Genomic DNA, 56,277 nt, shown 5'->3' on the forward strand with positions numbered 1-56,277 from the left:
CCGGCGACGTGCTAGACGACAATTTTATCGCGGACGAGGTCAAGCTGTGGGCGATGATCGAGACGCCCAAGGCGCTGCTCAATATCGGGCCGATTGCCGAGCTCGGCCGTGATCCGGCCTCGCGCCTGGTTTGTTTCGTTTCCGGGACGAACGACCTGGTCAAGGACACCGGCATTCTCGCCACGCCCGATCGGCGCTATCTCGTACCATGGCTGATGCAAATGGTGCTCGCGGCGCGCGCCGGCGGCCTCGACTTGCTCGATGGCGTCTTCAATGATTTTCGCGATATGGACGGGTTTGCGCGCGAGTGCACGGAAGCGGCCGCCATGGGTTTTGACGGCAAGTCGCTGATCCATCCAGCCCAGATCGAGGCGGCGAACCGCGCTTTTGCACCGACGCCTGACGCATTGGTCGAGGCGCGCGCGATCAAGGAAGCCTTCGCGCTTGCCGAAAATGCCGGCAAGGCGGTGATTGCGCTGAACGGAAAAATGGTCGAGCGGCTGCATCTGGCGCAGGCCGAAAAACTGCTGGCGAAGGCCGCCGCTGTTCGCGCATGATTATCGTAACTGACAACAGGATTGAAGAATGAAACTCTACCGCTTTCTGTCCGGCCCGGACGATGCCAGCTTCTGCCACAAGGTGACGGCGGCGCTGAACACGGGCTGGCACCTGTTCGGCTCACCGACCTATGCCTATGACAAGGAAGCCAAAACCATGCGCTGCGGCCAGGCCGTGGTGAAGGACATCGAGGGCCAGGAATACGGCCCCGACACCAAGCTCAGCGATTGGTAGGGAGGTTCGCCGAAGCGCTCGTCCTTCGTCATCCTAGGGCGTAGCAGTCGCGAAGCGACGTCGCGGAGTACCCTAGGATCCATGCCGTTACCTCTGCCGAAGGGCACGGCGGATCAGGATTAGTGTGATCTACCACCCCCGTTACCCAGAACGGGATGATGAGCGTTCGGTTCTGCACCGCCGGAGCACTGCACCACCATCACGGCATGGATCCTGGGGTCTGCGCCGCGTCGCTTCGCTCCTTGCTCCGCCCCAGGATGACGAGGAGCGGGGTCGCTCACTCCGCTGCCTCTTCGATCTTCTCCATATCGTCGTCCGACAGGCCGAAATGGTGGCCGATCTCGTGGATCAGCACATGGGTGACGATGTCGCCCAGCGTTTCCTCGTTCTCGGCCCAGTAGTCGAGGATGGCGCGACGATAGAGCGTGATGCGGTTCGGCCCTTCGCCGGTCTGCGGATTCCAGCGCTCGGCGATGCCGCGCCCCTCGAACAGCCCCAACAGGTCGAAGGGCGTTTCCAGCGAAAGGTCGTCCATGATCTCGTCGGTCGGGAATTCGGCGATCTGAATGACGATCTCGCCGGTCAACTTGCGAAAGTCTTCCGGCAGATGGGCATAGGCCTCCAGCGCCAGGAGCTCGATTTCCTCCATCGTTGGCGAAAGCTGGTCGTGCCAGATGCGTGTTTGGTAGATGCGAGCCATGCTTTGTCCTTTGATCCCGGCATATAGGCTTTCGGGCCGGACTCGGCAAATGGCCGGGCTGGGGTGACCGTGCCACGCCCCTACTAGAGGAATAAATTCCCCATGACTCCGCTTGACTCTTTGGCCGGCCTCTGGAATCTATAGGAACATAACAGGAACAATTGTGAGTGGAAGCTGACCGTCATGGCGACAAGCGCCGTGGCGCGGGAGACTGTTTTTGCCCTGCGCCGCCAGATCGCGAAGATCGAGGGAACGCTGTCCGAGCGTCTGGAGGCGTCGGCCGGCGCAGCCGCCGTTGATGCGGATGTCAGCCCCCAGACTCTGACATTGCCTCGAAATCTAACTATTGTCCGGCGCGGCCTCGCCGTGGCTTCGCAGGATGCGTTTTTGTCCACCGGCGCCGAGCGCCTCGACGCTGCGCTGAGCGGTGGCCTGCCGAAGTCGGCGCTGAGCGAGTTTCATGGCGCCGCGACGCGCGATGCCGGGGCCGTCGCCGGCTTTGTGCTCGCGCTCGTCAGCCTGATCCTCAGCCAGGGCCCGCGACTGCCGGTGCTGTGGATCGGCCCATCCGAGGTTTTCCGCGAGGCCGGCTTCCCCTACGCCAGGGGGCTTCACGACTTTTTCGGCATCGAGCCGGAGCAATTGCTGTTTTCCGAGGCGCCAAGGCTGCTCGATGCGCTGTGGGTCGCCGAGGAGGCTGCCCGGATGACGGCGCTGGCCGCCGTCATCCTCGAAATCCGCGGCAGCCCGCAGCGGCTGGATCTCACCGCGACGCGGCGGCTGCACGCCAGGGCGCAGAGTGCCGGCCGGCCGCTGTTCCTGCTGCGCCAGGCCGGCGAGCCCGAACCGACGGCAGCGCCCGTCCGCCTCATCCTGTCGGCGGCACCGGCGGCAGCGCGCCAGACGATCGCCGGGCCGCTCGCCGGCTCGATCGGCCGGCCCGCCTTCACCGTCGCCATCGGCAAGAGCCGCACGGCCTTGCCCGGACAATTCACACTGGAGTGGAACCCCGATGAACGCATATTCGAAGAAAGACGGGGCGAGCAAGGAAGGTCTCAGGAATCGGCCCCAGAACGGCCAAAGAATCCTGTCCCTGTGGTTTCCGCATCTCGCCGCCGAGAGGATCCTGCGGCAGCGTCTGGGGCGGTCCTGGCGTTCCCGGCCGTCGGATCGCCTGCCGCTGGTGATCAGCCATCGCCAAGGGAACGCCCAGCGCATCGCCGCCCTCGACGAACGGGCTGAGGCGCTTAACCTGAAACGCGGCATGGGTATAGCCGACGCATGCGCCATGCATCCCTCGATCGACATCGTGGAGGCCGATCCGGAGGCCGACCGGCGCCTGCTCGAAGGCCTCGCCGACTGGTGCGACCGCTATACCCCGCTGGTGGCGCTCGACGGGACCGACGGCCTCTATCTCGACGTCACCGGCTGCACCCATCTTTTCGGCGGCGAACGGTCCATGCTGGACGATATCCTGTCGCGTTTTTTCCATCAGGGCTTCGATGTCCGCGCCGGGCTTGCCGCCACGCCTGGTGCTGCCTGGGCGGCGGCGCGGTTTGCCGGCGACCGCATCGTGCCCGATGGTGAGGAGGAAGCGCTTCTCGCGCCCATGCCGCTGGCGGCGCTGCGCATCGACCCGGAGGTCCGCGCCAGCCTCGAGAGCGTCGGCCTGCGCACGGCCGGCGCCGTCATGGCAGCACCGCGCGCGCCGCTGGCCCGCCGCTTCGGCGCATCGCTGCTCTTGCGTCTCGACCAGGCGCTTGGCCGCCTCGACGAAGCCGTGTCGCCGCGCCTGCCGGTGGCACCGCTTTCGGTCGAGCGTCATCTTGCCGAGCCGATTATGTTGACCGAGGACATCGAGCGGCTGACCGGCATGCTGGCGGCCACCTTGAAGAGCGACCTCGAGCGTCGCGGCGAGGGCGCAAGGCGGCTGGCGCTGCTGCTTTTCCGCGTCGATGGCGGCGTCAGCCGCATCGCCGTCGGCACCTCGCGGCCTCTGCGCGAGCCGCGGCTGATCCAGAAATTGTTCCACGAAAGGCTTGCTGCGCTCGAACGGGATATCGACGCCGGCTATGGCTTCGATCTCGTACGCCTTTCGGTGCTGACCGCCGCCGCCTACGACATGCAGCAGGCAGACCTTGCCGGCGAGACGAGCGACGACGGTGCCGATATCGCGCTTTTTACCGACCGCATTCGCGCCCGGCTCGGCGAAGGCGCGGTCTTGAAGCCGGTCGCCGTCGAGAGCCATTTGCCGGAGCGCGCCGTCGCCACCCTTCCCTTCACGGAGGCGCCGCAGAGAAGCTCGCCGCCGAAGCAGCCGGACAAGGCGAAGGACGCTCCCACGACCGTCTTCCAGCCTGAGCGACCGATCCGGCTTTTCCGTTCGCCCGAGCCGATCGAAGTGCCAGCCACCGAAATGCCGGAAGGCCCGCCTTTGAACTTCCGCTGGCGGCGCGCGCTCTACCGGGTCGCGCGCGCCGAAGGGCCGGAGCGCATCGCGCCGGAATGGTGGCGAGAGGCGGCGGGACGAGAAGATGCCCCGACCCGGGATTATTTCCGCATCGAGGATGCCGACGGCCGCCGTTACTGGCTCTATCGCCAGGGCCTTTACGGCGCCTCTCAAGTCCCGCCGCGCTGGTACATGCATGGGATCTTCGCATGAATGCGCTGACGGCCATCCCCTATGCCGAATTCGGCATCCAATCGAACTTCTCGTTCCTGCGCGGTGCCTCGAAACCGGAGGAGCTGGTGGTCGCGGCAAAATTCCTGGGGTTTTCGGCGATCGGTCTCGCCGACCGAAACACGGTGGCGGGCGTGGTACGCGCCTGGCAGCAGGCCAAGGTGGAGGGTGTTTCCTATCATCCCGGCTGCCGCCTGGTTTTTTGCGACGGCACGCCGGACATCCTCGCTTACCCGCAGGACCGCAAGGGCTGGGGGCATCTCTGCCGCATGCTGACACAGGCCAATCTGCGCGACGAGAACGAAAAGGGCGCAACGCTTCTCAAACAGAGCGATCTTCTCGAATGGGGCGATCTCCTGTCGCTCGCCATACTGCCGGATCTGTCGGCGGACGCGGAAGCTGGCCTCGCACTGATTAGCCGGCTCAGGGATCGCTTCGGCGAAAACCTGAGGCTGGCGGTTTCGCCGGATTACCGCGGTAACGACCGCTTCCGTATCGAGCAGGCGGCGGCGATGGCCGAGCTGGCCGGCATCCCGCTGATGGCCACCAACGACGTTCTCTACCATACGTCGGAACGGCGCCCGCTGCAGGACGTGCTGACGGCGATCCGCCTCAATGTGCCCGTCGCCGAGGTGGGGCTGGAGCTGGCGGCCAATGCCGAGCGCCACTTAAAGCCGCCGCTGGAGATGGCACGGCTTTTCCGTAGATATCCGCAAGCGCTGGCGGAAACACTCTGTTTTGCCGGCGAGCTGACCTTCTCGCTCAGTGACCTGCAATACAATTATCCCGACGAGCCGACGGAATCGGGCCTCGGGCCGCAGGCCGAGCTGGAAAGGCTGGCCAAGGAGGGGGCCGCCATCCGCTACCCCTCGGGCGTGCCCGCTTTTGTGACGCAACGCATCGAGGAGGAGCTCGCCCTGATCGAGCGCCTGAACTACGCGCGCTATTTCCTGACTGTCCACGACATCGTCAAATTCGCCCGCAGCCAGAACATTCTCTGCCAGGGGCGCGGCTCCGCCGCCAACTCGATCGTCTGCTTCTGCATCGGCATCACCGAAGTTGGCCCGGACAAGATCGACACGCTTTTCGAGCGCTTCATTTCCGAGGAAAGGAACGAACCGCCCGACATCGACGTCGATTTCGAGCATGAAAAGCGCGAGGAGGTCATCCAGTACATCTATTCCAAATACAGTACCAAGCGCACCGCGCTGGCCGCTGCCGTCGTCAGCTACCGGGGCCGCTCGGCGATGCGCGAAGTGGCCAAGGCGATGGGCCTGTCGGACGACGTCCGCAGCGCGCTGTCCAGTTCGATCTGGGGCTGGTCGACCTCGGAACTCGGCGAAAAGGAGACAAAAGCCGGCGGCCTCGATCAGACAGATCCATCGACAAGGCACGTGATCGAATGCGCCAACGAGATCATGGGCTTTCCCCGTCATTTGTCGCAGCATGTCGGCGGTTTTGTCATCACCAGGGACCGGCTCGACGAGATCGTGCCCATCGTCAAGACGGCGATGGACGAGCGCAAGATGGTCGAGTGGGACAAGGACGACCTCGACGCGGTGAAAATCCTTAAAGTGGACGTGCTGGCGCTCGGCATGCTGACCTGCCTGCAGCGCGCCTTCACCCTGCTCCGGGATCATTATCCGCAGGCGCGGGACGATTACGGCCAACCCTATGTGCTGGCCACTCTGCCTGCCGAGGACAAGCGTGTCTACGATATGATCTGCCGCGCCGACACGATCGGCGTCTTCCAGATCGAATCCCGCGCGCAGATGTCGATGCTGCCGCGGCTCAAGCCGAAAGACTTTTACGATCTCGTCATCGAGGTGGCGATCGTGCGGCCCGGCCCGATCCAGGGCGACATGGTCCATCCCTATCTGCGCCGCCGGCAGGGCAAGGAAAAACCCGAATACCCCAAGCCGGAACTGGAAAAAATCCTCGGCAGGACGCTGGGCGTGCCGTTGTTCCAGGAGCAGGCGATGAAGATCGCCATCGTCGCCGGCGGCTTCAGGCCGGGCGAGGCCGATGAACTGCGCCGCGCCATGGCGACGTTCAAGCGCACCGGCACGATCGGCAATTACCGCAAGAGAATGGTCGACGGCATGGTCGCCAAGGGCTACGAAAAAGACTTCGCCGAGCGCTGCTTCAAACAGATCGAAGGCTTTGGCGAATACGGCTTTCCCGAAAGCCACGCCGCCTCCTTCGCCCTGCTGGTCTATGCCTCCTGCTGGTTCAAGACCTTCTATCCCGACGTGTTCTGTGCCGCGATCCTCAATTCCCAGCCGATGGGGTTTTACCAGCCGGCTCAGCTTGTCCGCGACGCGCATGACCACGGCGTCGAGATCCGCGACGTCGACGTCAATTTTTCCGGCTGGGATTGCGCCTTGGAGAAATCGCCTTTCGATCCGGATCGTATCCTTGGCCGCCATGCCCAGATGCGCGGCGTCATCCGGACCAGCCATGCCGTCCGGCTTGGTTTTCGCCAGGTCAAGGGCCTGTCGAAGGAGCGCATGGAGACCTTTGTGCTGCGACGCGGCGACGGCTACGCATCCGTGCGCGATGTCTGGCTGCGCTCGGGCCTCAACGTCGACGAGATCGAAAAACTGGCACAGGCCGACGCTTTCCGCTCGCTTGGATTGAACCGCCGCGACGCTCTATGGGCGGTCCGCGCGCTCGACGGCAAGAGTGCCGCCGAAAAGCTGCCGCTGTTCGATCAGCCGGCGATCCGCTTGCGCGATCTCGAGCCTGAAACCCGGCTCCCGACAATGCCGCTCGGCGAGCACGTCGTCCACGACTACCGCTCGCTCGGCCTGTCGCTGAAGGCGCACCCGGTCGCCTTCCTGCGTCAAAGGCTGGATCGGTCCGGCGTCACGCCCAATGCGCGGCTCGGCCAGGTGCGGGACGGCCGCCGCGTTTCGGTCGCGGGCCTCGTGCTGGTGCGGCAGCGGCCGGGCAATGGCAAGGCGATTTTCCTGACGCTGGAAGACGAGAATGCGGTCGCCAATATCATTTTCTGGGAAAGAACCTTCAACCGCTTCCGCCCCATCGTCATGGGCGCGCGTCTCATCCGCGTCACCGGCAAGCTGCAATCGGAATCGGACGTCATCCATATCGTCGCCGAGAAGGTCGAGGATCTGACGCCGTGGCTGTCGGTGCTGCTTGAGGAGGCAAGGCTTGTGGATGAACCTTCGAGCGGCCCCGAGGAGAAGCGGCCCGATAGCATCGCGCAAACGGAACTATTGGGAAAGGCAGAGAAGGTCATGCCCAAAGGGCGCAATTTTCAGTAGAACAGTGGCTGGCTATTGGCCTCTTCTCTTCGTCAGGCCGTTCCGCCCAGGCGCGGTGGCGTGGGCACGGCATCGTCAATAGTGATCGTGCGCGCCTCCGATGGCAGCATGATCGGAATGCCGTCCCGCACCGGATAGGCAAGCTTTGCCACCCGCGAAATGAGCTCGCCGCGCTCCGGATCCCAGGCAAGCGGCCCCTTGGTCAGCGGGCAGGCCAAGAGTTCCAGCAGCTTGGGATCGACAGTCCTGTTCCCGTCACGTCCATCCGCCATTCGATCCATCCTTTCCACAAGGCGACCGCTTCAGGTTTTTGCGCGCGGCCTCCCCTTCTCCCTTGTGGGAGAAGGAGGGCCAACCTACTGCAAACTCGAACCGAAATCCTCATTGTCGCGCGCCAGCGCCATTTCGGTGATGGCGATCAGGGTCTCGGCGCGTGTCTTCAGATCGGCCGCTTCGAGCAGGGCCTGTTTCTCGGCCGGCCCGTAGGGCGCCATCATCGACAGTGCGTTGACCAGCATGGCGTTTTCGGCGCGGCTGACGCTCTCCCAGTCGGCCTCCAGATCGTTGGCCTGCAGATAGGCGCGAAACGCTTTGAGCAGCGCCGGCCGGTCGATCTCGGCGTCTGCCTGCTCCTCGTCGAGATCGGCGAGAAAAGGTGCCAGCCGGCACTGGCGGAACGGCGTCTTGACCGTGAGTTCCTGGACAATGCGGAAGCGGCACACGCCCTGCAGCGAAATCAGGTAACGGCCGTCGCCGCTCTCGGACAGCGCAATGATGCGCCCGGCACAGCCGACATTGCAGAGCTCCGGCTCGCCGTCTGGACGCAGCGCACCGTCGAGGCTGGGCTGGATCATGCCGATCAGCCGCGGCCCGGCGATCGCTTCGTCGACCATCTGCAGATAGCGCGGCTCGAAGATGTTGAGCGGCATGCGGCCTCCCGGCAGCAGCAATGCGCCCTCGAGCGGAAAGATCGGCATGGTCGACGGTAAGTCCGCAGCGAGCCGGTAATGCGCGTTTCCCGCCTGCACCTCAATCCTCCGATCGCTTTGTCAGGAAGCGCACCAAATCCGTCTCCTCCCGGCCGGCACAAGGCGCAACACCGGAAACCTGAAATCGAACGCCGTCCGAAAACCTAATCTGGCGCAGCTGCCGCCCACCGCAAGCCCGCGCGACAAAACAGTCTGCGTCGGCTCAGGAAAACAGCAGCGACGACAATTTGCGCCGTGCCGACAGCGTTGCTTCGTCGGTCATGCCCCATGCCTCGAAGAGCTGCAGCAACTGGGTTCTGGCGCCGTCGTCGTTCCACGAGCGGTCTGCCTTGATGATCGCCAGCAGATTGTCGGCCGCCGCCATGCGATCACCCTTGGCGTTCTGGATCATGGCGAGCTCGAACCGTGCCTGGTGATCCCCGGGATTTTCGGCCAGCCGCCGTTCCAGTTCCGCCGGATTGCCGAGCACTGCTGCCTGCGCGGTGAGCGCCATCTTGGCCCGCAGCGCGGCGAGCTGGGGCGCATCCTTCTTCGCTTCCGGGGCCCGCGCCAGCACCGCCTCGGCACCTTCGGTATCGCCAGCCTCGAACAGCAGATCGCCCAAGCCGGCGATCGCCTCGATCGTCTCCGGCGCCTGTTCCAGGATGGCATCGTAAATGTCGGCAGCGGTCTGCACGTCACCGGCGTCGCGCGCCTCGGCAGCGGCGGCCAGCGCCTCGGCCACTTGCGGCGCGCCACCGTTCTTGCCGCCGACCTTCTGGATGAATTGCGTGATCTGGCTCTCGGGAATGGCGCCCATGAAGCCGTCGACCGGCTGGCCGTCCTTGAAGGCAATGACCGCCGGTATCGACTGGATGCCGAGCTGGCCGGCGATCGATGGATGGTCGTCGATATTCATCTTGACCAGCTTGACCTTGCCACCGGCGGCTTTCACCGCCTTCTCCAGCAGCGGCGTCAATTGCTTGCAGGGGCCGCACCACGGCGCCCAGAAATCGACCAGCACCGGCTGGCGACGCGATTCCTGGATGACGTCTGCAGCAAATCCAGCGGTCGTTGTGTCCTTGATGACGTCGGCCGGCGCCTCCCCAAGGGCGACTTTCTCACGCGCGGCGTCGGTGCCGCCATATTGCACGGTGGTGGCATACTGGCCGCCATTGCTGCCAAATGGGCCGCCAAAGGGGTTGCTATCGCTCATCTCTCGTCGCCTTTCGGTCGCGCCGCCGGCCAAGGGACGGGCGCAACATCCTTCTTTAGAACCCGGTTTCAGTCACCCCGGTCTTAGTCACCCATGTGGCGATCATGCCGAGACTTTCAAGATAACAGCATCATGTCCGGTTGCCTCGACGAATTTGACCAGGTCCGCGGCAGCGATGGAAGTCGTCGCTTCATTGGTCAGCGGGTGGGCATTGACCACCGCATGGCTCATCAGCTTCTCGTCCAAAACGACCTTGACCCTTCGCTCGGTGTCGTTGATCAGCCCGAACACCGTGACCGCGCCCGGGACGACGCCGAGAAGCTCCATCAGCATCTCCGGCCGGCCGAAAGACACGCGCCCCGCAGCGCCGATCAGATGGTGGATCTGCTTGAGATCGACCACCGCCTCCTCGTCGACGCTGACCAGGAAGAAATTGTCCTTCTTGTCCTTGAGGAACAGGTTCTTGGTGTGGCCGCCGGCAATCTCGCCGCGCAGCGCCTGCGAATCGGCGACCGTGAACAGCGGCGGATGCCGCCGCGTCGATACCTCGATCCCGAGTCCGGCAAGAAAGGCGAAAAGTTCGGCTTCGGTCTTCGGCATCGGTCTTTCTTCTGGTGGCCTGCTTTCAACGGCTTGTTCGGCTAACGCCGTTTACGGCCAATGATGCGGCCAAGACAAGTCCGTCGCGCAACGCCGGGGGTGATTGCCTTGCGACGTCCGGAGGAGCACTTCTCCGCAAGCAAAAAGCCTGCGAATTCCCTGTTGCAATCGCCGCGCTCTTCAGCCATATAGGCGCGGCTTGCGGCCCAAAAGCCGCGCGAGCGGGTGTAGCTCAGGGGTAGAGCACAACCTTGCCAAGGTTGGGGTCGAGCGTTCGAATCGCTTCACCCGCTCCATTTCTCTCAAGGGAAATCAAGCATCGAAAAGCCGCGGTCCGCCGCGGCTTTTTCGTTTTTGCGCGCCAACAGGGCGCAGCGCGCCGAATCGGCTGGCCGCGCGCGCAAGTTCATTTGCCACGAGATTCATCCGCAGACCGCTCAGGTGCTTTTGAGCGTTCCGTTCATTCCGTTCGGGTAGAAGCCGCCCTTGCTGACGCCTTTCTGGTCGGTCAGATAGACGATCCGAAGCACTTCTTGCGGCGTCCTCGTGAAGGCGATTGCATCCGGGGTCGATGGAACGATATTGGCTTTGCCGTCCACTCGGATGCCCTGGTCCTTGTCTTCCGGTCCATCGATCTTGTCGCGGGCGTCGGAAACCGCATTGGCGGCCTTCCAGGCATCCTCGCCCATTCGGTAAAGCGACGATCGCGCCATCCCCATGTGGTAGGCCTCAACGGCCAGAATGCCAGCGGCGGCGGCCTGGAAATCCTTGTTTTTCAGAAGGGGCGCGGCGCCGGCATAGGCAGTGACGCCGACATCCTCGAACAGCATGCCGCCGAGCACGAAGTTCATCTGGTTGCCGAAAGGATCGAAGTCCGCTCCGAGCCCCGCCGCCTTGGCAACCGCCGCAAAGCCCGCATCGAAATCGATTGCCGGCCGGTCGACGGCATCGCTTCCAAGTGTCTTGCGATAGAACCTGACATGGGCAAGTTCGTTTTCGGCGACCTCACGCATGAACTCGCCGATTGCAGGCGTGTCAAAGCGAACCTGTTTGCCGCCAGCCACAGCGCCGGCCTTCGGGCCGGCATCCGAGTCATCGATCCCTTTTCCGGTTGTGCCGCGCAGGTAATATTCGGCTTCCATATATTCGAGATTGAGGGCGAACCGGAAAATGTCTTCGTCTTTGACCTCATCCTGCGCATAGGCGCGGGAAACCGGGGCAAGCCCGGTGGCCGAAGCGAGCGTCGCTCCCAGGCCAAACTGCAATGCGCGGCGGCGTGAAACACGAAATGCAGGCGTGACGCGGATCATGGCTTCCTCCCAAAAGCCCGCCGGCATCAAACATTTTGGCACCTCAAAAGCGGGCCTGCGCTCCCAACTTCACGAACTGTGGAATGTTCCTCAATCGCCTTAAATGATCTCGCCGGATGGCGAGCACCGAGGTTTCCTCGATTGTAACCTCATGTCAGCCGACGCACATGCGCTGTAGCGGCGCTGGATCTGACGGCAGCAAAATCCAGCCGTTGCGGTCGTCCGAAGTACGCTGTCGATAAAATTCAGGACTTTTGCGTGCCGGTTTCGGACCAAGGTCCATCTTGCAGAATACTGTATTTGAACAAAGCTAGGTAACAGCCGGCTTTCACATTGGAAGTCCTGACGTTTTTCATTTGGAACCCATCCTGGCGGGAGGGCGACTCGAAGGAGGAACTATGAAAACGCGCACCTGTCTATTCGCGACTGTAGCCGCTCTCACCCTTGTCGCATCTCCGGTACTCGCTGCTCCCGGCGGCAATGGCAATGGCAACGGCAATGGCGGCAGCAACGGCAATGGCGGAAACTCGGCCGGGGCCGGCTCGCAGGGACACGGAGCCGCCACTTCCGCCGCGGCCAGGGACAAGTCGACGCACGGAGTTGCTCACGCAGCGGCGGTCGTTGCGACGACACCGGCCTCGCCACAGGCCACGTTGGCCTTGCAGGCAGCGCTGGCAAGGCAGACCGCGGATGACGCGGCAGACACTGCCGACGACACTTCCGACGAAACCGAATAAAGCTTTCGAAGCAGCCGCTTGTTGTGTTGAAAAGCCGCGGTTCGCCGCGGCTTTTTCGTTTCCCGACGACGAACTCTCAAGGTGAACAGCGCTTCCAGAAAAAAGCTGCTCCACGGCCGCACTGAAACTACGCTAAGGCCAAACGCCGCCGCATCGGCGTCGGTTTCGATTGCATATGAGGAGATCCCATGACCGGCTTTGTCGACCGCGAGCGCGCGACTGACCTGATGCAGCGCGCCGGCATCGAGGCGCTGGTGCTTTGCGAGCCCGAGGCGTTCCAATATGCCACCAGTGCCTGGATCGGCCCGGCCGGCCTGTTCCGGCGGGCCGGCGCCGGTTTCGTCGTTATTCCCAAGCGAGGCGACCTGCCGATCGGCGTCGTGGTGGCGGATTTCCAGGCTGCCCAGCTCCCGGCGGCGATGGCCGGCGCCATGGTACGCACGCATCCGATCTGGATCGAATCGGCGTCGCTCGAGCCGGCGACGGCCGACCGGCCTGTTGCGCAGCGCATCGAGGGCGGCCTGGTTGGCCGCGCCCCCGGTTTTTCACGTCCAGCGACCTTCGAGCTTGCCCGCTCCGTCCGCGAGCTGAAAACGATCCTCGCAGAATTGGGGCTGGAGCGTGCGACGCTCGGCATCGAGCTGGATTTCGTCTCGGCCAACGATTTTTCCGCGATGCAGGCGATGTTGCCGGGCACTGCCCTGGTCAACGGTTCGCCGATCCTCGACCGGCTGCGGGCGATCAAGTCGCAGAGCGAGATCGACCTGTTGCAGCAGGGCATCGTCCTGTCGGAGGCCGGCCTGTCGCGGCTGCAGCAGCATGCAGCGGCCGGCATGCGTCAGTCTGAGCTGGTCGCGCTTTACCGGCAAGGTGTCGCGGATGCAGCCGCCGGGTCGTCGCAGCAAATCTCGACGGCGGAATACGTCACGCTGGGCGCTCGCCCAAAAGGCGCCGACGCGATCGCCGCCGCCGGCGATCCGCTGAAGGCCGACATGGTGTGCAGCGTGAACGGCTATGCCTCGGATATGTCGCGGAATTTCACCTTCGCGCCGCCGTCGCCCGAACAGGCCGAATTGCATGCGATAGCCGAACGCGCCTTCGCCGACGGGCTTGCCGCGCTTATGCCCGGAAAGCCGTTGGCCACTGTGTATCGCGCCGCCAGCGACAGCCTGGCGCGCCAGGGCCTGCGTTCCTATCGCCGCGGCCATTTCGGCCACGGCGTCGGCCATTCCGTGTTTTCCGAGCAATGGCCGTTCATTTCGGCCGACTGCGATGTCGCGATCGAACCCGGCATGGTGCTGGCATTCGAGATCCCGCTCTACATCGACGGTCTCGCCAGTTTCAATCTCGAGGACCAGTTCCTGATCACCTCCAACGGGCCGCTGCCGATGAACCGCCTGCCGAGACGTCTGGGGGTTATCGGCTGAATCCAGCCGTTATCTGGCGCCGGCCACGCCCCTGCGGAAATCCGACGGCGACATGCCGGCAAGCTTGCGGAACGACTTGTTGAACGCGCTGAGCGAGCCGAAGCCCGATTCCATGGCGACGCGCAGCACATTGGCATCCTGATGCATCAGCAGCGCCTGCGCGTAGCTGAGGCGCAGCAGATTCACATATTCATTGAGCGTCATGCCGGTCGATTTCTTGAAGATGCTCATGGCGTATTTGGGATGGATGTCGGCCGCCGCGGCGATGTCGACGCAATCGATCTCGTAGAGGAAATTCTCCGCAATGAAGTCGCACATGCGCCCGACATTGCGCAGCGATTGCTGATCGAACGGGCTGCCTAGCTCCTGTTCGACCGGCGTTTCCGGCACCAGCCGGTAGGGCTCGAATCGCACCCGCTCAAGCCGCAGCAAAAGCTCGTTGACGGCATGCTCCGCCTTGACCGGGTCGCCGGAGCGGGCATAGCGGTTCCAGCGCTCAAAATTGTGGTCGTCCGACCGGTCGGTGGCATCGGTCACCAGCGTCGCGCCGGTCATCAGCCTGTTGCGGACATCGGCGGGCAAATGCAGCCGGAAGAAATGAACCAGCGGCAGATGCGCGCCAGCGTAGATGGCATCGTCGGAGGCTTCGTCCATCTGGTGCGGCAGGCCGCCCCAGAACAGGCACATGTCGCCCGCAGAAAGCGAAAGCCCGTGCCCGTCCATGCGGTAATGCACGGCGCCACGCACGATGAAATTCACCTCGACCTGGGCGTGCCAATGCGGCTTGAGCATCACCAGGGGCTGGGTGTGGAACATTTGCAGCAGCAGCGGCAGGCCCTCCACGCTGCTGGCGCCAGGCTGGTAAAACGGCCTTTCCGGCATCTTACTTTCCGCTCATTTCTTATTCCCTTTGTCGCGGACAAGGCTTTCCCGAAGCCTAGTCTAGCCACGCTCGCAAACAGAGAGCAACTGAAATGGGAGGATTTCAATGCGCTTAAAATTGACCTGCGCCGCGCTCGCGCTTGCCCTGGGCTCCAGCCCAGCCTTTGCGCAGTCCGGTGAAATCACGATCTGGAGCTGGAACATCGCCGCTTCGTCGCTGAAGGCCACCATAGCGGGCTTCAACAAGCAGTATCCCGACATCAAGGTCACGGTCGAGGACCTCGGCAACCAGCCGACCTACGACAAATCGATCGCCGGCTGTGCCGCCGGCGGCGAGGGCCTGCCGGACATCGTGACGATCGAGAACGGCGAGGCGGAAAACTACTGGAGCCAGTTCCCGGATTGCTTCGTCGACCTGCACACGCTCGGCTACACCGCAGAAGACCAGGCAAAATTCCCCGACTTCAAACGTACCGAGCTCGAGGTTGACGACAAGGCCTATGCGATGCCCTGGGATTCCGGTCCAGTAGCGATGTTCTACCGCCGCGACTTCTATGAGAAGGCCGGCGTCGACCCGTCTTCGATCAAGACCTGGGACGATTTCATCGCCGCCGCCAAGAAGATCCAGGCCGCCAATCCTGGCGTGACGATGACCAACGCCGATTTCAACGGCGATTCCGAATTCTTCCGCATGATCTCCAACGAGCAGGGCTGCGCCTATTTCTCCGCCGATGGTCAATCGATCACCGTCAATCAGCCCAAATGCGTCGATGCCATGACCAAGATCAAGGAGATGAAGGACGCCGGCATCATTTCCTCTGCCGACTGGAGCACCAAGATCACCAACAACACCGCCGGCAAGGTCGCCAGCCAGATGTATGGCGGCTGGTATGAAGGCACCATACGCACCGAGTCGCCCGATGGCGCAGGCAAATGGGGCGTCTATCTGATGCCGAGCCTGACCGCCGACGGTCCGCGCGCCGCCAATCTCGGCGGCTCCTCGCTCGCCATCACTTCGGTGTCGAAGAACAAGGAAGCCGCCTACGCCTATCTGAAATACACGCTAGGGACGAATGAGGGCCAGATCACCATGCTGAAAGGCTTCGGCCTGGTGCCGTCGCTGATCTCGGCGCTCAACGACCCTTACGTCTCCGAAGGCCTGCCCTATTGGGGTGGCCAAGCCGTGTGGAAGGACATCCTCGGCACCTTGCCCAAGGTCGTCCCCAGCCGCGGCACGCCGTTCCAGAGCGACGCCGAAATCATCATCCGCGCGGTGCAGACCAAATATCTGGCCGGCGGCTATCCCGACGCCAAGGCAGCGCTCGACGATGCCGCAAGCCAGATCGCCGCGGCGACCGGCCTGCCGGTCAAGTCGTGATCTAGACGAGGCGGCTCCGAGCGCACGGCTCCCCTTCTCCTCTTGTGGGAGAAGGTATCGCCGAAGGCGACGGATGAGGGGTGCTCCAGCTTGGCGCCGGCGGCACTCCGGCCATCACCCCTCAACCGTCTCAGCGCTATGCGCCGATCCACCTTCTCCACAAGGGGAGAAGGCAAGAACTTGAAAGCAGAAAGGAGGAAAACGATGCGCTACCAGAACGCCACGGCTTATCGCTTCCTCGCGCCCTATCTGCTGATCTTCTCGATCTTCTGGCTGTGGCCGATCATCGATTCCTTCCTGATCTCGTTCCAGGCGACGCGCACCGTGCCGTGGCGGTTCGCGCCGACCTTCAACTGGGGCCGGCTGATCGGCGATCCCGCCTTCTTCAATGCCTTGAAGAACACATTGCTGATCCTCGTCATCCAGGTGCCGGTGATGATTTCGCTGGCGATAGTGATGGCGGTGCTTTTGAATTCGCCGCTGCTCAAGGCACGTGGCCTGTTCCGATTTGCCTTCTTCGCGCCTGTCGTGGTCGGTGAGGTCGCCTATTCGGCGGTTTTCCGGCTGATGTTCAATCTCGACTACGGCATCATCAACAAGTTGCTGAACAGCATCGGACTGCCCACTGTCGACTGGTTTACCAACGTCACCCCGGCGATGGCGGTGATCATGATGGCGGTGACCTGGCGCTGGGCCGGCTACAACGCCATCATCCTGCTCGCCGGCCTGCAGTCCATCCCCGAGGATGTCTACGAGGCGGCAACCCTGGACCGGGTCAGCAAGGTCAAACAGTTCTTTTATATCACGCTGCCCCTGCTCAAGCCGATCATCGTGTTCTGCGCCGTGCTGTCGATCATCGGCACCATGCAGCTGTTCACCGAGCCCTTCCTGATCACCGAGCGCGGCGGGCCGGGCGGCGGCACCGAAACGCTCGGGCTGCTGCTTTACCGCCAGGGCTTCCGGTCGCTCAATTTCGGCTATGCTTCGGCCGTCGCCTACACCATGGCCGGGCTGGCGATTGCCATTTCGTTGGTGCAGATATGGCTGACGAGGGAACCGAAATGACCTCGCGCTCCCCAATCAGCCATTCCCGGGTCAGCCGTTCCCAGGCCAGATTGGGCCGCAGCATCGCGCTGCATCTGTTCCTGACGCCGCTGGCGCTGGTCTGGCTGTTTCCGCTGTGGATGATGGTGGTCTTTTCCACGATGCCCGACAATGGCATCTTCAGCCCCGACATCGAGCTTTTGCCGCACGGCAATTTCCTCGACAATGTCAGCAATCTGCAGCGCGGCACCAATTTCATCGGCGCCATCGGCATCTCCGTCTCGGTGGCGGTGACCTATACCTTCCTGTCGGTGATGCTCACCTCGATGGCCGGCTGGGCGCTGGCGCGTTACAACTTCTTCGGCAAGGGCATGGTCGTAGCCATCATCTTCGGCACCATCACGCTGCCCTATGCGGTCGTGCTGATCCCGCAATTCATCATGGTGGCGCGCGACTTCAAGCTCGCCAACACCTGGGTGGCGCTGATCGTGCCGCCACTGTTCAACTCGCTGGGCGTGCTATTCATGCGGCAGAGTTTTTCGATGATGCCGCACGAGCTGTTCGACGCCGCCAAGGTCGAGGGCGTCAAGGAATGGCGGATATTCCTGTTCGTCGCATTGCCTCTGGCGCGGCCGATGCTGGCGGCGCTCGCCATCATTCTCTTCCTTGCTTCCTGGAACAATTATCTGTGGCCGCTGCTGATCAATTCCAAGCCGGGCGCAATGACCGCGCCGGTGGCGCTCGGCACGCTGATCGGTCTCACCAAGGTGTCCTGGGGCGGCATCATGGCGGGCGCGGTGATGCTGACGGCGCCAATGCTCGTCGTGTTCGTGCTTCTGCAGCGCCATTTCGTCGCCGGCATCGCCGCCGGCGCTATCAAGTAAGGATCAGCATGGCGGCAGTCACACTCAAAAACGTCATCAAGCGCTTCGGCGTCTTCGAGATCGTCCACGGCGCCAATATCGATATCGATGACGGCGAATTCGTCGTCTTCGTCGGCCCTTCCGGCTGCGGCAAGTCCACGCTGCTCCGGATGATCGCCGGGCTCGAGGACATCAGCGACGGCGAGATCGCCATTGGCGGCAAGGTGGTGAACGACGTCGAGGCAGCCGATCGCGGCATCGCCATGGTGTTCCAGTCGTACGCGCTCTATCCGCACATGACGGTCGAGCAGAATCTGAGCTTCGGCCTAAGAATGACCGGCAACCCCAAGGCAGATACCGAGCGGCGGGTGAAGCGGGCTTCCGAAATCCTGCGCATCGCCGAGCTGATGAAGCGGCGGCCGCGGCAATTGTCGGGCGGCCAGCGCCAGCGCGTCGCCATCGGCCGCGCCATCGTGCGCGAGCCGCAAGTGTTCCTGTTCGACGAACCGCTCAGCAATCTCGACGCCGAGCTCAGGGTGCAGATGCGCGTCGAGATATCGCGCCTTCACAAGGAGCTTGGCGTTACCATGGTCTATGTGACGCACGACCAGACCGAGGCGATGACGCTGGCCGACAGGATCGTCGTGCTCAACGCCGGCAATATCGAGCAGATCGGTGCGCCGCTCGATCTCTACGACGACCCCGCCAACCGCTTCGTTGCCGGCTTCGTCGGCTCCCCGAAAATGAACTTTCTGGCGGCGAAAATGGTCGGGGCCGACAATGGCGCTGCGGTCGTCGAACTGGTCAATCATCGCGGCGCGCTCCTGCGCAAGCAGCTTTCGGATGCTCTGCCTGCGATAGGCGGCGATGTCGTGCTTGGTGTGCGGCCGGAGCATTTCTTCGACGCCGGCCAGGGCGATTGCGACCTTACCCTCAAGGCCGACGTCGCCGAGCACTTGGGATCGGTGAGTTATGTCTATGCCAATTCCGGGACCGGGGGCGGGCGCGAGGAACTGATCATCGAGCGCGAGGCCTCGCGGCATCGCGCGAACGGCGACGACCTGGTGGTGTCGATCAAGGCCGACCGCTCGCTTCTCTTCGACGCCACCGGCGCACGCATTCGCTAACCCATCTAGTTTCTTTTGTCCGATCGCGATTGGTCGCGGCCACCCCACGGAGATTTGACATGACGTCCAAGCCAGAAAAAATTCGCTGGGGCATTCTCGGGCCCGGCAACATCGCCAAGGCCTTTGCGGGCGGCGTTGCCCATTCGCGCACCGGCACATTGGTCGCCTTAGGGGCGCGCAATCCCGGCAAGGCCGGGCTCACTGAGGCTTTCCCCGGCGCCCGCATCCTTGATGGCTACGAGGCTTTGCTTGGCGATCCGGATGTCGACGCGATTTATATTTCAACGCCGCATCCAAGCCATGCCGAATGGGCGATCAAGGCGGCTGAGGCCGGAAAGCATGTGCTTTGCGAAAAGCCGCTTGGCCTGACCGCCTTCGAGGCCGACGCCATGATCCATGCCGCGCGCAAGGCCGGCACCTTTCTCGGTGAAGCCTTCATGTACCGGCTGCATCCGCAGACGGCCAGGCTGGTCGAGCTGATCAGGGCCGCCGCGATCGGCGACATCAAGATGATCAAATCCAGTTTCGGCTTCGCCATGCCTAGCTTCATGCCGGAGCACCGGCTTTACGCCAAGGATCTCGCCGGCGGCGGCATTCTCGATGTCGGCGGCTATCCCGTCTCGATGGCGCGGCTGATTGCCGGCGCCGCGGCGGGAAAGCCCTTTGCCGAGCCGGACAAAGTAGTCGGCGCTGCGCATCTCGGCCAATCCGGCGTCGATGAATGGGCGTCGGCGCTGTTGCATTTTCCGGGCGGCATCGTCGCGGAAGTCTCCTGCAGCATTTCGCTCGCGCAGGACAACGTATTGCGTATTCTCGGCAGCAAGGGCCGCATCGAGGTGGCGGATTTCTGGTATGCCGGCGGCCAGCAAGGCGGCACCGGCGAAATCCGCATCATCCGTCGGGGTGACACCGAGGTGGTCGAGGTCAAGGAGGACGGCTGGCTTTACGCATTCGAGGTCGACGCCGCCGGCGAGGCCATTCACGGCGGGAAGCAGGAGTTCGCCTGGCCGGGCATGGGCTGGGCCGACAGTCTCGGCAATCTGCGCGTGCTCGATAAATGGCGGGCCGCCATCGGGCTCGAATATGACATCGAGAAACCGGCAAAGCGCGTCAACACGATCTCCGGGCGGAAGCTGCGCTCCGGCGGGACCGCCATCCCCAAGCGCGGCATTCCGGGCCTGCCGCGGCCGGCCTCGTGCCTGGCGCTCGGCTTCGAGGATTTCCGCACCTTTTCGTCGGGCGCCATCCTGCTCGACGCCTATTTTGAGGCGGGCGGCAATCTGTTCGACACCGCCTTCGTCTACGGTTCCGGCTATACCGAGACGCTGCTCGGCCAGTGGCTGAAGAACCGCGGCGTGCGCGAGCAATCGGTGGTCATCGGCAAGGGTGCGCACTCGCCGCTCTGCTATCCCGACGTCATCGGCAAGCAGCTCACCCAGTCGCTCGAGCGGCTGCAGACCGACCATATCGACGTCTATTTCATGCATCGCGACAACCCGGACGTGCCGGTCGACGAGTTCGTCGATGCGATGGATCGCGAGGTCAAGGCCGGCCGCATTCGCGGTCCGTTCGGCGGCTCGAACTGGACGATGGAACGCATGGACGAGGCGATTGCCTATGCCGAGCGCACCGGCAAGCAGAAGCCCGGCGCGCTTTCCAACAATTTCTCGCTGGCCGAGATGCTGGAGCCGATCTGGGCGGGCTGCGTCACGTCCTCCAGTGACGCATGGAAGGCCTGGCTCACCGCCCGGCAAATGCCGAACTTCGCCTGGTCGAGCCAGGGCCGCGGCTTCTTCACCGACCGCGCCGGCCGCGACAGGCGCGACAATGAGGAACTGGTCCGGGTCTGGTACTCGGAGAGGAACTTCGGCCGCCGCGACCGCGCCATCGAGCTCGCCAAACGGCTGGGCAAAAGCCCGATCCACGTCGCGCTCGCCTATGTCCTGGCGCAGCCCTTTCCGTCCGTCCCGCTGATCGGGCCGCGCACGCTCGACGAGTTGGAAGACAGCCTCCAGGCGCTCGACATCTCACTTTCGCCGGACGATCTTGCATGGCTGGATAGCGGTTCGGATCAGGCCCGCGCGCGCGCCTGATAGCGGGGTCTTGCGCTGCGCCCCTAATTTCCGGACTGTTTGCGCTGCCCCTCACCTACCCTCTCCCCGCTCTTCGGGAGAGAGGATAAGGTTAAAGGGCAGCGCCGAAGTCGCAGGAGATAGGGAAGACAGATGCTCGACATATCACCGTCGAAACAGGCGGCCACCTGGCTCGGTTCTTTTGCGCGAGCGCTCGAGGCGGGCGACGTCGCGGCCGCAATCAACCTGTTCGTCGAGGACTGTTACTGGCGCGACCTGCTGACCTTCACCTGGAACATCAAGACCATGGAAGGCCGCGCGGCTATCCGCGACATGCTGGAAGCCACGCTGGCAATGACAAGGCCTGCTCGGTGGCAGCTCAGCAGCGAAGCGACTTCGGACGAAGGCGTTATCGAAGCCTGGTTCTCTTTCGAGACGTCATCAGCGTGGGGCCAAGGCATCATACGCCTCAGGGACGGCAAATGCCGGACACTGTTTACGGCGATGAGCGATCTCAAGGGGTTTGAGGAGCGCAAGGGCCCGGCGCGGCCTCTGGGCGTCCGCCACAAGGCCGATCCGGAGCGCGAGACCTGGCTGGAGGCGAGGGCGCGCGAGACGCGTGAACTCGGCGCCGGCCAGCAGCCTTATTGCCTGGTCATCGGTGGCGGCCAGGGCGGCATCATGCTGGGCGCACGGCTCCGGCAACTCGGCGTGCCGGCCATTATCATCGAGAAGAATGCGCAGGCCGGCGATTCCTGGCGCAATCGCTATCGCTCGCTCGTGCTGCACGACCCGGTCTGGTACGACCATCTGCCCTACATCCCGTTTCCCGAGAACTGGCCGGTGTTCACGGCCAAGGACAAGATGGGCGACTGGCTGGAAATGTACACGCGCGTCATGGAGCTCAACTACTGGACCTCCACAAGATGCATCAGCGCGTCCTACGACGACACCGAAAAGGTCTGGACGGTCGAGGTCGACCGCGCCGGCCAGCGCATCACGTTAAAGCCGAGGCACATCGTCTTTGCGACCGGTGCTTATGGCCCGCCTAGGCAGATCGACCTGCCGGGCGCCGAGGCCTTCCAGGGCGAGATCCTGCACTCCAGCCAATATTCCAGCGGCGAGAAATTCCGCGGCAAAAAGGTCGCCGTCATCGGCGCCGCAAGTTCCGGCCATGACGTCAGCGTCGATCTATGGGAGAGCGGCGCCGAGGTGACGATGGTCCAGCGCTCGCCGACGACGGTGGTCAAGTCGGACACGCTGATGGAGATCGGTTTCGAGATCTTTTCGGAAAAGGCGCTGGCTCGCGGCATCACCACTGAGAAGGCCGACATGATCGTCGCCTCGACGCCGTTCGCGCTGCTGCCGCAAGGCCAGCGGGCGCTTTACGACATCATCAAGGCGCGCGACGCGGCCTTCTACGACCGCTTGCGCGGCGCCGGCTTCGCCATCGATTTTGGCGACGACGAGACCGGACTTTTGATGAAGGCCTACCGCACCGGCTCGGGCTTCTACATCGACGTCGGCGCCTGCGATCTGATCATCGACGGCGAGATCGGCATCCGCAGCGGCGTCGGGATCAAGTCGCTGACGCCGACAGGCATCCTCTTCGACGACGGCACCGAACTGGCGGCAGACGCAATCATCGCCTGCACCGGCTATCTCTCGATGAACGAAACGGTGGCGGCGATCGTCTCCCGTGAAGTCGCCGACAAGGTCGGGCCGTGCTGGGGGATTGGCTCGGGCGTGAAAGGCGACCCGGGTCCATGGCAAGGCGAATTGCGCAACATGTGGAAGCCGACCGCGCAGGAAGCGCTGTGGTTCCACGGCGGCAATCTGGCGCTGTCGCGCTTTTATTCGAAGTTCGTGGCGCTGCAGATCAAGGCGAGGATGGAAGGCATTGCGACGCCGGTTTATGGGACGCCGCGGTGAAGCTGTGATCTCCCCCCTTGAGGGGGAGATCACCCACGCCCGAAATGCCGGGCGGCAACCTCGACATGCGTGTCGTGCGCATGCGCTTCGAAGCGCTCGGTTTCGCCGAGATCGTCCAGCGCCTCGTTCGGCCACCACGTGCCGCCGACCACGATGCCGTCCGAGACCAGCCTTTGCTCGGCGACCAGCGAGGCGCCGACCGAATCGACAAAGGTGAAGCGGCCCGGACGCAGCCGCAGCACCGCGATGTCGCCGACCGCACCAACCGCAAGCCTGCCCAAATCGGGCCTGGCGATCGCTTCGGCCGGCCGCTGTGTCGCGGCGCGCAGCACCTCGACCAGCGGCATGCCGAGAACCAGCAGCTTCGACATGCACACCAGGATGTCGAAGGCCGGCCCGTCGACGCAATAGAGATGCACGTCGCTGCTGATCACGTCCGGCGCCAGTCCCTCGCTCAGCATCGCCTTGGCCACCTCGAAATCGAACGAGCCCATGCCGTGGCCGATATCGAAGATGACGCCGCGCTCGCGCGCCAGCCGCATGTCCGGCCGCACCGCGCCCGAAGCGAAGACCGGTGCGTTGGGAAACGGCCGGAAGCAGTGGGTGAGGATATCGCCTGTGCGCAGCCGCGGCAGCACTTCCGAGCGACCCGGCGGCGGCTCGTCTATATGCGCCATCAGCGGCAGGCCGGCCTTGTCGGCGGCTTCCAGCCCGAGATCGACCGGCGCGATGCCGCTGCTGCCGCCGGCGTGGCGTCCCGAGCGGACCTTGACGCCGACGATCACGTCTGCGTGCTCACGCGCCGCCGCCACCGTTTCGCGCGGCTCGCAGAGCCTGAGGTCGCTGCATTCGCCGACCGCGACGGTCTGCGAAAAGCCGAAAATGCCGGCAAAGGAAATGTTGACGTAAGCCAGGATACGGACCTTCGAGCGCTCGATGACGTGGCGGCGAAAGCCGAGGAAATTGCCGGCGCCGGCGCTTCCGGCATCGACGAAGGTGGTGGTGCCGCTCTTTGCGGCGAGCCGGTCGGCATCGACGCCGAGCGACGTGCCGCCCCAATAGACATGGCTGTGCAGGTCGATCAGGCCGGGCGCGACGATCGAGCCCGTGGCGTCGATGACGCGGGCTGCACGTTCGAAGGGGATTTCGGCGTCGATGGCGGCGATACGGCCGTCGGCAATCGCCAGATCGCGTTGTGCGTCGAGGCCCGACGCCGGATCGATGAGGCGGCCGCCTTTTATCAGGAGATCGAATTGCATTGCGCCTGTCTCCGCTTTTCCGTCAGGCCGGCCTGTAGGCGACGGCTTCGACCTCGATCTTGATGTCGATCATAAGCCGTGACTCCACCGTCGTGCGTGCCGGCGGATCTTTCGGGAAATGCCGGGCATAGACGGTATTGAAGATGCCGAAATCGCGCGCGTCCTCGAGCCAGACCGTCGTCTTGACCACGTCGTCGAGCGTGCAGCCGGCCAGCGCCAGTGCCGCCTTGACGTTCGACAGCACCTGTTCGGTCTGCTCGGCGATGCCGCCCTTGACCACCAGCCCGTCGCTGCCGACCGGCACCTGGCCTGAGACATAGACGAAATCGCCGGCCCTGACCGCCGGCGACAACGGCACATGGGATTTTCCGAAACACTGCTTGGGCAAGGAGGCCTCCTGTCTAGGTCCTTTGGGTGAACGCGCGATGCTGCGAGAGATTGGGGGCGGCTGCACGCCATCGATCCACATTTTGAAAGCCTATATCGCTTTGCTGCGGTAACGCCAGAACGATCACCGCCCTTGGCGATCGTTCGCGCCCCCCTCTGTCCTGCCCCCTTCCCACTACTTGGCATCTCCCCCTCTGGTGGGGAGATCGGCAACTTCGCCGATACCATCCATTCAGCCACCTTGGAGGTTGGCGAAAGCCGCGGTGACATCCAATCTCCCCTGGAGTGGGAGATGCCCGGCAGGGCAGAGGCGAGCGCTGTCCCGCCAGCGTCTGGACCCGCGACACCAGACGGCTCAGCGGTCGATCCGCGTCGACAGGATGATCGACGACGACGTCCGCTCGACCCCGTCCATGGCGCCGATCTGGTCGAGGAGCGTGTCGAGATCCCTGATCGACGGCGCTTCGACGACAACGATCATGTCGAAATTGCCGCTGACCGAGTGCAGCGTTCGAACCTGTGCCAGCGCCTGCAGGCTGCGCACCACCTTGTCGGCGAGCTTGGGGGTGACGGTAAGCAGGACATGCGCCCTGACCAGCCCCTGTTCGTAGTCGGGCGAAAGCCTGACACCGTAGCCGGTGATGATGCCGCGCTGTTCCAGCCGCTCGATCCGGCTCTGCACCGTGGTCCGCGACACGCCCAGCCGTCGCGCCAGTTCGGCGGTCGAGGCGCGTGCATTGATGCGCAGCAGGGAAAGCAGGGCCTGGTCGGCATCGCTGAGCATTTCGACGAACCTTGCCGGCACATTGCACAAAGAGAGACTGCGTTTCGTACAGTCTCACGCTTCCTTTCGACAGGCAAGCTGCGATTCTAGCCATCAATCCAATGTTGGTGCGAGGGACCTGTCATGAAGGAAATCATCGTCGTCGGCGCCGGCAAGATCGGCTCGACCATTGCCGAGATGCTGGCTTCCACGGGCAACTACCATGTCACGCTCGTCGACCGCTCGGCGGCGCAGCTCGGCGCGGCCGAACTGCCTGAAACGGTCGAGACGCTGGAACTCGACATCGAAGCCGCCGGCACCCTCGAAGCGGCCTTGGCCGGCAAATTCGCGGTGCTCAGCGCCGCGCCCTTCCATCTGACCACGCGCATCGCGGAGGCGGCGGCCAGTGCCGGCGTGCACTATCTCGATCTGACCGAGGATGTCGTCAGCACCAGGCGGGTCAAGGAACTGGCGCGCTCCGGCAGCAGCGCCTTCATTCCGCAATGCGGCCTGGCGCCGGGCTTCATCTCGATCGTTGCCAACGACCTCGCCAGCCGCTTCGACACGCTGGAGAGCGTGCGCATGCGGGTTGGCGCGCTGCCGCAGTACCCGTCGAACGCGCTGAACTACAATCTGACCTGGAGCACCGACGGCGTCATCAACGAATATTGCGAGCCTTGCGAGGCGATCGTCGAAGGCGAGCTGATCGAGGTGCCGCCGCTCGAGGAGCGCGAGGAGTTCTCGCTCGACGGCGTCACCTATGAGGCGTTCAACACCTCGGGCGGGCTGGGCACGCTGGCCGAAACGCTGAAGGGCAGTGTGCGCACGCTGAATTACCGCACCATCCGCTATCCCGGCCATGCCGCGATCATGAAGGCGCTGCTCAACGACCTCGGCCTGCGCCACCGCCGCGACGTGCTGAAGGACATTTTCGAAAGCGCCCTGCCGGCAACGCTGCAGGACGTGGTTATCGTCTTCGTCACCGTCAGCGGCCGCAAGAACGGCCGTCTGCTGCAGGAGACCTATGCCAACAAGATCTACGCCAGGCGCGACGGCGAAAAGGTGCGCAGCGCCATCCAGATCACCACCGCATCGGCGATCTGCGCCGTGCTCGACATGCTCGCCGACGGCACCTTGCCGGCAAGAGGTTTCATCAAGCAGGAAGACATCGCGCTCGACGCTTTTCTGGCCAACCGCTTCGGCCGCGCCTATGCGCAGCACGAGATGGTTAGCCGGCTTGCGGGATGAGCTGCGTAATCTCCCCCCTCGAGGGGGAGACGTCGCCGAAGGCGACAGAGGGGGTCGCCTCGCGAAGAGCGCCAACCTCCATCTGTCGCAAGGGAGGTCGCATCCAGTCGAACCGACCCCCTCTGGCCTGCCGGCCATCTCCCCCTCAAGGGGGGAGAGCGCGAGCCCTCAAACATGCACCGCCCGCCCAAGCGCCTTCAGCGCCGCTTCCTGAAAACCCTCGCCCTGTGTTGGATGGGCATGGATTGTTCCGGCGATATCCTCCAGCGTCGCACCCATCTCCAGCGCTAGGCCAAAGGCCGTAGATAATTCCGACACGCCCTGGCCGACGGCCTGGATGCCCAGCACCAGATGGTTGTCGGCGCGGGCAACGACCCGCACGAATCCGTCCTCGCCCAACTTCGTCATTGCCCGGCCATTGGCAGTGAAGGGAAACTGTCCGACCTTGATCTCGCCACGCGCCTTGGCCTCTTCCGGCGACAGGCCCGCGGTGACCAGCTCCGGGTCGGTGAAGCAGACAGCCGGGATCGCTCGTCTGTCCCAGCTGCGCTTGTGGCCGGCGACGATCTCGGCGACCATTTCGCCTTGCGCCATCGCCCGGTGCGCCAGCATCGGCTCGCCGGTGACGTCGCCAATGGCAAAGATACCGCGCATCGAGCTGCGGCACTGGTCGTCGATGCGGATGAAGGAGCCGGCCATGTCGAGGTCGATCTGCTCCAACCCCCAGCCTTCGGTCACCGGCTTGCGACCGACCGTGACCAGGACCTTGTCGGCAGCGATCTTGCCGTTCTTGCCGCCATTCGTCTCGACCAGCAGCGCGTCGCGCTTGGTGGACAGCCCCTTGGCCTTGGCGTTCACGAGCACCTCGATGCCCAACTCGGCCAGCCGCTTAACCACCGGCCGGGTCAGTTCCGCATCGTATTGTGCCAGCACGCGCGGCAACGCCTCGACCACGGTCACCTTGGCGCCCAGCTTGGCAAAGGCGATGCCGAGTTCCAGCCCGATATAGCCGCCGCCGACCACCGCCAGCCTCGCCGGAACTTCGCTCAGCGCCAGCGCCTCGGTCGACGAAATGACCGGTCCGCCGAATGGCAACGATGGCAGTTCGACCGGCGCCGAGCCGGTCGCGATCACCACCGTTTCGGCGCGGATCACCTGCATGCCGATCTCGGTCTCGACGGCAACGGTCTTTCCGTCGCGAAATGTCGCCCAGCCATGCACCGTCTTCACGCCAGCTTTCTTCAGCAGGCCGGCAACACCGTTGTTCAGCCGGCTAACGATCCCGTCTTTCCAGGCCGTGGTGGCGGCGAGATCAAGCGATGGTGCGGCGATCGCAATGCCGAGCGGGTTCTTGCCGCCGGCCATGTGCGAGAGCTTCTGGAACTCCTCGGCCGCGTGGATCAGCGCCTTGGACGGGATGCAGCCGACATTGAGACAGGTGCCGCCCGGTCTGCCGAACTCGACTATAACCGTATCGATGCCGAGCTGCCCGGCACGGATAGCGCAGACATAGCCGCCCGGACCAGCGCCGATGACCAGCAGCTTGCAGGAGATTTCCTTCATCATGTCACGCTAGTTCCTCTCGACGGTACAGGACTTTGAGGCCGGAGGGACAGAAGCATCGCTACTCCTCTCATTCTGCGCCGCTGCAATCCTCCGCCCACGGGTCTAATCCACAAAAATCAACGCCGGCGTCTCTAGCAGCGTCTTGATGCGCTGGATGAACACCGCAGCGTCCCAGCCGTCGACGACGCGGTGGTCGAAGCTGGAGGACAGGTTCATCATCTTGCGCGGGATGAACTGGCTGCCGTCCCATACCGGCCGCACCATCATCTTGTTGACGCCGACGATCGCCACTTCCGGATGATTGATCACCGGCGTCGTCGCCACGCCACCCATGGCGCCGAGCGAAGTGATGGTGATGGTCGAGCCCGAAAGCTCGTCGCGTGTCGCCGTGCCCGACCTGGCCGCCTCGGCGAGCCTGTTGACCTCGGCGGCGCAGTCCCAGATGTCGCGCGCCTCGGCGTGCTTGACCACCGGCACCATCAGCCCCGCAGGCGTCTGCGCCGCGATGCCGATATGGACGCCGCCATGCTGGTGGACGATGCCGGCTTCGTCGTCGAACAGCGCATTGAGGTTCGGCTGGTCGGCAATGGCCTTGACCATCGCCCGCATCAGGAACGGCAGCAGCGTCAGCTTCGGCCTGTCCGCGCCCGGCCGCTTCTCCTTGTTGAGCGCGGCGCGCAAATCCTCGAGCGCGGTGACGTCGATCTCCTCGACATAGGTGATGTGCGGGATGCGCGACTTGGCCAGCGTCATCTTCTCGGCGATCTTTCGCCTGAGCCCGACTATCTTGATGTCCTCGACCGTCTCGTTGCGGGCGAGGCCAGGGGCCTTCGCCAGCTGTGGCCCCCGCGCCAGGAAGGCGTCGATGTCCTCATGCCGGATGCGACCGGCCGGTCCGGTTCCCGGAACCTGCCGAAGGTCGATGCCGGCCTCTTTCGCCCTGAGGCGGACGGCCGGCGAGGCCAGTGGCTTTTCTCCCTCGGGACGCGGCGCACCGGCGACCTTGGACCTGGCGCCGTCATCCTCGGGCTTGTCCCGAGGATCTACCGACCTCTCGGAACTGATCGCGTCATATCCGTGTGGGACGGCAGATCCTCGGGACAAGCCCGAGGATGACGGCGCCAAATTGGGTAATGACGGCTCCAAGCCCGAGGACGGGCGAGCCCGCGCATCGTCAGGGGTACCCTCCGCCGTAACGTCTGCAAGCGTCCCGCCAACCCTGACGTTCCCCTCACCGGCCACTTTCAACCTGACGATTGGCGAGCCGATCGCCACCGTGTCGCCGATCTCGGCGCCAAGCCAGAGGATCTCGCCATCGACGGGCGAAGGAATTTCGACCGTCGCCTTGTCGGTCATGACCGCGGCAAGTACGGCGTCCTCGCGCACGAGATCGCCGACCTTGACCTGCCATTCGACCAGCTCGGCCTCGGCGACGCCTTCGCCGACATCGGGCAGCTTGATGACATATTCGCCCATCGTCTTCCCCCTCAGGCTTCCATCGTTTCGACGAGCGCGCGGCCTAGCCGGGCGGGACCGGGAAAATAGTCCCACTCCTGCGCATGCGGATAGGGCGTGTCCCAGCCGGTGACCCGCGCCACCGGCGCTTCCAGATGGTAGAAGCAGTTCTCCTGAACCAGCGCAGAAAGTTCGGCGCCGAAGCCGGATGTCAGCGTCGCCTCATGCACGATCACGCAGCGCCCGGTCTTGTTGACCGAGGCGACGATCGTCTCGAGATCCAGCGGCAGCAGTGTCCTCAGATCGATAACCTCGGCATCGATGCCGGTCTCCTCGGCTGCCGCTTGGGCGACATAGACCATCGTGCCATAGGCAAGCACGGTAACTGCCGCACCAGGCCGCCGGATCACCGCCTTGCCGAGCGGCACCGTGTAATGGCCATCGGCGACTTCGCCGAGCTGATGTTTCGACCATGGCGTTACCGGCCGCTCATGATGACCGTCGAACGGGCCGTTATACAGCCGCTTCGGCTCCAGGAAGATCACCGGGTCGGGATCCTCGATCGCTGCGATCAGCAGGCCCTTGGCGTCGTGCGGATTGGACGGAACCACGACTTTCAGGCCGGAGACATGGGTGAACAGCGCCTCCGGGCTCTGGCTGTGGGTCTGACCGCCGAAGATGCCGCCGCCGGTCGGCATTCTCACGACGATCGGGCAGGTGAAATCGCCGTTCGAGCGGTAGCGCAGCCGCGCCGCTTCCGAGACGATCTGGTCATAGGCCGGATAAACATAGTCGGCAAACTGCACCTCGACGCAAGGCTTCAGCCCGTAGGCCGCCATGCCGATGGCCGCGCCGACAATCCCGGATTCGCTGATCGGCGCATCGAAGCAGCGGCTCTTGCCGTATTTCGCCTGCAGGCCTTGCGTGCAGCGGAAGACGCCGCCGAAGAAGCCGACATCCTCGCCGAACACGATGACGCGTTCGTCGCGCGCCATCGACACGTCCATGGCGTCGCGGATCGCCTCGATCATGGTCCGCCGGGGCATGGTCAGACCCCGGCCTGTTGGCGCTGGCGCCTGAGATGCGGCGGCATCTCGGCATAGACGCCCTCGAACATATCGCGCGCCGAAGGCTTGCCGCCGGCATGCAGCGTGCCGTGGCGCTCGGCCTCCCGCTGCGCTGAAATCACCGTGTCGAGGATTTCCGCCTCGGCCTGGGCGTGGCGTTCGTCAGACCAGACGCCGCGCTGGATGAGATGGTTCTTCAGCCTGACGATCGGGTCGCCGAGCGGCCAGGCGTCGGACTCGGCCTTCGGCCTGTAGGCCGACGGGTCGTCGGAGCTCGAATGCGCGCCGACGCGGTAGGTGACGTATTCGACCAGCGTCGGCCCGAGATTGCTGCGCGCCCGTTCCGCCGCCCATTTGGCCACCGCATGGACGGCGAGATAGTCGTTGCCGTCGACGCGCAGTGACGGGATGCCGAAGCCGAGGCCGCGTGCAGCAAAAGTGCCGGAGCCGCCGCGGGCAATGCCCTGGAAGGTCGAAATCGCCCACTGGTTGTTGACGACGTTAAGCACGACCGGGGCCTTGTAGGTCGAGGCGAATACCAGCGCCGAATGGAAGTCGGACTCGGCGGTCGAGCCGTCGCCGATCCACGCGGCGGCGATCTTTGAATCGTTGCTGATTGCCGAGGCCATCGCCCAGCCGACTGCCTGGATGTACTGCGTCGCCAGATTGCCGGAGATCGAGAAGAAACCGTGCTCCTTCGACGAATACATGATCGGCAATTGCCGCCCTTTCAGCGGATCGGCCTCGTTCGAATAGATCTGGTTCATCATCGTGACCATCGGGTAGCCGTCGGCGATGAGCAGGCCGGCCTGCCGATAGGTCGGAAAATTCATGTCGCCCCGCGACAGCGCCTTGCGAAAGGCGCAGCTCACTGCCTCTTCGCCGAGATGCTGCATGTAGAAAGAGGTCTTGCCCTGGCGCTGCGCCATCTGCATGCGCGCATCGAAGCTGCGCAGCGTCATCATATGGCGCAGCCCCTCCAGCAACTCGTCGTCCGAAAGCAGCCCTGCCCACGGCCCGACCGCCTCGCCAGCGCGGTTGAGCACGCGGATGATCGAGAAGGCCAGATCGCGGATGTCGCGCGGGTCGACGTCGATCTTCGGGCGCGGCACCGAGCCAGCTTTTGGAATGCTCACATTGGAGAAATCCGGCGTCCCGCCCGGCCGCACTTCCGGTTCCGGAACATGGAAGCGCAACATTCCGGCATCGGCCATGATCTCGGTCCTCCACTGTTGCCCAGCCAGGATATTTGCACACCGCCGGACCAGTGCCAATTCGCCGGGCGCGGCTTCGGGCCAACGACCGCGCCGGCCAGCACTCGTCAAGATGAAGATATGTCCGCGAAATTTCTTGTCGATCTTCCGCCGCCATGCGCAATTTGGCGAATGGTCCGGCCTGATCTGGCGCATGAGAAGGGATTCCTGCTGGCAAGATCCCTCTGTCGAGTTCCTTCCCGCCGTATAGGACAGAGGGGGCGCTGTCCCATAGGCGTCTCGATACAATCCCGCCAATCCCTCCGTTCACCCCGCGCGCGCGTCATGCTAATCAGTGCCCATGGCACAGAAGAAAGCATACGAAGTCGATGCATGGCTCGCGAAGCCGGATCCGCGCGTCTCGATCGTGCTGCTTTACGGTCCCGATCGCGGGCTGGTTGCCGAGCGGGCAAAGGCCTTTGCCGGCAAGACCGGCCTGCCGCTTGACGATCCGTTTTCAGTGGTCAGGCTGGACGGATCGGAAGTCGACCGCGACGAGGGCCGCCTGCTCGACGAGGCCCGCACCGTGCCGATGTTTTCGGAGCGGCGCCTGCTATGGGTGCGCAATGCCGGCGCCCAGAAGGCGCTTGCCGACGACGTCAAGGCGCTGACGTCGGAGCCCGCGCGGGACGCCATCATCCTTATCGAGGCCGGCGACCTGAAGAAGGGCGTCGGCCTGCGCGCCGTGGTGGAGGCGGCGGATAATGCCATGGCATTGCCTTGCTATGCCGATGAAGCCAGGGATATCGATACGGTCATCGACGACGAACTGCGCAAGGCCGGCATGTCGATGACGCTGGAGGCCCGGCAGGCGCTGCGCCGCAATCTCGGCGGCGACCGGCTGGCCTCGCGCGGCGAGATCGAAAAGCTTGTACTTTATGCGCATGGCCAGGCCGAAATCGGCCTTGACGACGTCAAGGCGACGTCTGGCGACGTCTCAGGCCTCTCCTTCGATGCGGCGGTCGACGCCCTGCTCGAAGGCAGGATCGCCGACTTCGACACCGCCTTTACCCGCCATTGCCAGTCCGGCGGCCAGCCCTTCCTGGTGCTTTCATCGGCGATGCGGCAGCTGCAGACGATCCAGGCCATGCGCGGCCAGATGGACGCCGGCGGCCGCAATGCCGCTTCGGTCGTTGCCGCGGCGCGCCCACCGGTTTTTTTCTCCCGGCGCAAGCTGGTGGAGAAAGCCCTCGAACGCTGGAGCAGCGAAGCGCTCGGCCGCGCACTCAACCGCCTGCAGACGGCGGTCCTGCAGACACGCCGACGGCCGGATCTGTCGGTCGCGCTGGCACGCCAGGCCCTGCTCGGCATTGCCGTGGAGAGCGCAAGGCTGGCGCAGCGAGCCTGATCTCCCTCCTCGAGGGGGAGATGTCGCCGAAGGCGACAGAGGGGGTCGGCGAGCGTAAAGCGCCAGCGCCTTCCGCGGCGACAGACGACGTGGGCGCTTGATGTGAGACGACCCCCTCTGGCCTGCCGGCCATCTCCCCCTCAAGGGGGGAGATTGACGGCTTCAGCGATTTCGCCAACCTCAACGAGAAAAAGGCCGGCGCAATGGCTGGCCTTTATTGACTCAATTAATCTACTTCATTTGCCGCCTAAATATCGCGATCCTTTAGCAGCCTACCTACTCCCGCTTCAGCCTTCGGCAAAGCTCGTCAAGCTGCTCCAGCGTCCGGTAAGCGACGCTGATCACGCCGCCGCGCTGGTTGTGTTCGATCGTGACGATCATGCCGATCGTATTGGTCATCAATTTTTCCAGCGCCAGCGTGTCGGCATCCTTTTGCGGCGGCGCTGCGGGCTGGCGCTTTGCCGCCGGCGCGCCGACCGGCATTTGCGCCAGCGCCTCGGCCTGACGCACCGAAAGCCCTTCATCGATGATCCGCTTGGCGAGCCCGGCCGGGTCGTCGGCCGTCACCAGGGTGCGGGCGTGGCCGGCCGAGAGCGCGCCGTCGACCAGCATGTCGCGGATCACGTCGGGCAGCTTGAGCAGTCTCAACGTGTTGGCGACATGGCTGCGGCTCTTGCCGATCACCTGGCCGAGATCGGCCTGGGTATAGCCGTGGTCGTCGATCAGCTGCTGGTAGCCCAACGCTTCCTCGACCGGGTTGAGGTCGGTGCGCTGGACGTTTTCGATGATCGCCAACTCGAGCGCGGTGCGGTCGTTGACGTCGCGTACGATGATCGGGATTTCGGTCAGCCCGGCGCGTTGCGCCGCGCGCCAACGACGCTCGCCGGCGATGATCTCGTAGCGGCCCGGTTGGGTTTTCGACGGCCGCGCCACCACCGGCTGCACCACGCCATGTTCGCGGATCGACTGGGCGAGGTCGGTCAGGTCGGCGTCGCCAAAATGCCGGCGCGGGTTCTTCGGGTTGGGGCTGAGGAACTCGATCGGCACCTTGCCGTCGGCCGCCAGCCCGGGCTTTTCCGGAGCCGCCGGGCGATCGATTTCGCCGATCAGCGCCGCCAGTCCCCGTCCCAGTCTTTTTCTCGAAGGGTCTTCGTTCATCGTCCGTCCAGATCGTTTCGGTGTCGAATCGGCTTATCGTTCAGGCGGCCCGCAATTTGCGCTCGCGGCGGATCACTTCCGAGGCAAGCTGCAGATAGGCCTGGCTGCCCGAGCATTTGAGGTCGTAGAGAATCGCCGGCTTGCCATAGGACGGCGCCTCGGAAACGCGGACATTGCGCGGAATGACGGTCTCATAGACCTTGTCGCCCATATGCGCCCGGACATCCTGCACCACCTGGTTGGCGAGATTGTTGCGCCCGTCAAACATGGTCAGCACGATGCCCTGGATCGTCAGGTCGGGGTTGATCGAACGGCGCACCTGCTCGACCGTCTCCAAAAGCTGGCTCAGGCCCTCTAGCGCGAAAAACTCGCACTGCAGCGGCACCAGCACCGAATCTGCCGCAGCCATCGAATTCAGTGTCAGCAGGTTGAGCGAGGGCGGGCAATCGATCAGCACATAGCCGAAATTGGCCGAGCGCGCGGCCGAAGCCCGCAGCGCGTTGCGCAGCCGCAGCACCCGATCCGGCGCCGAGGCGATTTCCATCTCGATGCCGAGCAGGTCGAGCGTCGACGGCACGATCGACAGGCCAGGCACCGCCGTCGGGATTGCCGCCGCTTCGAGGTCCAGTTCGCCGGTCAGCACATCATAGGAGGAGACGGTGCGGTCGCGCCGGTCGATGCCGAGCCCGGTGCTGGCGTTGCCCTGCGGGTCGAGGTCGACGATCAGCACCTGTTCGCCTATGGCCGCCAGTGCGGTGGCCAGATTGATGGCCGTCGTCGTCTTGCCGACGCCGCCTTTCTGGTTGGCGACGGTGATGATTCGGGGGCCGTTCTTCATCATGGGTCTATGCCAGAAATTCATGCCAGAAATTCATTTGGGGTCGCCGGTCACAAGCCAGGGTGAGGTCGCAAGTCGGATACTTCGAGAATGACGCCCTGCGCGTCGGTTGCACTGGCATGTTCTACCAGATTGAAGGACCATCGTTGAGCGCTTTCTGCCACTTCGGCGCGGTAATCCCGGCCTTTGTGAAACAGGCCATGCGACCCCTTGGTCAGCCACGGCGCCGCCAGGTCGAGCAAGTCGGGCAGCGAGGCGAGTGCCCTGGCTGTGACGATTTGCGGTGCAGGAACAAGAGGATAGCTATCGTCGATGCGGCGCGCGATGACCTTGGCGGGCAGATTGAACTGTCCGACGACCGTTTGCAGGAACGATGCTTTTTTCCGGTTGCTTTCAACAAGATCTATGCTGGCGCCTTCCCGCTCGGCAAGCAAAAATGCCAGCACTAGGCCGGGAAACCCGCCGCCGGAGCCGAGATCGACCCAGCGCTTCGCCTCTGGTTTGATTCGCGCCAGCCGCGCGCTGTCGAGGATGTGGCGACGCCAGACATCGTCCTGCGTCGATTGCGCGGCCAGATTGATCCGGCGGTTCCACTTCTGGAAGACCGCCTCGAACGCGACCAGGCGATCGAATGTTTCACGTGAAACCGGGCCCGCTGCCGCCTGCAGGTTTGCCCAGGACGCAGCGCTCACGCGACCTGCTTTCGCGCAGCCGCCTCGGCATTGCGTACATGGGCGACGATGATTGCCAGCGCCGCCGGCGTCATGCCCTCCATACGCTGCGCATCGGCAATGGAGCGCGGCTGGCGTGCCAGCATCTTCTGCTTCAACTCATTGGACAGGCCGGGAACAGAGGCAAAGTCGAGCGATTCGGGAATCAGCCTGCTCTCCTCATGCCTGACCTGCGAGACGTCAGCCCGCTGGCGGTCGAGATAGACAGAATATTTGGCTTCCGTTTCAAGACGTTCGGCCGTTTTGCTGTCGATCGCCGCGAAAGCCGGCTCGATCCGCGCCAGCCAGGCGATGTCGACGCCCGGATAGGCCAGCAACTCATAGGCTGAGCGGCGGACGCCGTCCCGGTTGATTTCGAGCCCATGGCGCGCCGCCTCATTGGGAGTCATCGTGGTGCCGAGGGCGAGCTGTCGCGCCTTCTCAAGGTTTTGCACGACATTGTTGAACCGCTGCATCCGCTCTGCCGAGGCGATCCCCAGTCTCATCGCCAGCGGCGTCAGCCGCTCATCGGCGTTGTCGGCTCGCAGCGATAGCCGGAACTCGGCCCGCGAGGTGAACATACGGTAGGGCTCGGCGATGCCGCGGCTGGTCAGATCGTCGACCATCACCCCGATATAGGCTTCGGTGCGGCTGAGCGCGATTTCATCGCTCGCCGAGGCCTTGCGCGCCGCGTTGAGGCCGGCGAGCAGTCCTTGCGCGCCGGCCTCCTCGTAGCCGGTGGTGCCGTTAATCTGGCCGGCGAGGAAAAGACCGCCGATCCGCTTTGTCTCCAGCGTTGGCTTGAGCTCGCGCGGGTCGACATGGTCATATTCGATGGCATAGCCCGGCTGCAGCATGGTTGCCCGCTCCAGCCCTGGAATGGTCTTTAGAATATCCAGTTGCACATCTTCCGGCAGCGAGGTCGAAATGCCGTTCGGGTAGACCGTGTCGTCGTCCAGCCCTTCCGGCTCCAGAAAGATCTGGTGGCCTTCGCGGTCGCCGAACTTGACGATCTTGTCTTCGATCGACGGGCAATAACGCGGCCCGACGCCTTCGATTGACCCCGAATACATGGCCGAGCGGCCGAGATTGGCGCGAATCAGCTCATGCGTGGCGTGGGTCGTTCGGGTGATGCCGCAGTGGATCTGCGGGTTTTCGATGCGCTCGGTGAGCAGCGAGAACGGCACGGGGTCTTCGTCCGCCGCCTGGCTCTCCAGCGACGCCCAATCGATCGTCCTGCCGTCCAGCCGCGGCGGCGTGCCGGTCTTCAGCCGCCCGAGCTTGAAGCCGGCGCGGCTCATCGTCGCCGACAGGCCGACGCTCGCCTGCTCGTTCATGCGGCCGGCGACGATCTTCTTCTCGCCGATATGGATCAGCCCGCGCAAGAAAGTGCCGGTCGTCAGCACCACGGCGCCGCAGGCGAGCCGGCTTCCATCCGCCAGCAGCACCGCCGCGATGCGCCCATTGTCGATTTCAAAATCGAGAACCTCGCCCTCGACCACATCGAGACCGGCCTGCTCGCGAATCGCCGCTTGCATGGCGAGGCGATAGAGCTTTCTGTCGGCTTGCGCTCGCGGACCACGCACCGCCGGCCCTTTGCGGCGGTTGAGCAGACGGAACTGGATGCCGGCCGCATCGGCGACGCGCCCCATCAGCCCGTCCATGGCATCGATCTCGCGAACCAGATGGCCCTTGCCGAGGCCGCCGATCGCCGGGTTGCAGGACATCACGCCGATCGTGTCGAAGCGCAGCGTCACCAGCGCCGTTCTGGCGCCAGCCCGTGCAGCGGCGCTTGCAGCCTCGCACCCAGCATGGCCGCCGCCCACCACAACCACATCGTAGCGATTGGTCATTTGTATATTCCGATTCAAATCTGCCGACACATGTGCCCACAGCCACATGCTGTCAAGAACAGTGCTCGTTTCACGTGAAACAATGTAGCGGTATCGGCGCCTGGTGTTTCACGTGAGTCACGGCGTTGGTGCCTTCGGTGGCGCAGAACATCGGCGGGACGGCGAAGGAGCGCCGTCGCTCGCCTTCCGCTACGGTTGCTTGCAATGTTTCACGTGAGTCATTTGCCGATACAGAACTGCGAAAAGATAACGTCCAGCATATCGTCGACATCGACCGCCCCGACGATTCGTCCAAGCCGATCCGCTGCCAGGCGCAGTTCCTCGGCCCGTAGCTCCTGCCCGCGATGACCACTGGCCACTGCTGCGACCAGGAAGCGTTTCGTCTCGTTGAGCAACTCGACGTGCCGCAGCCGCGACGGCAGGATATCGCCGGCCTTGCCGATCTGCGCTGCGGCACGACGCCCGATCTCGTCCAGCAATTCGGCCAGACCCGTGCCGTCCCGCGTCGAGATGGCGAAATCATAGTGCGCCGTGCGCGAGGGTGACTTGCCCCCCAACAGGTCAATTTTTGTTCCGACCCTCAGCGCCGGAATGTCGCCCGGCAGCATACCAATCGCGACTGGCTCCGCCAGATCCTCCAGCAGCAACAGCAGATCAGCGCTGTGCGCCTTGGTCCTGGCCTTCTCGATGCCGATCGCCTCGATCTTGCCGGGCGCCTCGCGCAGACCGGCGGTGTCGGTTACCCTGACCCGCACCCCTTCCAGGTCCAGTACAACCTCGAGCAGGTCGCGGGTCGTGCCGGGCTCGTCGGTGACGATAGCCGCTTCGCGCCGCGCCAAGGCGTTGAACAGGCTGGACTTGCCGGCATTCGGCGCGCCAAGGATCACGACTTCGAATCCGTCGCGGATGATTTCGGCGGCACGAAAGCCGGCGACATGGCGCTCGATTTCGTCGATCATGGCCTGAACATCGGACCAGACCGTATCGGCGACCGAATCCGGCACGTCGTCCTCGTCGGCGAAATCGATCTCGGCCTCGATCATCGCCCGAGCGTGGATCAGCCGTCGGCGCCAGCCCAGATAGAGTTCGCTCTGCACGCCCTGAGCGTTGTGAACGGCAAAGCGCCGCTGCGCTTCGGTCTCGGCGTTGATGAGATCGGCCAGCGCCTCGGTCTCGACCAGATCGAGCTTGCCGTTGAGAAAGGCGCGGCGGGTGAATTCACCAGGCTCGGCGTGCCTGACGTCGTCGAAGGAGGCGATGGTTTCCAGCATCCTCGCCACGACGGCGCGTCCGCCATGCACATGGAACTCGGCGACGTCCTCGCCGGTGAAACTGTCGGGCCCGGCAAAGAAGACGATCAGGCCGCTGTCCAACACCGATCCGTCCGGCGCCCGGAGCTTGCGATAGGTGGCCACGCGGTTCGGCACGGTCGATCCGGAAATCGTTTCGACAACGAATCGACTCTGCGGCCCGGAAATCCGGATCACCGCTATGCCGGCCGGCAGGCGCCCGCTCGACAGCGCTACGATGGAGTCTTTTAAAATCATTTGCCCGCTCTGCCGAAGCGCCCTAGCTATGCCTGTTCAATCCGCTATCGAGTAGCGCCGTGACATTGCCTGCACAAAACCTGCTTGCCGAAGAGGCCAGCCCCTATCTGCAGCAGCACAGCGGCAATCCGGTGCACTGGCGGCCATGGTCGCCCGCTGCTCTGGCCGAAGCAAAGGCGCTGCAGCGCCCGATCCTGCTCTCGGTCGGCTACGCCGCGTGCCATTGGTGCCACGTCATGGCGCATGAGAGCTTCGAGAACGACGACGTCGCCGCCGTCATGAACCGTCTCTTCGTCAATATCAAGGTCGACCGCGAGGAGCGCCCCGACATCGACCAGATCTATATGGCGGCATTGTCCTCGATGGGCGAGCAAGGCGGCTGGCCGCTGACCATGTTCCTGACCCCGGATGGCAAGCCGTTCTGGGGCGGCACTTACTTTCCGCGCGAGGCCCGCTACGGCCGGCCGGGCTTTGTCCAGGTGCTGGAGGCGGTTGACAAGGCCTGGCGGGAGAAGAAAGAAAGCGTTAACCAAAGTGCCGACGGCCTAACCGCGCATGTCGAGACGCGGCTGGCGGGCAGCCATGCCAAGGCCGTGCTCGACCGCGCCATGCTGGCAAAGTTCGCCACCGGCATTGACGGCATGATCGACCGCGAGCTGGGCGGCCTGCGCGGCGCGCCGAAATTCCCCAACGCGCCGTTCATGCAGAGCCTCTGGCTGTCCTGGCTGCGCGACGGCACCGCATCCCACCGCGACGCCGTTCTCCTCAGCCTCGAAAAGATGCTGGCCGGCGGCATCTACGACCATATAGGCGGCGGACTCAGCCGCTACTCGACCGACGCCGAATGGCTGGTGCCGCATTTCGAAAAAATGCTCTACGACAATGCCCAGCTCGTCCGGCTATGCAACTGGGCCTATGCCGCGACCGGCAAGGAATTGTTCCGGCTGCGAATCGAAGAGACGATTGCCTGGCTGTTGCGCGAAATGCGGGTCGAGGGCGGTGCCTTTGCCGCCAGCCTCGATGCCGATAGCGAGGGCGAGGAGGGGTTGTTCTACACCTGGAGCAGGGATGAAATCGAGAACGCCCTTGGCTACGAATCAGCTTTGTTTTTCAAATACTTCACACTTGCCGATCCGCATGGCTGGGAAGGCAAGCCGATCATCCACCAAACCGAAGCCCAGCAAATACAAAGCGTCGTCGATCGTGACCTCCTGGTTCCGCTCAAGCAAAGGCTGCTGGCAGCGAGGGAACAGCGCGTTCGGCCCGGGCGTGACGGCAAGGCCCTGACCGACTGGAACGGCTTGACGATCGCAGCCCTTGCCGAGGCCGGACGATCGCTTGGCCGATCCGACTGGATCGAAGCGGCGGAAGCGGCCTTTGCCGCCATTGCGGGCGCCGCCCGCGACGCCCGTCTGCCGCATTCCATGCTCGGGGAAAAGAAATTGTTTCCCGCGCTGTCGAGCGACTATGCGGCCATGGCCAATGCAGCCATCTCACTGTTCGAGGCGACCGGCAATCCCGACTATATCGATCGCGCCGGGAACTTCATCGGGCAACTCGATCTTTGGCACCGGGACAGCGACAAGACCGGCTACTATCTGACCGCGTCCGACAGCGCAGATGTGCCCATCCGCATCCGAGGCGATGTCGACGAAGCCATTCCTTCCGCTACCGGCCAGATCATCGAAGCCCTGGTCCGATTGTCGTCGCTGACCGGCGATCTCGATCTCTGGGAAAAAGCCTGGACAGCCGCCGAGCATGCGGCCGGGCGGGCCGAGCACCAGCCCTATGGCCAGGCGGGTATAGTCAATGCCTGTACCTTGGCGTTCGAGCCGTTGAAATTGGTGATCGTGGATAGATCTGAGAATCCAAGGCTTGTTCCGGTTGCGAATCGAAATCCGGACCCGCGCCGGGTGGACATCGTCGTGCCTGTCGGCTCGGCGACAAACCTGCCGATGCTGCCAGGCGGCGTCCTGTCACCAACCGAAAAGCCCGGCGCCTGGCTCTGCACCGGGCAGGTCTGCCTGCCAGTGATAACGGAAGCTGAGGAGCTGGAACGGATGCTGCGGCGGTGATGGACCTGGCGCTCCGTCCCTTCTTCCTTTGGGAGAAGGTGGATTGGTGCGCAGCGCCGAGACGGTTGAGGGGTGTTGGACGGAGTGCCGTCATAGCCAAGCTGGAGCACCCCTCATCCGACCGAGCTTCGCTCGGCCACCTTCTCCCACAAGGGAGAAGGGAAGGCCCGCAACCCTACGTGTTCATCGAATCGAAGAAATCCGCATTGGTCTTGGTCTGCTTGAGCTTGTCGATCAGGAACTCGATGGCGTCGGTTGTTCCCATCGGCGCCAGGATGCGGCGCAGCACGAAGATCTTCTGCAGGTCCTGGCGCGGAACCAGAAGGTCCTCCTTGCGGGTGCCGGACTTGAGGATGTCCATGGCCGGGTAGATGCGCTTGTCCGCCACCTTGCGGTCGAGCACGATTTCCGAATTGCCGGTGCCCTTGAACTCTTCGAAGATGACTTCGTCCATGCGGCTGCCGGTGTCGATCAGCGCGGTGGCGATGATGGTCAGCGAACCGCCTTCCTCGATATTGCGGGCAGCACCGAAGAAGCGCTTCGGCCGTTGCAGCGCGTTGGCGTCGACACCGCCGGTCAGCACCTTGCCGGATGACGGCACGACGGTGTTGTAGGCGCGGCCGAGGCGGGTGATCGAATCCAGCAGGATGACGACGTCGCGGCCGTGCTCGACGAGGCGCTTGGCCTTCTCGATGACCATTTCGGCAACCTGGACGTGGCGAACCGCCGGCTCGTCGAAGGTCGAGGAGACGACCTCGCCCTTCACCGAGCGCTGCATGTCGGTGACTTCCTCCGGCCGCTCGTCGATCAGAAGCACGATCAGGTAGCATTCCGGGTGGTTGGTAGTGATCGAATGGGCGATGTTCTGCAACAGCACCGTCTTGCCGGTGCGCGGCTGCGCCACGATCAGGGCGCGCTGGCCCTTGCCGAGCGGCGCCACCAGGTCGATGACGCGCGCCGAAATATCCTTGGAGGTCGGAACCTCCATCTCCATCTTCAGCCGCGAGGTCGGATAAAGCGGCGTCAGATTGTCGAAATGGATCTTGTGGCGGATTTTTTCAGGGTCGTCGAAATTGATCGTGTTGACCTTGAGCAGCGCAAAATAGCGCTCGCCCTCTTTCGGGCTGCGGATCGGCCCTTCGACCGTATCGCCGGTCTTCAGTGAGAACCGCCGGATCTGCGATGGTGAAATGTAGATATCGTCGGGGCCTGGCAAATAGTTGGCATTGGCGGAGCGCAGGAAGCCAAAACCGTCCTGCAGCACTTCGACGACGCCGTCGCCGATGATCTCGATATCCTGGGTCGCCAGTCTCTTCAGGATCGCGAACATCAGCTCCTGCTTGCGCATGACGCTGGCGTTCTCGACCTCGAGCGATTCCGCATAAGCGATCAGCTCTGGTGGTTTCTTGTTCTTGAACTCTGTGAGCTTCATTTCTTGCATCATTAGACGGACTCTGAGTAAGCTTTGGGAAAAATATCGGCGGGATGCGACAAATGCCGGGCGCGGCCGAAGCGATAAATGGGCGGCGCATGACGGGAAGGAAGACCCGTCTTTTATCGTCGGTCGGTTGAAAGAGCAAGCCGCCTTTTGCGGGCAACCGAGGACGTCAGAACGGTTTTACGATAACCAGGACGACGATGACGATCATCAGCAATGTAGGGATCTCATTGACGATCCGCCAGTGCCTTGCCGATTTTTCATTGCGGTCTTCGGCAAATTTGCGGACGGCGCCGGCGAGATAGCCATGCACGGCCGACAGACCAACCACCGCAGCGATCTTGGCATGCAGCCAGCCGCCCTGAAAACCAAAGCCCTTCCAGGCGAGCCACAGGCCGAATGCCCAGGTAATCACCATTGCCGGATTGATGATGCCGCGCAGCAGGCGGCGCTCCATCACCTTGAAAGTCTCCGACTGGACGGAGCCTTTTTCGGCATCGGCATGATAGACCAGCAAGCGCGGCAGATAGAGCATACCCGCCATCCAGGAGATGACGGCAATCACATGGATCGCCTTCGCCCACGGATAGAAATCATCGGGCCCTAAGAGAAACAGCAACCCGGCCAGCACGAGAAAGATGGCGATCGCGATTGCCGCGCGGCGCATAGCGCCCTTACCGGTGTTAGTGCCGTTCGCATTGTCTGCGCCCATCATCGTCACGAGGCGCTCCGCACCAGTTTCACCATCTGCTCGACATGCGCCAGCGGCGTCTCCGGCGTGATGCCGTGGCCGAGGTTGAAGATCAGTGGTCTGTCGCCCAGCGCCTTCAGGATCGCCGCTACGCCGTCGGCAAGCGCCTTGCCGCCGGCTACAAGCCTCAGCGGATCGAGATTGCCCTGCACGGCGCCGTCGCGCTGCAATTCCTTCGCCGTCGACAAGGGCACAGTCCAGTCGAGGCCCAGCCCGGTCACGCCGGTCTTCTGGCGATAGCTTCGATAGTGATCTCCCGCGCCCTTGGGAAAGCCGATGATCGGAACATTGGGATGGACAGCCTTCACTTGCCGGACGATCTCGGCCACCGGCTCGACGCAGAACAATTCGAAAGACGCTTCGTCGAGCACGCCTGACCACGAATCGAAGATCTGCACCACATCGGCGCCGGCTTCGATCTGGCGGATCAGATAGGCAGCCGAATGATCGGCGAGCACCTTCAGCAGCCGAAGAAAGGCCGCCGGCTCGCGATAGGCGAACAGCCTGGCCGGCGCCTGATCGGGCGTACCGTGGCCGGCAATCATGTAGGTCGCCACTGTCCAGGGCGCACCGCAGAAGCCGATCAGCGTCGTTTCATCGGGCAGTCTGGCGCGCAATCGCCGCACCGTCTCGTAGACCGGCTCGAGATTCACGTGAAACGTTTCGCCGTCGAGAGCCTCGATCTCCACAGCCGTGATCGGCGTCAGCAGCGGGCCGCGTCCTTCCTCGAAGCGCACCTCGCGGCCTAGCGCATGCGGAACGACAAGGATGTCGGAAAACAGGATCGATGCGTCGAAGCCGAAGCGTTCGATTGGCTGCAGCGTCACTTCGACGGCGAGATCCGGGTCGTAACAAAGATCGAGGAAGGATCCGGCCCGCCTCCTCGTCTCCCGGTATTCCGGCAGATAGCGGCCGGCCTGGCGCATCATCCAGACCGGTGGCGGAAACGCCGTCTTGCCTCTCAACACGTCCAGCACGATCCGGTCTTGAGGCATTGAGCGCTAGCCTTTCCAGGCTTCCCTATAATTAAATATTCTATGTTTAGGAATCTTATGATTCTAAGAGTCTGTTGGTTGTGGTGGTTGTCCCCTGTCCCGCTTTGCCCTGGAAAAGACCAGCCAGCATATTGTCGCGCGCTTCTCCAGCGGGATTGCAGGACTTTGTGGAAAACCGCGAATTTACGACTGGAGTCAATGCGTTGCCGCCACGCCAGGGAAATTGCCCCTGTGGATGAAGCGAAGGCAAAAAGCTCCGTCCCCGGACTTGTCCCCAACCGCCCGGAGAAGCCGACAGCACATCGAATTGTGGACAAACCGGCATCTGATACAGTCGCTTTGCGGTGGCCGAGTTTTCCGCCCGGCTTATCCACATCGGCCCACAGCCCGGAATGTATCCTGTGAACAAACCGCAAAGCTTCTTTCATCTTCACCTGATTTCCGACGCGACCGGCGAAACGCTGCTGGCTGCCGGCCGCGCGGCTTCCGCGCAATACAAGGATGCGCGCGCCATCGAACATATCTATCCGCTCATTCGCACCGAAAAGCAGGTGACGAAGGTGTTCGAGGACATCGAAGAGGAGCCAGGCATCATCCTCTACACGGTGGTCGACCAGAAGCTTGCCCGCGGCATTGACGAACGCTGCGCGGCCATGGGCCTGCCTTGCGTCTCGGTGCTGGAACCGGTGCTGACGGTGTTCCAGTCCTATCTCGGCACGCCTGCCGGCCGACGCGTCGGTGCCCAGCATGTGCTGGACGCCGAATATTTCCGCCGCATCGACGCGCTCAACTTCACCATGGAGCATGATGATGGCCAGCTGCCGGCCAATATGGATGATGCCGACATCGTGCTCGTCGGCATCTCCCGCACCTCGAAGACGCCGACCAGCATCTATCTCGCCAATCGCGGCATCAAGACCGCCAACATCCCGATCGTGCTCGGCGTGCCGGTGCCCGAAAGCCTGGTCAATGCCACGCGGCCGCTGATCGTCGGCCTGGTCGCCACCGCCGAACGGATCTCGCAGGTCCGGCAGAACCGCATTCTCGGCACCAGCGCCTACGAACCGACCGACTATGTCGACCGTGCCGCGATCGCCGAAGAGCTCGCCTATGCCCGCCAGATATGCACGCGGCATGGCTGGCCGATGATCGACGTCAGCCGCCGTTCGATCGAGGAGACGGCGGCGGCCATCGTTGCCCTGCGCGGCAAGACGCGGTAGGGCATGTCGATATTCAGGTGATGCCGGCCTGCGAACGGCGGTTTCCTGCGCTTCCGGTACTCACGGACCCAAATGTCCGCTCCGTTCCGGTTCTCGGAACCCACCATTCTCGACTCGGCCTGACCTGAATCTCGACACACCCTAGTGAGCGCCAGGAAACGGGCGAAAAAAATGACCGAAAAAATCATCCTTGCCTCGGGCAGCCCGTTCCGCAAGGCGCTGCTCGTCAATGCCGGCATCACTGTCGAAACGGTTCCGGCTTCTGTCGATGAGCGCGCGCTGGAGGCGCCGCTACAGAATAGTGGCGTGTCGCCGGAGGACGTCGCCCTGGTGCTCGCCGAAGCCAAAGCCACCGAAGTCAGCGAGCGCAAGCCCGCCGCCCTGGTGCTCGGCTGCGACCAGACGCTGTCGCTCGGCGACGAGCTGTTCCACAAGCCGGCCGACATGGAAGGGGCGCGCCGTCATCTGCTGGCGCTGTCGGGCAAGACGCATCATCTCAACAGCGCCGTCGTGCTCGCCCGTGACGGCCAGGTTCTGTGGCGGCATGTCGGCATCGCCAGTCTGACCATGCGCAAGCTCGATCCGGCCTTCATCGGCCGCCATCTGGCGCGAGTCGGCGCCAAGGCGTTGTCCAGCGTCGGCGCCTACCAGATCGAAGGCGAAGGCATCCAGCTATTCGAAAAAATCGAAGGCGACTATTTTACCATTGTCGGCCTGCCACTCTTGCCGGTGCTGGCCAAACTGCGTGAGTTCGGGGCGATCGATGGCTGAAGCCTCGAAAAAAGCCTTCGTCACCGGCCACCCGATCGCCCATTCCAGGTCTCCGAAGATCCACGGCCACTGGCTGACGAAATACGGCATCGACGGCGTCTACGAGGCCATTGACGTTGCACCGGAGGCCTTTGCCGAATTCCTGCAGACGCTGGAGGCACAAGGCTATCGCGGCGGCAACGTCACCATCCCGCACAAGGAAGCCGCCTTCGCTTTGGCCGAGCGGCGTGACGCCGACGCCGAACAGATCGGTGCGGTCAATACGCTGTGGTTCGAGAATGGCGAATTGTGGGGCGGCAACACCGATGCCCATGGCTTTGCCGCCAATCTGGACGAATATGCACCGGGCTGGGCGACCAACGGCCCCGCCGTGGTGCTCGGTGCCGGCGGCGCCGCTCGCGCGGTCATCCATGCGCTGAAGCAGCGCGGCATCAACGACATCCGCATCGTCAACCGGACGCTTGCGAGGGCGCAGGAGCTGCGCGACCGCTTCGGTGCCGGCATCTCCGCCCATGGCATGGCGGCGACCGGCGAATTCCTCGAAGATGCCGGCCTGCTGGTCAACACGACAGCGCTCGGCATGCATGGCAATGAAGGCCTGTCCGCGGATCCGGGCAGACTGCCGGACCGCGCCATCGTCACCGACATCGTCTACGTGCCGCTGGAGACGCCGCTGCTTGCCACCGCCAAAGCGCGCGGCCTGAGAACCGTCGATGGGCTCGGCATGCTGCTGCACCAGGCGGTGCCCGGCTTCGAACGCTGGTTCGGCATCAGGCCACAAGTCACCGCCGAACTGCGGCAAATAATTATTGCCGATATCGGCGCGATAAAATGATCCTGCTCGGCCTCACCGGATCGATCGGCATGGGCAAATCGACCACGGCCAAGATGTTTGCCGAAGCCGGCGTGCCGGTCCATGATTCCGACGAGGCTGTGCATCGCCTTTATGCCGGCAAGGCCGCGCCCTTGGTCGAGGCGGCCTTTCCCGGCACCACCAGATCCGGTGCGGTCGACCGCGCGGCACTGGCGGAGCGGGTGCTCGGCGACGCCCCCGCGCTGAAACGGCTGGAAGCGATCATCCATCCGCTGGTCCGTGCCGATGCCGATGCGTTCCTGGCTGAAAATCGTGCCGCCGGCGCGCCGCTTGCCGTGCTCGATATACCGCTGCTGTTCGAGACCGGCGGCGGGAACCGCGTCGACAAGGTCGTGGTCGTCACCGCGCCGCCTGAAGTCCAGCGCGCCCGCGTGCTGGCGCGGCCGGGCATGAACGAGGAGAAACTGGCGTCGATCCTGGCCAGGCAGGTTCCCGACGCCGAAAAGCGCCGGCGCGCCGACTTTGTCATCGACACCGGTCAGGGCTTTGACGCCGCTCGCGCGGCCGTCAAGGCCATCATCGCCGAACTAGTCGTGGATAAGGCAGCCAGGCCTGGTTAAGAGGCTTGCAGACCCACATTAGTTGTTGCCATTTTGTTCCTGGTGTGATTCGGCTAGAATGATGCCGGCACCAGTGGACTGATTCGATGCGTGAGATCATCTTCGATACGGAAACCACCGGCCTCGACACGCGCGAGGACCGCGTCATCGAGCTTGGCGGCGTCGAGCTGGTCAACCGTTTCCCGACCGGCCGAACCTTCCACAAATATATCAACCCGCAAGGCCGCCAGATCCATCACGAGGCGCAGGCCGTGCACGGCATCAGCGCCGCCGATCTCGTCGGCAAGCCGACTTTCATGGAGATCGCCGAGGAGTTTCTGGCCTTCATCGACGGCGCCAAACTGGTCGCGCACAATGCCGGCTTCGACATCGGCTTCCTCAATCTCGAATTCGGCCGGCTTGGCCATCCGGCCATCGATCCGGGACGGATCGTCGACACGCTGGCGCTGGCGCGCCGCAAGCATCCGATGGGCCCCAATTCGCTCGACGCGCTCTGCCGCCGCTACGGCATCGACAACGGCCGCCGCACCAAGCACGGCGCGCTGCTCGATTCGGAATTGCTGGCCGAGGTCTATATCGAGCTCATCGGCGGCAAGCAGGCAAGCCTTATCCTCGACAGCATCCTGACTCCGACGGGCGGCAGGCAGAATGTCGAAGACATCGATATTTCGATCGGCGTCAGGCCGATTGCCTTGCCGTCGCGCCTGACCGACGCCGAGCGCACCGCGCACGCGGGCATGGTTGGCACATTGGGCGAAAAGGCGCTCTGGCTGCGCGTCGCCCAGGAAGCGAGTTCCGCGGCGTAGTGATTTTGACCGGACAGAGGGGGGCGCTGTCCCGCCGACGTCTCAAACAAAAAACCCGGCGCAAGGCCGGGTTTGTCAAACGCTGGCGAGACAGCCGCGCTCAGCTCACCTTGACCTTGGCGGCAGCCTGGTCCTCTGCCAGCTTCTGCTGGAACATCTGCGCGAAATCGATCGGGTCCAGCATCAGCGGGGGGAAGCCGCCGTTGCGTGTTGCCTCGGCAATGATCTGCCGCGCGAACGGGAACAGCAGCCGCGGGCATTCGATGAACAGGATCGGCAGCATGTGCTCCTGCGGGAAGCCGCTGATGGCGAAGACGCCGCCATAGACCAGTTCGACATTGAACAGCACTTCCTGGTCGAACGACGCTTTTGCGTTCAGCGTCAAATTGACGTCGAACTGCTTGTCCGAAAGCGGGTTGGCGTTGACGTTGACGTTGATGGCGATGCCGGGAGCCTTGTCGCGACCGCGCAACGAGTTCGGTGCACCGGGGCTTTCGAAGGACAGGTCCTTCACATATTGCGCAAGCACGTTGAGCGAAGGCTGCGCCGCATTTCCATTACCGTTGGCTGGGCCGGTCGGCGCGTCGTCGTTGCTGGCCATAAGCTGTGGTCCTTTTGCCTGGGCAGCGTTGCTGACCGGATTGAAATTCGGGCGTTCGCTATCATGGCCGGCCCGACAAGACAAGTTTGCAAAAGACGCTGGTTGCTTTGCGGCTACTCGTCCTTGAGGCGGCGCCAGGGAGAATCCGGTCCGCGCGTATGGTTGTCGGCACGCGAATAGTCGCCGTCGTCGAGATCGATGATCTTGCCGCGTTGCCTTGCCCGCAAACCACTGCTGAAATCGGTGGCCAGCACGATGCGGCCTTTCAGCATCCGCCAGGCAAGATCGCGCACTGGCGGCAGGAACAGCAGAATGCCGAAAATATCCGAGATGAAGCCGGGGATGATCAAAAGGATCGCGGCCAGCACGATCATGGCGCCATGCGCAAGCTGGCCGCTCGGATCACGCCCGGCGTCCATTTCGGCACGTACCCTGGCCATGACGCCAAAACCCTGGTGTCGAAGGAGCAAGGCGCCGGCGACGCTCGAGGCCAGCACCAGCCCGACCGTCGCCAGCGCCGATCTGGCGGCCGACAATCACGAAACCGGCTATCTCCAGCAGCGGAAGCGCGAGAATGAACAGGGGAAACAGCGAGATACGCAAATCTTGACCGATCGTTTCGATGTTTTGCCGGCCGGCGAGCAATCGCCGCTGGCACCAGAGCTGTTAGATAGGTATGGCTGCCTTTGATTTGAATGATTGCGCCATGCGTTCTATATGCTTTGGATACCGAACGCTATGTGATCGCGGCCCGTGCTTGGCCGCTGGTCCGGCCAAAGCAGGGATTGATCGGCGCAAGATATGGGCTTCTTCGACTTCGGCACGATTTTCTTTCTGATTGCGGCGGTGGTGATCTTCTTCCAGCTGCGCAACGTGCTTGGCCGACGCACGGGAAACGAGCGCCCACCCTTCGATCCATATACGGCAGCGCGCAAAAACGACAAGGATGCCGCCCAGAAACCCGAGAACGTGGTTTCGCTGCCGCGCAAGCGCCTGACAGGAGAGCCGGCGGCCGACACCTATGCGGCGATCGATGCCTTTGCCAAGCCCGACACCGATCTCAACCGGGGCCTGCGGGCGATCAAGGACAATGATCCGACGTTCGACCCGAAGACCTTCGTCGACGGCGCAAAGATGGCTTATGAGATGATCGTCATGGCCTACGCCGATGGCGACCGCAAAACCTTGAAGAACCTTTTGTCGCGCGAGGTCTATGACGGCTTCGTCGCGGCCATCGGCGACCGTGAGGCGAAAGCCGAAAAGATCCAGTCCTCCTTCGTCGGCATCGACAAGGCCGACATCGTTTCGGCCGAGATGAAGGGAAGCGAGGCCCACATCACGCTGCGCATCGTCAGCGAGCTGATTTCGGCGACCCGCGACAAGGCCGGCGCTGTCATCGACGGCGATCCCGAGACCGTCGCCGAGGTCAAGGACGTCTGGACCTTCGCCCGCGACACGCGCTCGCGCGATCCGAACTGGAAGCTCGTCGCCACCGAAGAAGAAGAGTGAACTGGACGGCGGCGGAGGCTGTCGTGTCGCTTTCTCGAGCCTTCCGCGAAAAATCCTTTGGCGAATTGCCGGGCTGGGGTGAGGACGACCATCTCCCTGCCTTTGACGCCTTTCGCCGCTCGGCCTTTCATATCCTGACCAAACCCTACCGCTCCGGCGCGCTCGGCGTCGACTACAATGGCTTTGCCGATGCCTATGCCGAAGCGCGTACCGTTTCGTCGCCGAATCGGTTGCAGGCACGAAGCTTTTTCGAGCGCCATTTCGTTCCGGCCCGTATCGATGCCGAAGATGGTGGTCCGGGCCTGGTAACCGGCTTTTATGAGCCGCAGGTCGAAGCCTCGCCGGTGCGCACGGAACGATTTTCGGTGCCGTTGCTGGCGCGCCCGGCCGACCTGGTCGACATCGACGACGGCAATCGTCCTTCCGGCTTGGATCCTTATCTCGCCTTCGCTCGTGCGGCGCCGAACGGCCCGGTCGAATATTTCGACCGCGGCGAGATCGAACGCGGCGCGCTTGCCGGAAAAGGGCTGGAAATCGCCTGGCTCGCCGACAAGGTCGACGCCTTCTTCATTCACGTGCAGGGCGCGGCACGGCTCAACATGACCGATGGCAGGCTTCGCCGCATCACCTATGCCGCCAAATCCGGCCAGCGCTTTACCGGACCGGGCAAGATCCTGAGCGAGGAAGGCGAGATCCCGCTGGAGAAAGTGACGATGCAGTCGATCCGTGCCTGGTTCAAGGCGCATCCGGAGCGGGTCGACGAGACCCTGTGGCGCAACCGCTCCTATATCTTCTTCCGCGAGACGGGCGTCGACGACCGGGAGCTCGGCCCGATTGCTGCCGCCAAGGTGCCGTTGACGCCCGGCCGCTCGATCGCCGTCGACCGGCTGCTGCACACGTTCGGCACGCCCTTCCATATCGACGCGCCGTCGCTGACCGCCTTCGACGGAAAACCGTTCCGGCGGCTGATGATCGCGCAGGACACCGGTTCGGCGATCACCGGCCCGGCCCGCGGCGATCTGTTTGCCGGGTCGGGCGATGCGGCCGGCGAGATCGCCGGCGTTATCCGCAACGCCGCCGATTTTTATGCGCTGATCCCCCGGCCGCTGGTTTCAGGAGCAGGCCGATGACCCGGCGCATCGACAGGCTGAGCGAGGACGACCGGGTGCTGTGGAACCTGGTGGCGCGCACGGCAAAACCGCTGAAGGGCAGAACCGCCGTCGAAATTCCACACGTTGGGCCGGAGATCGACGAGACCAGGCAGGCGCCGCCGCCGGCACAGGGCGCGGGCAATCCTGCCGCGGCCCCAAAGCCGAAGGCGCAGCATGTCTCCCACGCACTCGACGAACCGACGCTGGACAAGCTGTCGAAGGGCCGGCTGCCGATCGAGGGCCGCGTCGACCTGCATGGCCTGACCCAGGACCAAGCCTATTCGCTGCTGTTTTCCTTCCTGTGCCGGGCGCATGCCGGCGGCATCCGTTACGTCCTGGTGATAACCGGCAAGGGCTCTTCGTCGGGCGGTGATGGCGTCTTGCGGCGCGCCGTGCCGTCATGGCTGTCGACACCCGCCTTCCGGCCCCTCGTCTCCAGCCACGACCATGCCGCCCGCAAACATGGCGGCTCGGGTGCGCTCTATGTCCGCCTGCGGCGGGCACGCTCATGAGGGCATGCCGATGAGGGACGCACCTATGAGGATGCATCCATGAAGGTGCGCTTGTGACCCCGTTCGGCGAAAAGCTTCGCGTGCTGCGAAACGAGCGCGGCGTCAGCCAGAAGGACATGGCCAAGGCGATCGGCGTCAGCGCAGCCTATCTCTCGGCGCTGGAACACGGCCGCCGCGGTGCGCCGAGCTGGACGCTGATCCAGAAGATCATCGGCTATTTCAACATCATTTGGGACGACGCCGAGGAACTGGCGCGGCTGGCCGAAACCTCGCATCCGCGCGTCAAGCTCGACACGTCGGGCCTTAGCCCGGCGGCGACCGAGCTTGCCAATCTCCTGGCCGACAACATTGAAAAGCTCGACGAAGCCGAGCTTCGCCAAATCATTGCGTCGATCCGCGCCGCGCTGGCACGGCCGAAATGAGTTGCCTTGTTACTGGACCGAGCCGACCAGAACCTGCTGGCCGCCGCGGATGGAGACCCAGCGGCCGGTATTGTCGATCGCCTGCCGCTTGAGGAAACGATAGCCGGTCTGGTCCCAGGGACGGACCTGGTCGGTCAGATTGTCAAGGATGTAGTCGCCCTTGTCGGTGCGCACCGTCAGCACGGCGTGGCCTTCGCCATCCGGCTTGCGCACGACGGTCATCAGCAGATCGGCAAACGAGACGCCCAGCCGGTTCAGCTCACGGCGCTTTTCCAGGACATAGTCCTCGCAATCGCCAACGCCCTTGTCGGGATAGGCCCAGACCTCATCCTTGCCGTAGATGTCGAAGTCGCTCTCCGGCTTGACGGCGGCGTTGACCTTTGCCGTGACGCTGAGCAGCTTGCGCCACAGCGAGCCGGTCAGGCTGGCGGGCGACAGATCCTTCGGACGGATCGAGCATTCGGAGGCGTAGCTCTTGCAGAAATCATAATGGCCGATCGGCTGTGAGGTCGGGCCACCTGTTATCATCGGGCCGGCCGCCGAGGCCGAACTGGCCCAACCTGCCGCCACAGTAAGTCCGGCCAGCGCGCACAGGCGCAGCGTTCTCGCCATTGGTGAGGAAATCATTGTCCCCGCTTGTCCCTTGTTATTAACGAAACGTTAAGGGGTATTTACAGTCCGTGTCAATTATGAGGATGGCTTGATTTTTGCGGCATGGTTACCCGCGTGGCGCCAACGCGACTATTGTGCAACAGGTCGACCGGCCGCACGGCCGCGCCAACCGATGATTTTGGCATAGACCGACCTGATGCGGATTGACGGGCATCATCACTGGTCGCCTATTTCTTGCCGGTCCTGACCAGCTTGGGCTTCACCGCAACACGGTTCTGACGGCCGTAGCTGGTGATGAAATCGACGATGCGCGGCACGATTTCGGAGCGGAAGCGCGAGCCGTTGAACACACCGTAATGGCCGACCGCCGGCTGCATGTAATGGGCGTGCCTGTCGGCCGGGATGTTGATGCACAGGTCGTGCGCGGCCTTGGTCTGGCCGAGGCCGGAGATGTCGTCGTTCTCGCCCTCGACCGTGAACAGGGCGACATTGCGGATCGCCGAAGGGTCGACCGCCACGCCGCGATGCGTCATCGTGCCCTTGGGCAAGGCCTGGCGGACAAACACGGTGTCGACGGTCTGCAGGTAGAATTCCGCCGTCAGATCCATCACCGCCAGATATTCGTCGTAGAACTCGCGGTGCTTCTCGGCATTGTCACCGTCATGCTTCACCAGATGCATGAAGAAGTCCTTGTGGGCGGTGATGTGGCGGTCGAGGTTCATGCTCATGAAACCCGAAAGCTGCAGGAAGCCGGGATAGACCTCACGGCCGAAGCCCGGCACCGGCCAGGGCGCGCGCATGATGACGTTGTCGCGGAACCAGTCGATGCCCTTTTCCTGCGCCAGCAGATTGACCGCCGTCGGATTGCGGCGCGTGTCGATCGGCCCGCCCATCAGCGTCATCGTCGAGGGCACGAACGGATCACCCTTGGCTTCCATCAGTGCCGCCGCCGCCAGCACCGGCACCGAAGGCTGGCACACCGCCATCACATGGGTGTCGGGGCCCAGCGCATGCAGCATGTCGACGATGTAGTCGATATAGTCGTCAAGATCGAAGCTGCCGTCGGCCAGCGGCACCATGCGGGCGTCGACCCAGTCGGTGATATGCACGTCGGCATAGGGCAGCATCGCCTCCACCGTGCCGCGGAGCAGCGTCGCGTAGTGGCCCGACATCGGCGCGACGATCAACAGCTTCGGATCCGGCCGGCGCCCGGCAGGAACCGCCCGCTCGAAACGAACCAGGTTGCAGAACGGCCGCGACCAGACGGTGCGTTCGCTGACCTCGACGTTTTTCCAGTCGACCACGGTCTTGGTCAGGCCGAATTGCGGCTTGCCGTAGCGGCGCGTCGTGCGCTCGAACAGTTCGGCCGTTGCCGCAACCGAGCGGCCCCAGGACGTGTGTGAGACCGGATTGAGCGGATTGGAGTAGAACAGGCGCACCGCATCGGCATAGAGGCGCGCCGGCTGCAAGGCGGCGTGGTTCAGTTCGTAGAGCTGGTAGAACATCGAGAACCCCGCTGCCGACTGCGATCGAAGGGCCGACGAGCAGCGCCGAGCCTTGAATGCTTTGCGGGGAAGTTAGCAACAATCTGCTGCGATGCAATACGTCAACCTGCGTGATTTATGCTCGTTCTTTCGTCCAAGGCATTGAGAATCCGCCTTCAACGGCAACAGCCGGCTCAATGTGCACCTGCGAAGGCCAGGCAAGGGCACGGCTATTGGGACAATCGTTGGAGGCGGCGTCTGGCCGTGGCGGCCGGACCGTTAGACCCGTGCCATGCAGACAGCGGTATGGCCCGAACTGATGAAGCCGAGCTGACTGGCTGCGCCCTTCGACAGATCGAGCATCCGGCCCCTGATAAAGGGGCCGCGGTCGTTGATGCGCACGACGACGCTGCGGCCATTGTTGCGATTGGTCACCTTCAGCTTGGTGCCGAACGGCAGGCTGCGATGCGCGGCGGTCAGCGCCGACGGGTTCATGCGCTCGCCGGAAGCGGTTCTGGAATGCAGTGAGTACCAGGAGGCACGACCGCACTGAGCAGCGGCGTTGGTGGCGGATGCGCCGACCGTCAGGCCGGCCGCAATCGTGGCCGCGACGAGCGCGGCCTGATAGCTTTTCTTCATGCTTGGGGTTAGCTCCGTTGACAGACCCAAGCCGTTAGGTGCCGAACAAGGCAGCAAATGCGGCAATGATCTGTCGGTTCCATGGCAATGTTACACGTTTGGAGTCGGCGCGAAACAATTTGTCAGAGACTTTCTGCAGCGAGGCGCAGCTTCTTTGATGATGTCTGCGCCGATCTCCGGGCGTCTTGCACAAGATCAGAGATTAGCATCCAAGTAGAAGTTGGTGTAATCGAGCAGCGTCTTCTCGCTGTTTCATTCCGGCCGGAACGCGGTTTATGATCGACTTGGAACGGAGTTCTAGCGATGAGATTGTTCAAAAATCTGCTGGCCTTGATTGTGCTCGCCATCGGCGTGCTGTGGACGTTGCAAGGCATCGGCGTTATCGGCGGC

The 56,277-nt window shown here is 63.6% G+C and carries 52 protein-coding genes, 1 tRNA gene and 1 pseudogene (2 of these 54 only partly in view); 27 read left to right on the forward strand and 27 right to left on the reverse strand.

The genetic code is table 11. The annotated features are described in order from the left end of the window. Positions 1–557, forward strand: partial view of an HpcH/HpaI aldolase/citrate lyase family protein gene (locus tag NKI79_RS14290; RefSeq protein WP_352802374.1) — the 3' portion only. Its footprint begins 322 nt before the window's first position; only the last 557 of its 879 coding nucleotides appear in the window; its start codon lies beyond the left edge, outside the window; it ends in the stop codon at positions 555–557. A gap of 28 nt (positions 558–585) precedes the next feature. Then, entirely contained in the window at positions 586–792 is a 207-nt protein-coding gene (locus tag NKI79_RS14295) for a DUF1737 domain-containing protein (protein WP_352479716.1), read from the forward strand. A gap of 277 nt (positions 793–1,069) precedes the next feature. Here NKI79_RS14295 and NKI79_RS14300 read toward each other — a convergent pair whose 3' ends face one another. Beyond that, positions 1,070–1,492 (reverse strand): metallopeptidase family protein, encoded by a 423-nt coding sequence (locus NKI79_RS14300; protein ID WP_023680515.1) that lies wholly within the window; start codon positions 1,490–1,492, stop codon positions 1,070–1,072. Between the two features lie 183 nt (positions 1,493–1,675). Between NKI79_RS14300 and NKI79_RS14305 the strand changes: the two genes are divergently transcribed. The 3 genes from NKI79_RS14305 to NKI79_RS14315 are packed head-to-tail and all read left to right on the forward strand — an operon-like array spanning position 1,676 to position 7,459. Next, entirely contained in the window at positions 1,676–2,734 is a 1,059-nt protein-coding gene (locus NKI79_RS14305; RefSeq protein WP_352802228.1) for an ImuA family protein, read from the forward strand. Further along, a complete protein-coding gene (locus NKI79_RS14310; protein WP_352802229.1) occupies positions 2,676–4,154 on the forward strand; it encodes a DUF6504 family protein in 1,479 nt (492 codons plus the stop codon). The genes NKI79_RS14305 and NKI79_RS14310 overlap by 59 nt, the downstream gene beginning before the upstream one ends. Then, on the forward strand, positions 4,151–7,459 hold the full coding sequence (locus NKI79_RS14315; protein ID WP_352802230.1) for an error-prone DNA polymerase: 3,309 nt from the start codon (positions 4,151–4,153) through the stop codon (positions 7,457–7,459). The genes NKI79_RS14310 and NKI79_RS14315 overlap by 4 nt, the downstream gene beginning before the upstream one ends. 32 nt (positions 7,460–7,491) lie before the next feature. On the opposite strand, the gene NKI79_RS14320 is transcribed toward NKI79_RS14315, so the two are convergent. The 4 genes from NKI79_RS14320 to NKI79_RS14335 form a co-directional block, all read right to left on the reverse strand. Then, a complete protein-coding gene (locus NKI79_RS14320; RefSeq protein WP_352507380.1) occupies positions 7,492–7,731 on the reverse strand; it encodes a Trm112 family protein in 240 nt (79 codons plus the stop codon). Positions 7,732–7,815: 84 nt separating this feature from the next. Continuing rightward, positions 7,816–8,487 (reverse strand): LON peptidase substrate-binding domain-containing protein, encoded by a 672-nt coding sequence (locus tag NKI79_RS14325; RefSeq protein WP_023675985.1) that lies wholly within the window; start codon positions 8,485–8,487, stop codon positions 7,816–7,818. 163 nt (positions 8,488–8,650) lie between these two features. After that, positions 8,651–9,643: a thioredoxin gene (trxA, locus tag NKI79_RS14330; RefSeq protein WP_352802231.1), complete on the reverse strand. Its 993-nt coding sequence runs from the start codon at positions 9,641–9,643 to the stop codon at positions 8,651–8,653. Between the two features lie 102 nt (positions 9,644–9,745). Beyond that, on the reverse strand, positions 9,746–10,243 hold the full coding sequence (locus NKI79_RS14335; protein WP_254817917.1) for a prolyl-tRNA synthetase associated domain-containing protein: 498 nt from the start codon (positions 10,241–10,243) through the stop codon (positions 9,746–9,748). A gap of 221 nt (positions 10,244–10,464) precedes the next feature. Between NKI79_RS14335 and NKI79_RS14340 the strand changes: the two genes are divergently transcribed. Continuing rightward, positions 10,465–10,539: transfer RNA gene (locus NKI79_RS14340), tRNA-Gly, on the forward strand. A gap of 141 nt (positions 10,540–10,680) precedes the next feature. On the opposite strand, the gene NKI79_RS14345 is transcribed toward NKI79_RS14340, so the two are convergent. Further along, a complete protein-coding gene (locus tag NKI79_RS14345; protein WP_352479722.1) occupies positions 10,681–11,553 on the reverse strand; it encodes a ferritin-like domain-containing protein in 873 nt (290 codons plus the stop codon). A gap of 398 nt (positions 11,554–11,951) precedes the next feature. Between NKI79_RS14345 and NKI79_RS14350 the strand changes: the two genes are divergently transcribed. After that, positions 11,952–12,290: a hypothetical protein gene (locus NKI79_RS14350; protein ID WP_254817926.1), complete on the forward strand. Its 339-nt coding sequence runs from the start codon at positions 11,952–11,954 to the stop codon at positions 12,288–12,290. A gap of 188 nt (positions 12,291–12,478) precedes the next feature. Then, positions 12,479–13,717: a M24 family metallopeptidase gene (locus NKI79_RS14355; protein ID WP_352802232.1), complete on the forward strand. Its 1,239-nt coding sequence runs from the start codon at positions 12,479–12,481 to the stop codon at positions 13,715–13,717. A 9-nt stretch (positions 13,718–13,726) separates the two neighbouring features. On the opposite strand, the gene NKI79_RS14360 is transcribed toward NKI79_RS14355, so the two are convergent. Continuing rightward, positions 13,727–14,599, reverse strand: a complete 873-nt coding sequence (locus NKI79_RS14360) for a helix-turn-helix domain-containing protein (protein WP_352802233.1) — start codon at positions 14,597–14,599, stop codon at positions 13,727–13,729. A 106-nt stretch (positions 14,600–14,705) separates the two neighbouring features. On the opposite strand from NKI79_RS14360, the gene NKI79_RS14365 reads away from it, so the two are divergent. The 6 genes from NKI79_RS14365 (at position 14,706) to NKI79_RS14390 (ending at position 23,015) form a co-directional block, all read left to right on the forward strand. After that, complete coding sequence (locus NKI79_RS14365) at positions 14,706–15,977, forward strand: extracellular solute-binding protein (protein WP_254817929.1); 1,272 nt, start codon at positions 14,706–14,708, stop codon at positions 15,975–15,977. A 204-nt stretch (positions 15,978–16,181) separates the two neighbouring features. Then, complete coding sequence (locus NKI79_RS14370) at positions 16,182–17,042, forward strand: carbohydrate ABC transporter permease (protein ID WP_352650285.1); 861 nt, start codon at positions 16,182–16,184, stop codon at positions 17,040–17,042. Beyond that, a complete protein-coding gene (locus NKI79_RS14375; RefSeq protein WP_023720571.1) occupies positions 17,039–17,905 on the forward strand; it encodes a carbohydrate ABC transporter permease in 867 nt (288 codons plus the stop codon). Before NKI79_RS14370 ends, NKI79_RS14375 begins: the two co-directional genes overlap by 4 nt. A gap of 8 nt (positions 17,906–17,913) precedes the next feature. Further along, positions 17,914–19,011: an ABC transporter ATP-binding protein gene (locus NKI79_RS14380; protein WP_352802234.1), complete on the forward strand. Its 1,098-nt coding sequence runs from the start codon at positions 17,914–17,916 to the stop codon at positions 19,009–19,011. Between the two features lie 59 nt (positions 19,012–19,070). Next, positions 19,071–21,104 carry an aldo/keto reductase gene (locus tag NKI79_RS14385; RefSeq protein ID WP_352802235.1) on the forward strand — a complete coding sequence of 678 codons (2,034 nt, stop codon included), beginning with the start codon at positions 19,071–19,073 and terminating at the stop codon, positions 21,102–21,104. A gap of 132 nt (positions 21,105–21,236) precedes the next feature. Then, positions 21,237–23,015: an NAD(P)-binding domain-containing protein gene (locus NKI79_RS14390; RefSeq protein ID WP_352479727.1), complete on the forward strand. Its 1,779-nt coding sequence runs from the start codon at positions 21,237–21,239 to the stop codon at positions 23,013–23,015. A 29-nt stretch (positions 23,016–23,044) separates the two neighbouring features. Here the strand turns inward: NKI79_RS14390 and NKI79_RS14395 are convergent, their stop codons facing one another. From NKI79_RS14395 to NKI79_RS14405, 3 genes are all read right to left on the reverse strand, one after another. Continuing rightward, positions 23,045–24,274, reverse strand: coding sequence for an amidohydrolase/deacetylase family metallohydrolase (locus tag NKI79_RS14395; RefSeq protein ID WP_352802236.1), 1,230 nt, complete (start codon positions 24,272–24,274; stop codon positions 23,045–23,047). 22 nt (positions 24,275–24,296) lie between these two features. Next, a complete protein-coding gene (locus tag NKI79_RS14400; protein ID WP_254817935.1) occupies positions 24,297–24,662 on the reverse strand; it encodes a RidA family protein in 366 nt (121 codons plus the stop codon). A 354-nt stretch (positions 24,663–25,016) separates the two neighbouring features. Further along, on the reverse strand, positions 25,017–25,445 hold the full coding sequence (locus NKI79_RS14405; protein ID WP_352701191.1) for an Lrp/AsnC family transcriptional regulator: 429 nt from the start codon (positions 25,443–25,445) through the stop codon (positions 25,017–25,019). A 123-nt stretch (positions 25,446–25,568) separates the two neighbouring features. Here NKI79_RS14405 and NKI79_RS14410 point away from each other — a divergent pair, with 123 nt between their 5' ends. Further along, entirely contained in the window at positions 25,569–26,672 is a 1,104-nt protein-coding gene (locus NKI79_RS14410) for a saccharopine dehydrogenase family protein (RefSeq protein ID WP_352802237.1), read from the forward strand. Between the two features lie 168 nt (positions 26,673–26,840). Here NKI79_RS14410 and lpdA read toward each other — a convergent pair whose 3' ends face one another. The 4 genes from lpdA to NKI79_RS14430 all read right to left on the reverse strand — a co-directional run bounded on the left by lpdA (position 26,841) and on the right by NKI79_RS14430 (position 31,974). After that, positions 26,841–28,235 (reverse strand): dihydrolipoyl dehydrogenase, encoded by a 1,395-nt coding sequence (lpdA, locus tag NKI79_RS14415; RefSeq protein ID WP_352802376.1) that lies wholly within the window; start codon positions 28,233–28,235, stop codon positions 26,841–26,843. Between the two features lie 105 nt (positions 28,236–28,340). Beyond that, entirely contained in the window at positions 28,341–29,714 is a 1,374-nt protein-coding gene (locus tag NKI79_RS14420; RefSeq protein ID WP_352802239.1) for a dihydrolipoamide acetyltransferase family protein, read from the reverse strand. Between the two features lie 11 nt (positions 29,715–29,725). Next, complete coding sequence (locus NKI79_RS14425) at positions 29,726–30,739, reverse strand: alpha-ketoacid dehydrogenase subunit beta (protein WP_352802240.1); 1,014 nt, start codon at positions 30,737–30,739, stop codon at positions 29,726–29,728. Positions 30,740–30,741: 2 nt separating this feature from the next. After that, a complete protein-coding gene (locus NKI79_RS14430; protein WP_254817940.1) occupies positions 30,742–31,974 on the reverse strand; it encodes a 3-methyl-2-oxobutanoate dehydrogenase (2-methylpropanoyl-transferring) subunit alpha in 1,233 nt (410 codons plus the stop codon). A 340-nt stretch (positions 31,975–32,314) separates the two neighbouring features. Here NKI79_RS14430 and holA point away from each other — a divergent pair, with 340 nt between their 5' ends. Further along, positions 32,315–33,361 (forward strand): DNA polymerase III subunit delta, encoded by a 1,047-nt coding sequence (gene holA, locus NKI79_RS14435; RefSeq protein WP_352802242.1) that lies wholly within the window; start codon positions 32,315–32,317, stop codon positions 33,359–33,361. A gap of 276 nt (positions 33,362–33,637) precedes the next feature. Here holA and NKI79_RS14440 read toward each other — a convergent pair whose 3' ends face one another. From NKI79_RS14440 to mnmE, 5 genes are all read right to left on the reverse strand, one after another. After that, positions 33,638–34,519: a ParB/RepB/Spo0J family partition protein gene (locus NKI79_RS14440; protein ID WP_352802244.1), complete on the reverse strand. Its 882-nt coding sequence runs from the start codon at positions 34,517–34,519 to the stop codon at positions 33,638–33,640. A gap of 40 nt (positions 34,520–34,559) precedes the next feature. Next, positions 34,560–35,360 (reverse strand): ParA family protein, encoded by an 801-nt coding sequence (locus tag NKI79_RS14445; protein WP_254817943.1) that lies wholly within the window; start codon positions 35,358–35,360, stop codon positions 34,560–34,562. A 47-nt stretch (positions 35,361–35,407) separates the two neighbouring features. Continuing rightward, complete coding sequence (rsmG, locus tag NKI79_RS14450; RefSeq protein ID WP_352802246.1) at positions 35,408–36,049, reverse strand: 16S rRNA (guanine(527)-N(7))-methyltransferase RsmG; 642 nt, start codon at positions 36,047–36,049, stop codon at positions 35,408–35,410. Continuing rightward, complete coding sequence (mnmG, locus tag NKI79_RS14455) at positions 36,046–37,920, reverse strand: tRNA uridine-5-carboxymethylaminomethyl(34) synthesis enzyme MnmG (RefSeq protein WP_352802248.1); 1,875 nt, start codon at positions 37,918–37,920, stop codon at positions 36,046–36,048. The genes rsmG and mnmG overlap by 4 nt, the downstream gene beginning before the upstream one ends. Before the next feature lie 218 nt (positions 37,921–38,138). Then, positions 38,139–39,467, reverse strand: a complete 1,329-nt coding sequence (gene mnmE, locus NKI79_RS14460; RefSeq protein ID WP_352802249.1) for a tRNA uridine-5-carboxymethylaminomethyl(34) synthesis GTPase MnmE — start codon at positions 39,465–39,467, stop codon at positions 38,139–38,141. Positions 39,468–39,526: 59 nt separating this feature from the next. On the opposite strand from mnmE, the gene NKI79_RS14465 reads away from it, so the two are divergent. Then, positions 39,527–41,542, forward strand: coding sequence for a thioredoxin domain-containing protein (locus tag NKI79_RS14465; RefSeq protein WP_352802251.1), 2,016 nt, complete (start codon positions 39,527–39,529; stop codon positions 41,540–41,542). 175 nt (positions 41,543–41,717) lie between these two features. Here the strand turns inward: NKI79_RS14465 and rho are convergent, their stop codons facing one another. From rho to hemE, 3 genes are all read right to left on the reverse strand, one after another. Then, the gene (rho, locus tag NKI79_RS14470; RefSeq protein WP_023675925.1) at positions 41,718–42,983 is read right to left on the reverse strand and encodes a transcription termination factor Rho; all 1,266 of its coding nucleotides are present in this window, start codon (positions 42,981–42,983) and stop codon (positions 41,718–41,720) included. A 166-nt stretch (positions 42,984–43,149) separates the two neighbouring features. Next, entirely contained in the window at positions 43,150–43,695 is a 546-nt protein-coding gene (hemJ, locus tag NKI79_RS14475; RefSeq protein ID WP_502904642.1) for a protoporphyrinogen oxidase HemJ, read from the reverse strand. Positions 43,696–43,697: 2 nt separating this feature from the next. Then, on the reverse strand, positions 43,698–44,726 hold the full coding sequence (gene hemE / locus NKI79_RS14480; protein ID WP_352648582.1) for a uroporphyrinogen decarboxylase: 1,029 nt from the start codon (positions 44,724–44,726) through the stop codon (positions 43,698–43,700). A gap of 401 nt (positions 44,727–45,127) precedes the next feature. Here hemE and NKI79_RS14485 point away from each other — a divergent pair, with 401 nt between their 5' ends. From NKI79_RS14485 to dnaQ, 5 genes are all read left to right on the forward strand, one after another. Next, positions 45,128–45,946 carry a pyruvate, water dikinase regulatory protein gene (locus NKI79_RS14485; RefSeq protein ID WP_254817949.1) on the forward strand — a complete coding sequence of 273 codons (819 nt, stop codon included), beginning with the start codon at positions 45,128–45,130 and terminating at the stop codon, positions 45,944–45,946. Between the two features lie 171 nt (positions 45,947–46,117). Continuing rightward, positions 46,118–46,717, forward strand: a complete 600-nt coding sequence (locus NKI79_RS14490) for a Maf-like protein (RefSeq protein WP_352802252.1) — start codon at positions 46,118–46,120, stop codon at positions 46,715–46,717. Next, positions 46,710–47,552, forward strand: a complete 843-nt coding sequence (locus NKI79_RS14495) for a shikimate dehydrogenase (protein WP_352802254.1) — start codon at positions 46,710–46,712, stop codon at positions 47,550–47,552. Before NKI79_RS14490 ends, NKI79_RS14495 begins: the two co-directional genes overlap by 8 nt. Next, the gene (coaE, locus tag NKI79_RS14500) at positions 47,549–48,151 is read left to right on the forward strand and encodes a dephospho-CoA kinase (RefSeq protein ID WP_352802255.1); all 603 of its coding nucleotides are present in this window, start codon (positions 47,549–47,551) and stop codon (positions 48,149–48,151) included. The genes NKI79_RS14495 and coaE overlap by 4 nt, the downstream gene beginning before the upstream one ends. An 86-nt stretch (positions 48,152–48,237) precedes the next feature. Then, entirely contained in the window at positions 48,238–48,957 is a 720-nt protein-coding gene (gene dnaQ, locus NKI79_RS14505; RefSeq protein WP_352802257.1) for a DNA polymerase III subunit epsilon, read from the forward strand. 100 nt (positions 48,958–49,057) lie between these two features. Here the strand turns inward: dnaQ and secB are convergent, their stop codons facing one another. Both secB and NKI79_RS14515 read right to left on the reverse strand, forming a co-directional pair. Then, positions 49,058–49,558: a protein-export chaperone SecB gene (gene secB, locus NKI79_RS14510; RefSeq protein WP_352802258.1), complete on the reverse strand. Its 501-nt coding sequence runs from the start codon at positions 49,556–49,558 to the stop codon at positions 49,058–49,060. A gap of 113 nt (positions 49,559–49,671) precedes the next feature. After that, positions 49,672–50,161: pseudogene (locus tag NKI79_RS14515) on the reverse strand (FxsA family protein). Positions 50,162–50,359: 198 nt separating this feature from the next. Here NKI79_RS14515 and NKI79_RS14520 point away from each other — a divergent pair. From NKI79_RS14520 to NKI79_RS14535, 4 genes are read left to right on the forward strand one after another with little or no spacing between them, the layout of a single operon-like run. Continuing rightward, entirely contained in the window at positions 50,360–51,067 is a 708-nt protein-coding gene (locus NKI79_RS14520) for a Tim44/TimA family putative adaptor protein (RefSeq protein WP_352476801.1), read from the forward strand. 23 nt (positions 51,068–51,090) lie between these two features. Continuing rightward, on the forward strand, positions 51,091–52,197 hold the full coding sequence (gene mltA / locus NKI79_RS14525; RefSeq protein WP_352802259.1) for a murein transglycosylase A: 1,107 nt from the start codon (positions 51,091–51,093) through the stop codon (positions 52,195–52,197). After that, on the forward strand, positions 52,194–52,730 hold the full coding sequence (locus NKI79_RS14530) for a Smr/MutS family protein (RefSeq protein ID WP_352802261.1): 537 nt from the start codon (positions 52,194–52,196) through the stop codon (positions 52,728–52,730). Before mltA ends, NKI79_RS14530 begins: the two co-directional genes overlap by 4 nt. 53 nt (positions 52,731–52,783) lie before the next feature. After that, positions 52,784–53,152 carry a helix-turn-helix domain-containing protein gene (locus tag NKI79_RS14535; RefSeq protein ID WP_352701169.1) on the forward strand — a complete coding sequence of 123 codons (369 nt, stop codon included), beginning with the start codon at positions 52,784–52,786 and terminating at the stop codon, positions 53,150–53,152. Between the two features lie 9 nt (positions 53,153–53,161). Here NKI79_RS14535 and NKI79_RS14540 read toward each other — a convergent pair whose 3' ends face one another. The 3 genes from NKI79_RS14540 to NKI79_RS14550 all read right to left on the reverse strand — a co-directional run bounded on the left by NKI79_RS14540 (position 53,162) and on the right by NKI79_RS14550 (position 55,887). Continuing rightward, the gene (locus tag NKI79_RS14540) at positions 53,162–53,779 is read right to left on the reverse strand and encodes a transglutaminase-like cysteine peptidase (RefSeq protein ID WP_352476804.1); all 618 of its coding nucleotides are present in this window, start codon (positions 53,777–53,779) and stop codon (positions 53,162–53,164) included. Positions 53,780–53,991: 212 nt separating this feature from the next. Further along, positions 53,992–55,269 (reverse strand): polyhydroxyalkanoate depolymerase, encoded by a 1,278-nt coding sequence (locus tag NKI79_RS14545; protein WP_254817961.1) that lies wholly within the window; start codon positions 55,267–55,269, stop codon positions 53,992–53,994. A 258-nt stretch (positions 55,270–55,527) separates the two neighbouring features. Next, entirely contained in the window at positions 55,528–55,887 is a 360-nt protein-coding gene (locus NKI79_RS14550) for a septal ring lytic transglycosylase RlpA family protein (protein ID WP_254817962.1), read from the reverse strand. A gap of 303 nt (positions 55,888–56,190) precedes the next feature. Between NKI79_RS14550 and NKI79_RS14555 the strand changes: the two genes are divergently transcribed. After that, positions 56,191–56,277: the 5' end (the start) of a hypothetical protein gene (locus NKI79_RS14555; RefSeq protein ID WP_352802264.1), read on the forward strand. Its footprint extends 99 nt past the window's final position; only the first 87 of its 186 coding nucleotides appear in the window; its start codon is at positions 56,191–56,193; the stop codon falls past the right edge of the window.

It is taken from the genome of Mesorhizobium sp. M0340, assembly GCF_040321535.1.
Lineage (GTDB): Bacteria > Pseudomonadota > Alphaproteobacteria > Rhizobiales > Rhizobiaceae > Mesorhizobium.

Excerpts from the sequence above, each read along its gene's own strand:
- NKI79_RS14530 (WP_352802261.1), top strand. The coding sequence starts at position 52,194 with ATGACCCGGCGCATCGACAGGCTGAGCGAGGACGACCGGGTGCTGTGG.
- lpdA (WP_352802376.1), bottom strand. The coding sequence starts at position 28,235 with ATGAAGGAAATCTCCTGCAAGCTGCTGGTCATCGGCGCTGGTCCGGGC.
- dnaQ (WP_352802257.1), top strand. The coding sequence starts at position 48,238 with ATGCGTGAGATCATCTTCGATACGGAAACCACCGGCCTCGACACGCGC.
- mnmG (WP_352802248.1), bottom strand. The coding sequence starts at position 37,920 with ATGACCAATCGCTACGATGTGGTTGTGGTGGGCGGCGGCCATGCTGGG.
- coaE (WP_352802255.1), top strand. The coding sequence starts at position 47,549 with ATGATCCTGCTCGGCCTCACCGGATCGATCGGCATGGGCAAATCGACC.
- NKI79_RS14320 (WP_352507380.1), bottom strand. The coding sequence starts at position 7,731 with ATGGCGGATGGACGTGACGGGAACAGGACTGTCGATCCCAAGCTGCTG.
- NKI79_RS14405 (WP_352701191.1), bottom strand. The coding sequence starts at position 25,445 with ATGCTCAGCGATGCCGACCAGGCCCTGCTTTCCCTGCTGCGCATCAAT.
- NKI79_RS14370 (WP_352650285.1), top strand. The coding sequence starts at position 16,182 with ATGCGCTACCAGAACGCCACGGCTTATCGCTTCCTCGCGCCCTATCTG.
- NKI79_RS14495 (WP_352802254.1), top strand. The coding sequence starts at position 46,710 with ATGGCTGAAGCCTCGAAAAAAGCCTTCGTCACCGGCCACCCGATCGCC.
- NKI79_RS14410 (WP_352802237.1), top strand. The coding sequence starts at position 25,569 with ATGAAGGAAATCATCGTCGTCGGCGCCGGCAAGATCGGCTCGACCATT.
- NKI79_RS14520 (WP_352476801.1), top strand. The coding sequence starts at position 50,360 with ATGGGCTTCTTCGACTTCGGCACGATTTTCTTTCTGATTGCGGCGGTG.
- hemJ (WP_502904642.1), bottom strand. The coding sequence starts at position 43,695 with ATGATGGGCGCAGACAATGCGAACGGCACTAACACCGGTAAGGGCGCT.
- NKI79_RS14385 (WP_352802235.1), top strand. The coding sequence starts at position 19,071 with ATGACGTCCAAGCCAGAAAAAATTCGCTGGGGCATTCTCGGGCCCGGC.
- trxA (WP_352802231.1), bottom strand. The coding sequence starts at position 9,643 with ATGAGCGATAGCAACCCCTTTGGCGGCCCATTTGGCAGCAATGGCGGC.
- NKI79_RS14300 (WP_023680515.1), bottom strand. The coding sequence starts at position 1,492 with ATGGCTCGCATCTACCAAACACGCATCTGGCACGACCAGCTTTCGCCA.
- NKI79_RS14315 (WP_352802230.1), top strand. The coding sequence starts at position 4,151 with ATGAATGCGCTGACGGCCATCCCCTATGCCGAATTCGGCATCCAATCG.
- NKI79_RS14345 (WP_352479722.1), bottom strand. The coding sequence starts at position 11,553 with ATGATCCGCGTCACGCCTGCATTTCGTGTTTCACGCCGCCGCGCATTG.
- NKI79_RS14350 (WP_254817926.1), top strand. The coding sequence starts at position 11,952 with ATGAAAACGCGCACCTGTCTATTCGCGACTGTAGCCGCTCTCACCCTT.
- NKI79_RS14395 (WP_352802236.1), bottom strand. The coding sequence starts at position 24,274 with ATGCAATTCGATCTCCTGATAAAAGGCGGCCGCCTCATCGATCCGGCG.
- NKI79_RS14305 (WP_352802228.1), top strand. The coding sequence starts at position 1,676 with ATGGCGACAAGCGCCGTGGCGCGGGAGACTGTTTTTGCCCTGCGCCGC.
- NKI79_RS14550 (WP_254817962.1), bottom strand. The coding sequence starts at position 55,887 with ATGAAGAAAAGCTATCAGGCCGCGCTCGTCGCGGCCACGATTGCGGCC.
- secB (WP_352802258.1), bottom strand. The coding sequence starts at position 49,558 with ATGGCCAGCAACGACGACGCGCCGACCGGCCCAGCCAACGGTAATGGA.
- NKI79_RS14425 (WP_352802240.1), bottom strand. The coding sequence starts at position 30,739 with ATGCCCCGGCGGACCATGATCGAGGCGATCCGCGACGCCATGGACGTG.
- NKI79_RS14390 (WP_352479727.1), top strand. The coding sequence starts at position 21,237 with ATGCTCGACATATCACCGTCGAAACAGGCGGCCACCTGGCTCGGTTCT.
- NKI79_RS14335 (WP_254817917.1), bottom strand. The coding sequence starts at position 10,243 with ATGCCGAAGACCGAAGCCGAACTTTTCGCCTTTCTTGCCGGACTCGGG.
- hemE (WP_352648582.1), bottom strand. The coding sequence starts at position 44,726 with ATGCCTCAAGACCGGATCGTGCTGGACGTGTTGAGAGGCAAGACGGCG.
- NKI79_RS14355 (WP_352802232.1), top strand. The coding sequence starts at position 12,479 with ATGACCGGCTTTGTCGACCGCGAGCGCGCGACTGACCTGATGCAGCGC.
- holA (WP_352802242.1), top strand. The coding sequence starts at position 32,315 with ATGGCACAGAAGAAAGCATACGAAGTCGATGCATGGCTCGCGAAGCCG.
- NKI79_RS14490 (WP_352802252.1), top strand. The coding sequence starts at position 46,118 with ATGACCGAAAAAATCATCCTTGCCTCGGGCAGCCCGTTCCGCAAGGCG.
- NKI79_RS14375 (WP_023720571.1), top strand. The coding sequence starts at position 17,039 with ATGACCTCGCGCTCCCCAATCAGCCATTCCCGGGTCAGCCGTTCCCAG.
- NKI79_RS14380 (WP_352802234.1), top strand. The coding sequence starts at position 17,914 with ATGGCGGCAGTCACACTCAAAAACGTCATCAAGCGCTTCGGCGTCTTC.
- NKI79_RS14540 (WP_352476804.1), bottom strand. The coding sequence starts at position 53,779 with ATGATTTCCTCACCAATGGCGAGAACGCTGCGCCTGTGCGCGCTGGCC.
- NKI79_RS14430 (WP_254817940.1), bottom strand. The coding sequence starts at position 31,974 with ATGGCCGATGCCGGAATGTTGCGCTTCCATGTTCCGGAACCGGAAGTG.
- NKI79_RS14365 (WP_254817929.1), top strand. The coding sequence starts at position 14,706 with ATGCGCTTAAAATTGACCTGCGCCGCGCTCGCGCTTGCCCTGGGCTCC.
- NKI79_RS14295 (WP_352479716.1), top strand. The coding sequence starts at position 586 with ATGAAACTCTACCGCTTTCTGTCCGGCCCGGACGATGCCAGCTTCTGC.
- NKI79_RS14420 (WP_352802239.1), bottom strand. The coding sequence starts at position 29,714 with ATGGGCGAATATGTCATCAAGCTGCCCGATGTCGGCGAAGGCGTCGCC.
- NKI79_RS14545 (WP_254817961.1), bottom strand. The coding sequence starts at position 55,269 with ATGTTCTACCAGCTCTACGAACTGAACCACGCCGCCTTGCAGCCGGCG.
- NKI79_RS14445 (WP_254817943.1), bottom strand. The coding sequence starts at position 35,360 with ATGATGAAGAACGGCCCCCGAATCATCACCGTCGCCAACCAGAAAGGC.
- mnmE (WP_352802249.1), bottom strand. The coding sequence starts at position 39,467 with ATGATTTTAAAAGACTCCATCGTAGCGCTGTCGAGCGGGCGCCTGCCG.
- rho (WP_023675925.1), bottom strand. The coding sequence starts at position 42,983 with ATGCAAGAAATGAAGCTCACAGAGTTCAAGAACAAGAAACCACCAGAG.
- NKI79_RS14360 (WP_352802233.1), bottom strand. The coding sequence starts at position 14,599 with ATGCCGGAAAGGCCGTTTTACCAGCCTGGCGCCAGCAGCGTGGAGGGC.
- NKI79_RS14440 (WP_352802244.1), bottom strand. The coding sequence starts at position 34,519 with ATGAACGAAGACCCTTCGAGAAAAAGACTGGGACGGGGACTGGCGGCG.